The 57671-nt window shown below is 68.8% G+C and carries 48 protein-coding genes and 11 pseudogenes (2 of these 59 only partly in view); 39 read left to right on the forward strand and 20 right to left on the reverse strand.

Annotated elements, in window-relative coordinates; all coding sequences use genetic code 11:
* The 6 genes in view from FHR32_RS12120 to FHR32_RS12145 are tightly spaced (at most 43 nt apart) and all read left to right on the forward strand, a layout consistent with a single transcriptional unit that may run on beyond the window.
* On the forward strand, nt 1-508 hold the 3' portion of the coding sequence (locus FHR32_RS12120) for an ABC transporter permease (RefSeq protein WP_184754403.1). It extends 320 nt beyond the left edge of the window; 508 of the gene's 828 nt are visible here — the last part of the coding sequence; its start codon lies beyond the left edge, outside the window; its stop codon occupies nt 506-508.
* Nucleotides 505-1404 carry an N-acetylmuramic acid 6-phosphate etherase gene (gene murQ / locus FHR32_RS12125; RefSeq protein ID WP_184754404.1) on the forward strand — a complete coding sequence of 300 codons (900 nt, stop codon included), beginning with the start codon at nt 505-507 and terminating at the stop codon, nt 1402-1404. Before FHR32_RS12120 ends, murQ begins: the two co-directional genes overlap by 4 nt.
* Complete coding sequence (locus FHR32_RS12130) at nt 1401-2567, forward strand: anhydro-N-acetylmuramic acid kinase (RefSeq protein WP_184754405.1); 1167 nt, start codon at nt 1401-1403, stop codon at nt 2565-2567. The genes murQ and FHR32_RS12130 overlap by 4 nt, the downstream gene beginning before the upstream one ends.
* A complete protein-coding gene (locus FHR32_RS12135) occupies nt 2564-3031 on the forward strand; it encodes a GNAT family N-acetyltransferase (protein WP_184754406.1) in 468 nt (155 codons plus the stop codon). The genes FHR32_RS12130 and FHR32_RS12135 overlap by 4 nt, the downstream gene beginning before the upstream one ends.
* 43 nt (nt 3032-3074) lie before the next feature.
* On the forward strand, nt 3075-4109 hold the full coding sequence (locus FHR32_RS12140) for a serine hydrolase domain-containing protein (RefSeq protein WP_184754407.1): 1035 nt from the start codon (nt 3075-3077) through the stop codon (nt 4107-4109).
* Complete coding sequence (locus FHR32_RS12145) at nt 4106-5734, forward strand: ABC transporter ATP-binding protein (protein WP_184754408.1); 1629 nt, start codon at nt 4106-4108, stop codon at nt 5732-5734. Before FHR32_RS12140 ends, FHR32_RS12145 begins: the two co-directional genes overlap by 4 nt.
* A gap of 126 nt (nt 5735-5860) precedes the next feature.
* Here FHR32_RS12145 and FHR32_RS12150 read toward each other — a convergent pair whose 3' ends face one another.
* From FHR32_RS12150 to FHR32_RS12165, 5 genes and pseudogenes are all read right to left on the reverse strand, one after another.
* Nucleotides 5861-6013, reverse strand: coding sequence for a hypothetical protein (locus FHR32_RS12150; protein WP_184754409.1), 153 nt, complete (start codon nt 6011-6013; stop codon nt 5861-5863).
* A gap of 240 nt (nt 6014-6253) precedes the next feature.
* Nucleotides 6254-6649, reverse strand: a pseudogene (locus tag FHR32_RS12155) (transposase); the annotation flags it as partial.
* Between the two features lie 8 nt (nt 6650-6657).
* A complete protein-coding gene (locus tag FHR32_RS44265) occupies nt 6658-7158 on the reverse strand; it encodes a hypothetical protein (RefSeq protein WP_246466114.1) in 501 nt (166 codons plus the stop codon).
* 2 nt (nt 7159-7160) lie between these two features.
* The gene (locus FHR32_RS12160; protein ID WP_184754411.1) at nt 7161-8135 is read right to left on the reverse strand and encodes a transposase; all 975 of its coding nucleotides are present in this window, start codon (nt 8133-8135) and stop codon (nt 7161-7163) included.
* 156 nt (nt 8136-8291) lie between these two features.
* Entirely contained in the window at nt 8292-8834 is a 543-nt protein-coding gene (locus FHR32_RS12165; protein WP_184754412.1) for a helix-turn-helix domain-containing protein, read from the reverse strand.
* A 140-nt stretch (nt 8835-8974) separates the two neighbouring features.
* Between FHR32_RS12165 and FHR32_RS12170 the strand changes: the two genes are divergently transcribed.
* From FHR32_RS12170 to FHR32_RS12195, 7 genes and pseudogenes are all read left to right on the forward strand, one after another.
* Nucleotides 8975-10072 (forward strand): IS630 family transposase, encoded by a 1098-nt coding sequence (locus tag FHR32_RS12170; RefSeq protein ID WP_312882283.1) that lies wholly within the window; start codon nt 8975-8977, stop codon nt 10070-10072.
* A 21-nt stretch (nt 10073-10093) separates the two neighbouring features.
* Nucleotides 10094-10216, forward strand: a complete 123-nt coding sequence (locus FHR32_RS45920) for a hypothetical protein (protein WP_281390869.1) — start codon at nt 10094-10096, stop codon at nt 10214-10216.
* A gap of 26 nt (nt 10217-10242) precedes the next feature.
* Nucleotides 10243-11343 carry an epoxide hydrolase family protein gene (locus tag FHR32_RS12175; protein WP_184754413.1) on the forward strand — a complete coding sequence of 367 codons (1101 nt, stop codon included), beginning with the start codon at nt 10243-10245 and terminating at the stop codon, nt 11341-11343.
* A 54-nt stretch (nt 11344-11397) separates the two neighbouring features.
* Nucleotides 11398-12354, forward strand: a complete 957-nt coding sequence (locus FHR32_RS12180; protein ID WP_184754414.1) for a helix-turn-helix transcriptional regulator — start codon at nt 11398-11400, stop codon at nt 12352-12354.
* A gap of 18 nt (nt 12355-12372) precedes the next feature.
* Nucleotides 12373-13470 (forward strand): winged helix DNA-binding domain-containing protein, encoded by a 1098-nt coding sequence (locus tag FHR32_RS12185; RefSeq protein WP_184754415.1) that lies wholly within the window; start codon nt 12373-12375, stop codon nt 13468-13470.
* Nucleotides 13471-13660: 190 nt separating this feature from the next.
* Nucleotides 13661-14896 carry an IS701 family transposase gene (locus FHR32_RS12190; protein ID WP_184754416.1) on the forward strand — a complete coding sequence of 412 codons (1236 nt, stop codon included), beginning with the start codon at nt 13661-13663 and terminating at the stop codon, nt 14894-14896.
* 193 nt (nt 14897-15089) lie between these two features.
* A pseudogene (locus FHR32_RS12195) lies at nt 15090-15452 on the forward strand (transposase); the annotation flags it as partial.
* A 41-nt stretch (nt 15453-15493) separates the two neighbouring features.
* Here the strand turns inward: FHR32_RS12195 and FHR32_RS12200 are convergent.
* A pseudogene (locus tag FHR32_RS12200) lies at nt 15494-17145 on the reverse strand (ISAzo13 family transposase).
* A 62-nt stretch (nt 17146-17207) separates the two neighbouring features.
* On the opposite strand from FHR32_RS12200, the pseudogene FHR32_RS12210 reads away from it, so the two are divergent.
* A pseudogene (locus FHR32_RS12210) lies at nt 17208-18119 on the forward strand (IS701 family transposase); the annotation flags it as partial.
* 240 nt (nt 18120-18359) lie between these two features.
* Here FHR32_RS12210 and FHR32_RS12215 read toward each other — a convergent pair.
* The 4 genes and pseudogenes from FHR32_RS12215 to FHR32_RS12230 form a co-directional block, all read right to left on the reverse strand.
* Nucleotides 18360-19595, reverse strand: a complete 1236-nt coding sequence (locus FHR32_RS12215; protein WP_184754419.1) for an IS701 family transposase — start codon at nt 19593-19595, stop codon at nt 18360-18362.
* 179 nt (nt 19596-19774) lie between these two features.
* A pseudogene (locus tag FHR32_RS12220) lies at nt 19775-20686 on the reverse strand (IS701 family transposase); the annotation flags it as partial.
* Nucleotides 20687-20725: 39 nt separating this feature from the next.
* A pseudogene (locus tag FHR32_RS12225) lies at nt 20726-22366 on the reverse strand (ISAzo13 family transposase).
* 64 nt (nt 22367-22430) lie between these two features.
* Nucleotides 22431-22793, reverse strand: a pseudogene (locus tag FHR32_RS12230) (transposase); the annotation flags it as partial.
* Between the two features lie 160 nt (nt 22794-22953).
* On the opposite strand from FHR32_RS12230, the gene FHR32_RS12235 reads away from it, so the two are divergent.
* From FHR32_RS12235 to FHR32_RS12260, 6 genes and pseudogenes are all read left to right on the forward strand, one after another.
* On the forward strand, nt 22954-23562 hold the full coding sequence (locus FHR32_RS12235) for a helix-turn-helix domain-containing protein (protein WP_184752715.1): 609 nt from the start codon (nt 22954-22956) through the stop codon (nt 23560-23562).
* Nucleotides 23448-24089, forward strand: coding sequence for an IS630 family transposase (locus tag FHR32_RS12240; protein WP_221465864.1), 642 nt, complete (start codon nt 23448-23450; stop codon nt 24087-24089). Before FHR32_RS12235 ends, FHR32_RS12240 begins: the two co-directional genes overlap by 115 nt.
* An 84-nt stretch (nt 24090-24173) precedes the next feature.
* Nucleotides 24174-24536 (forward strand): annotated as a pseudogene (locus FHR32_RS12245) (transposase); the annotation flags it as partial.
* A gap of 64 nt (nt 24537-24600) precedes the next feature.
* Nucleotides 24601-26252, forward strand: a pseudogene (locus FHR32_RS12250) (ISAzo13 family transposase).
* 39 nt (nt 26253-26291) lie between these two features.
* Nucleotides 26292-27203: pseudogene (locus FHR32_RS12255) on the forward strand (IS701 family transposase); the annotation flags it as partial.
* Nucleotides 27204-27381: 178 nt separating this feature from the next.
* Nucleotides 27382-28617, forward strand: a complete 1236-nt coding sequence (locus FHR32_RS12260) for an IS701 family transposase (protein WP_184754420.1) — start codon at nt 27382-27384, stop codon at nt 28615-28617.
* A 135-nt stretch (nt 28618-28752) separates the two neighbouring features.
* Here FHR32_RS12260 and FHR32_RS12265 read toward each other — a convergent pair whose 3' ends face one another.
* The gene (locus FHR32_RS12265; RefSeq protein ID WP_221465620.1) at nt 28753-29394 is read right to left on the reverse strand and encodes an IS630 family transposase; all 642 of its coding nucleotides are present in this window, start codon (nt 29392-29394) and stop codon (nt 28753-28755) included.
* Nucleotides 29280-29888 (reverse strand): helix-turn-helix domain-containing protein, encoded by a 609-nt coding sequence (locus FHR32_RS12270; protein ID WP_184754421.1) that lies wholly within the window; start codon nt 29886-29888, stop codon nt 29280-29282. The genes FHR32_RS12265 and FHR32_RS12270 overlap by 115 nt, the downstream gene beginning before the upstream one ends.
* Before the next feature lie 149 nt (nt 29889-30037).
* On the opposite strand from FHR32_RS12270, the gene FHR32_RS12275 reads away from it, so the two are divergent.
* Complete coding sequence (locus FHR32_RS12275; RefSeq protein WP_184752293.1) at nt 30038-30952, forward strand: IS982 family transposase; 915 nt, start codon at nt 30038-30040, stop codon at nt 30950-30952.
* Between the two features lie 91 nt (nt 30953-31043).
* Nucleotides 31044-32279: an IS701 family transposase gene (locus FHR32_RS12280; protein ID WP_184754416.1), complete on the forward strand. Its 1236-nt coding sequence runs from the start codon at nt 31044-31046 to the stop codon at nt 32277-32279.
* A gap of 120 nt (nt 32280-32399) precedes the next feature.
* On the opposite strand, the gene FHR32_RS12285 is transcribed toward FHR32_RS12280, so the two are convergent.
* Nucleotides 32400-35399 carry a galactose-binding domain-containing protein gene (locus FHR32_RS12285; RefSeq protein WP_184754422.1) on the reverse strand — a complete coding sequence of 1000 codons (3000 nt, stop codon included), beginning with the start codon at nt 35397-35399 and terminating at the stop codon, nt 32400-32402.
* A 381-nt stretch (nt 35400-35780) separates the two neighbouring features.
* Between FHR32_RS12285 and FHR32_RS12290 the strand changes: the two genes are divergently transcribed.
* From FHR32_RS12290 to FHR32_RS12305, 5 genes and pseudogenes are all read left to right on the forward strand, one after another.
* On the forward strand, nt 35781-37130 hold the full coding sequence (locus FHR32_RS12290) for a DUF1996 domain-containing protein (protein WP_184754423.1): 1350 nt from the start codon (nt 35781-35783) through the stop codon (nt 37128-37130).
* A gap of 89 nt (nt 37131-37219) precedes the next feature.
* Nucleotides 37220-37837, forward strand: a complete 618-nt coding sequence (locus tag FHR32_RS12295) for a DUF305 domain-containing protein (RefSeq protein WP_184754424.1) — start codon at nt 37220-37222, stop codon at nt 37835-37837.
* 258 nt (nt 37838-38095) lie between these two features.
* Nucleotides 38096-39052, forward strand: a pseudogene (locus FHR32_RS44270) (glycoside hydrolase family 3 protein); the annotation flags it as partial.
* A gap of 551 nt (nt 39053-39603) precedes the next feature.
* Complete coding sequence (locus tag FHR32_RS44275; protein WP_312882284.1) at nt 39604-39870, forward strand: fibronectin type III-like domain-contianing protein; 267 nt, start codon at nt 39604-39606, stop codon at nt 39868-39870.
* A gap of 6 nt (nt 39871-39876) precedes the next feature.
* The gene (locus FHR32_RS12305) at nt 39877-40929 is read left to right on the forward strand and encodes a LacI family DNA-binding transcriptional regulator (protein WP_184754425.1); all 1053 of its coding nucleotides are present in this window, start codon (nt 39877-39879) and stop codon (nt 40927-40929) included.
* Here the strand turns inward: FHR32_RS12305 and FHR32_RS12310 are convergent.
* Nucleotides 40913-41089 carry a low temperature requirement protein A gene (locus FHR32_RS12310; RefSeq protein WP_184756494.1) on the reverse strand — a complete coding sequence of 59 codons (177 nt, stop codon included), beginning with the start codon at nt 41087-41089 and terminating at the stop codon, nt 40913-40915. The two genes, FHR32_RS12305 and FHR32_RS12310, sit on opposite strands and share 17 nt — an antisense overlap.
* A gap of 80 nt (nt 41090-41169) precedes the next feature.
* Here FHR32_RS12310 and recD2 point away from each other — a divergent pair, with 80 nt between their 5' ends.
* The 3 genes from recD2 (at nt 41170) to FHR32_RS44285 (ending at nt 44176) form a co-directional block, all read left to right on the forward strand.
* On the forward strand, nt 41170-43389 hold the full coding sequence (gene recD2 / locus FHR32_RS12315) for an SF1B family DNA helicase RecD2 (RefSeq protein WP_184754426.1): 2220 nt from the start codon (nt 41170-41172) through the stop codon (nt 43387-43389).
* A gap of 83 nt (nt 43390-43472) precedes the next feature.
* Nucleotides 43473-43949 carry an FAD-binding oxidoreductase gene (locus tag FHR32_RS44280; protein ID WP_312882285.1) on the forward strand — a complete coding sequence of 159 codons (477 nt, stop codon included), beginning with the start codon at nt 43473-43475 and terminating at the stop codon, nt 43947-43949.
* The gene (locus FHR32_RS44285; protein ID WP_246466116.1) at nt 43946-44176 is read left to right on the forward strand and encodes a hypothetical protein; all 231 of its coding nucleotides are present in this window, start codon (nt 43946-43948) and stop codon (nt 44174-44176) included. The genes FHR32_RS44280 and FHR32_RS44285 overlap by 4 nt, the downstream gene beginning before the upstream one ends.
* Nucleotides 44177-44265: 89 nt before the next feature.
* On the opposite strand, the gene FHR32_RS12325 is transcribed toward FHR32_RS44285, so the two are convergent.
* Nucleotides 44266-45078, reverse strand: a complete 813-nt coding sequence (locus FHR32_RS12325) for a class I SAM-dependent methyltransferase (RefSeq protein WP_184754427.1) — start codon at nt 45076-45078, stop codon at nt 44266-44268.
* Between the two features lie 278 nt (nt 45079-45356).
* Between FHR32_RS12325 and FHR32_RS12330 the strand changes: the two genes are divergently transcribed.
* Nucleotides 45357-47090 (forward strand): pyruvate dehydrogenase, encoded by a 1734-nt coding sequence (locus FHR32_RS12330; protein WP_184754428.1) that lies wholly within the window; start codon nt 45357-45359, stop codon nt 47088-47090.
* A gap of 376 nt (nt 47091-47466) precedes the next feature.
* Complete coding sequence (locus FHR32_RS12340; RefSeq protein ID WP_184754429.1) at nt 47467-48408, forward strand: hypothetical protein; 942 nt, start codon at nt 47467-47469, stop codon at nt 48406-48408.
* Nucleotides 48409-48602: 194 nt separating this feature from the next.
* Here FHR32_RS12340 and kynU read toward each other — a convergent pair whose 3' ends face one another.
* Complete coding sequence (gene kynU, locus FHR32_RS12345; protein ID WP_184754430.1) at nt 48603-49826, reverse strand: kynureninase; 1224 nt, start codon at nt 49824-49826, stop codon at nt 48603-48605.
* 75 nt (nt 49827-49901) lie between these two features.
* On the opposite strand from kynU, the gene FHR32_RS46650 reads away from it, so the two are divergent.
* From FHR32_RS46650 to FHR32_RS12360, 4 genes are all read left to right on the forward strand, one after another.
* On the forward strand, nt 49902-50024 hold the full coding sequence (locus FHR32_RS46650; protein ID WP_312882286.1) for a hypothetical protein: 123 nt from the start codon (nt 49902-49904) through the stop codon (nt 50022-50024).
* A gap of 11 nt (nt 50025-50035) precedes the next feature.
* A complete protein-coding gene (locus tag FHR32_RS44290) occupies nt 50036-50401 on the forward strand; it encodes a VanZ family protein (RefSeq protein ID WP_312882652.1) in 366 nt (121 codons plus the stop codon).
* A 150-nt stretch (nt 50402-50551) separates the two neighbouring features.
* Nucleotides 50552-51304, forward strand: coding sequence for a GntR family transcriptional regulator (locus FHR32_RS12355; protein ID WP_184754432.1), 753 nt, complete (start codon nt 50552-50554; stop codon nt 51302-51304).
* Nucleotides 51305-51430: 126 nt separating this feature from the next.
* The gene (locus tag FHR32_RS12360) at nt 51431-51652 is read left to right on the forward strand and encodes a hypothetical protein (RefSeq protein ID WP_184754433.1); all 222 of its coding nucleotides are present in this window, start codon (nt 51431-51433) and stop codon (nt 51650-51652) included.
* 161 nt (nt 51653-51813) lie between these two features.
* Here the strand turns inward: FHR32_RS12360 and FHR32_RS12365 are convergent, their stop codons facing one another.
* The gene (locus FHR32_RS12365) at nt 51814-52968 is read right to left on the reverse strand and encodes a DivIVA domain-containing protein (protein WP_184754434.1); all 1155 of its coding nucleotides are present in this window, start codon (nt 52966-52968) and stop codon (nt 51814-51816) included.
* A 140-nt stretch (nt 52969-53108) separates the two neighbouring features.
* Here FHR32_RS12365 and FHR32_RS12370 point away from each other — a divergent pair, with 140 nt between their 5' ends.
* From FHR32_RS12370 to FHR32_RS12380, 3 genes are all read left to right on the forward strand, one after another.
* Nucleotides 53109-53663, forward strand: coding sequence for a gamma carbonic anhydrase family protein (locus tag FHR32_RS12370; protein ID WP_184754436.1), 555 nt, complete (start codon nt 53109-53111; stop codon nt 53661-53663).
* Between the two features lie 23 nt (nt 53664-53686).
* The gene (locus tag FHR32_RS12375) at nt 53687-55030 is read left to right on the forward strand and encodes a hypothetical protein (RefSeq protein WP_184754437.1); all 1344 of its coding nucleotides are present in this window, start codon (nt 53687-53689) and stop codon (nt 55028-55030) included.
* Nucleotides 55031-55237: 207 nt separating this feature from the next.
* Entirely contained in the window at nt 55238-55426 is a 189-nt protein-coding gene (locus FHR32_RS12380) for a hypothetical protein (protein WP_184756678.1), read from the forward strand.
* Nucleotides 55427-55515: 89 nt separating this feature from the next.
* Here FHR32_RS12380 and FHR32_RS12385 read toward each other — a convergent pair whose 3' ends face one another.
* The 3 genes in view from FHR32_RS12385 to FHR32_RS12395 are tightly spaced (at most 18 nt apart) and all read right to left on the reverse strand, a layout consistent with a single transcriptional unit that may run on beyond the window.
* The gene (locus FHR32_RS12385; protein ID WP_184754438.1) at nt 55516-55797 is read right to left on the reverse strand and encodes a metal-sensitive transcriptional regulator; all 282 of its coding nucleotides are present in this window, start codon (nt 55795-55797) and stop codon (nt 55516-55518) included.
* A gap of 18 nt (nt 55798-55815) precedes the next feature.
* A complete protein-coding gene (locus FHR32_RS12390; protein WP_184754439.1) occupies nt 55816-56889 on the reverse strand; it encodes a glycosyltransferase in 1074 nt (357 codons plus the stop codon).
* A protein-coding gene (locus FHR32_RS12395) for a hypothetical protein (protein WP_184754440.1) crosses the window boundary here: on the reverse strand, nt 56886-57671 show its 3' portion. The gene runs 9 nt beyond the window's last position; 786 of the gene's 795 nt are visible here — the last part of the coding sequence; the start codon falls outside the window, past its right edge — the gene reads right to left on this strand; the stop codon is at nt 56886-56888. The genes FHR32_RS12390 and FHR32_RS12395 overlap by 4 nt, the downstream gene beginning before the upstream one ends.

Raw genomic sequence — 57671 nt, forward strand, 5'->3', positions numbered from 1 at the left:
CGGCGGGATCACCAACGTGCTCTTCGCCTTCCCGCCGCTGCTGCTCGCGCTCTCGCTCGCCTCGGTGCTCAACCGTAACTGGTTCACGATCGCCGTGGCGATCGCGATCGTCTACGTGCCCATCTTCATCCGTGTCACGCGAGGTCCCGTGCTCTCGCTCAGGGAGATCGAGTATGTGAAGGCAGCCGTCTCCACCGGCCAGAGCCGATGGATGATCATGCTGCGTCACGTGCTGCCGAACATCACCTCGATCATCGTGATCCAGGTGGCCCTGTCCCTCTCCTGGGCGGTGCTCACCGAGGCGTCGCTGAGCTTCCTCGGCCTGGGCACCCCGCCGCCCGCGCCCTCGCTCGGATCGATGATCTTCGAGGCGCGCAGCCTGGTCTTCGTGGCCCCGTGGACGCTGATCGCGCCCGGCGCGGTCGTCGTGCTGCTGGTCGTGGGGCTGAACCTGCTGGGCGACGGCTTCCGTGACACTCTCGACCCGCGAAACCGAGGCAAGCGGTGAATCTCTCAGAACTGACGACGGAATCAGCGGATCCCCGCTTCGCCGGCATCGACAGGATGACGGTGGCCGAGCTGGCGGCGACCATGAACGGGGCCGACGCCACGGTCCCCGGCGCGGTCGCCAAGGCGCTGCCCCAGATCACCCCGGCGATCGAGGCCGCGGCCGAGCGCATGAAGGCGGGCGGCCGGCTCGTCTACGTCGGCGCGGGCACCCCCGGGCGGCTCGGCGTGCTCGACGCCTCCGAGTGCCCTCCCACCTTCGGCACCCCGCCCGAGCAGGTCTTCGCGATCATCGCGGGCGGCGAGAGCGCGATCGTCTCCCCGTGCGAAGGCGCGGAGGACGACCCGGACGCCGCGGTGAAGGCCATCGACGCCGCCGGCATCGGCCCGCTCGACACCGTGGTGGGCATCGCGTCGAGCGGGCGGACCCCGTTCGTGATCTCCGCGGTACGGCACGCGCGCGAGCGCGGAGCGCTGACCGTGGGGCTCTCCTGCAACGCGGGCACCCCGCTGAGCGACGAGGCGGAACACGCGATAGAGGTGCTCGTGGGTCCGGAGGTGCTGAGCGGATCCACCCGGCTCAGGGCGGGCACCGCCCAGAAACTCGTGCTCAACATGTTCTCGACGATCGTGATGGTGCAGCTCGGAAAGACCTACGGCAACCTCATGGTCGACGTCAAGGCCAGCAACGGCAAGCTGCGCGAGCGGGCCGTCCGCATCGTGCGGACGATCACGGGCGCCGGGCGGGACGAGGCGCTGGCCGTACTGGACCGGAACGGGTTCAACGTGAAACAGGCGGTCGTGGCCTCCCGCTTCGACCTCAACCCCCAGGATGCCGCCACGCGACTGGCCCGGAGCGGCGGGCGGCTGCGGACCGCGCTAGGAGAACAGGTATGAGAATCCTCGGAATGATCTCCGGCACCTCTCATGACGGCATCGACGTGGCCCTGGTCGACTTCGACCTCCGCGACGGCGTGCTCGACGGCAGGGTCGGATACACCACGAGCACGCCGTACTCGCCGGAGCTGCGCGCCAGGCTGGTCGAGGCGCTGCCCCCGGCGGAGACGACACTCGCCGAGGTGTGCGTCCTCGACACCCTCATCGGCCAGAGCTTCGCCGAGGCCGCCGCCACGGCGATCGAACAGGCCGGGCCCGTGGACCTCATCGTCTCGCACGGCCAGACCGTGTTCCACTGGGTGGAGGGCGCGCACGCGCACGGCACGCTGCAGCTCGGCCAGCCCGCGTGGATCGCCGAGCGCACCGGCGCCCCGGTCCTGTCCGACGTGCGGATCCGCGACATCACGGCCGGTGGGCACGGCGCCCCGCTCGTCTCCGTGCTCGACGCCCTGCTGCTCGCGGGACACCAGGGCAGCGCCGCCGCGCTCAACCTGGGCGGCATCGCCAACATGACCGTGGTGCGCGGGCCGGACGGACTCGTCGCCTACGACATCGGGCCCGCGAACGCGCTGGTCGACGCCGTCGTGTCGAGTGGGAAGCTGAGCGAGCGGGGATTCGACGAGGACGGCGCGATCGCCGCCTCGGGGCGGGTCGACCAGCGCCTGCTCGACGTGCTGCTCGACGAGCCGTACTACCTGCTGCCGGCGCCGAAGAGCACCGGCAAGGAGCTGTTCCACCTCGCCTACGTCGAGGAGGCGATCGCGAGGGCGGGACACCGGCCCGGCGACGCCGACCTGGTGGCGACCCTGACGGAGCTCACCGTACGCGCGGTCGCCAGGGACGTCCTGGCCTCGGGGGTGGACCTCCTCGTCGTCTCCGGCGGCGGCTGCCGCAACCCCGTGATCATGAAGGGGCTCCGCGACGCGCTCCCCGGTGTGACCGTCGCGCTCTCCGACGACTACGGCGCCCCCGCCGACGACAAGGAGGCGATCGCCTTCGCTCTCATCGGCTGGTGCACCGCACACGGCCTGCCGGGAACCGTTCCGGCGGGCACGGGCGCCCGCGCCTCCCGCATCCTCGGCACGCTCACGCCCGGAGCGGGACCGCTCGTCCTGCCCGCACCGATCGCCGACCCGCCGCGCTCGCTCACGCTGGGCCGATGATTCTCCGCACGGCGACACGGGACGACCTGGACGGCATCGTCGAGGTCTTCCTCGCCTGCTGGCACGAGAGCTACGCGGGAGTCCTGCCCGAGCGGCTGGTGGCCGCCATGTCGCCCGAGCGGGCCCGCGCGCTCTGGGCGGACGCGCTGGAGCGGAGCCAGGTCATCGTGGCCGAAGACGACGGTTCCGTGCGCGGCGTGACGCGGTTCGGTGACGACACCGTGCACTCGCTCTACGTGCATCCGCACGCCCAGGGCGGCGGTCTGGGCGCCCGGCTGCTCGGAGCCGCGGAGTCCGCGCTGTCATCGACCGGCGCCACCAGGGCCTTCCTGTGGGTGTTCCGCGACAACCTGCCGTCGATCGGGTTCTACCGCCGCCAGGGCTGGACGCCCGACGGGACCAGCCGCACCACACCCGAGTTCGGCGAGCCCGAGCTGCGCCTGGCGAAGGTGCCGGCCCGATGACCGAGCACGTCATGGTGGACCGCGCCGACCTGGAGGTGCCCATATGAACTCGCCCGCGGGCCTCGTCATGGCCGCGCGCACTCCATGGTTCGAACTGACCGAGTGCACCGGCCATCGCACCGTGCGCTGGGAGGACGGCGTACGCGTCGGCGAGGCGCCGATGACGATCGACACGCACCACGACCTCGCCTCGATCACAAAGATCATCGCCACCACGACGGCGCTCATCCGCCTCGTCTCCGACCGCCTCGTCGAGCTGGACGCGCCGGTGCGCGGGTATCTGCCGGACTGCCCCGACGGCATCACCGTGCGCGATCTGCTCCTGCACAGGGGCGGGCTGTGGGAGTGGTACCCGCTCTACATCCAGCGGGAGATGCCGCCGCCGCGCTACCGCCCCGGCCGGGAACGGCACTATTCCGATCTCGGGTTCATCCTGCTCGGGCGGATCGTCGCGGCCGCCACGGGACTGAGCCTCGACCGGGCCGTGTCCGAGCTGGTGACCGAGCCGCTCGGACTCCGCTCGACCAGGTACGCCCGCCCCGCCGGCTCACAGGTGGCCATGAGCGCGCGAGACGACCGGGTCGAAATGGACATGCTGGACTCGCAACGGCCCTACCCCGTCCCCCATCGCAGCGCCGACTTCACCGGCTGGCGCCACGGACCCGTGATCGGGCAGGTCGCCGACGGCAACGCCCACCACGCCTTCGGCGGCGTATCCGGACACGCGGGGCTCTTCTCGACGGTCCCCGACCTGCTGCGCTACTGCACCGCGCTGTCCCGCTACCGCGAGTATGACGGGCTGTGGCGGCCCGACGTCGCGCAGGAGTTCTTCTCGCCGGGCCCCGACGCCCAGCAGGCACTCGGTTTCCGCAGGTACGAGCTTCAGATCCGGGACGAGACCGTCACCGTGCTCGGCCACCCGGGCTATGTGGGCTGCGCCGTCGGTTTCGTGCCCGACCGCGACATCGCCCTGGTCATGGCCAGCAACCGGCTGCTGGTCGAGGGGACACCCGTGCCCACGGACGCTCTCTGGCACGACCTGCTGAAGGCCACCGCACAACGATCGAGGACGATATGACGAGCCGCACCCCGCTCCTGGCCATCCGTGACCTGTCGGTCGCCTTCCGCACGGGCAAGCAGGATGTCACCGTCGTGAAGAACGTCTCGATGGAGATCATGCCCGGCCAGACCGTCGCGGTCGTCGGCGAGTCGGGGTCGGGCAAGTCCACCACGGCGGCCGCGGTCAACCGCCTCCTCCCCGACAATGGCCGCATCACCGGCGGGCAGGTGCTCTTCGAGGGGCGCGACCTGGCCAAGGCGAGCGAGCGCGAGATGACCGCGATCCGCGGGGCGGGGATCGGGCTCGTCCCCCAGGATCCGATGTCCAACCTCAACCCGCTCATGCGCGTCGGGGACCAGATCGCCGAGGCTCTCGAGGTGCACGGCGTCGCCTCGGGCAAGGCGGCCCGCGCCCGCGTGGTCGGACTCCTGGACATGGTCGGCATCCCCGATCCGGCACAGCGGATCGACCAGTACCCGCACGAGTTCTCCGGCGGCATGCGCCAGCGCGCGCTCATCGCCATCGGCCTGGCCTGCCGGCCGAAGCTGCTCATCGCCGACGAGCCGACCTCCGCGCTCGACGTGACCGTTCAGCGGCGCATCCTCGACCAGCTCGAGGAGCTCACCGCGGACATGGGCACGGCCGTCTTCCTCATCACGCACGACCTCGCCCTGGCCGCCGAGCGCGCCGACGTCGTGGCCGTCATGTACCAGGGCGAGCTCGTCGAGGTGGGCGCGGCGGCCGAGATCCTGGCCGACCCCGGCCACGAGTACACCCGGCGCCTGCTGCGCGCCGTGCCCAGCCTGTCGTCGGTGCGGATGGTCGAACCCCCGCAGAAGGACGGGGGCCCCGTTGAGACCGAGGACCTCGTGGAGATCGAGGACCTGCACAAGGTCTTCCCGATCCGGGGCAGCGCGGCGGAGTTCACCGCGGTCGACGCGGTCACCTTCGGCATTCCCCGCGGCCGTACCGTGTCCATCGTCGGGGAGTCGGGGTCGGGCAAGTCGACGACCGCGAACCTGCTGCTCGGCCTCGACGACGTCACCTCGGGGCGGATCCGCTTCGACGGCACCGAGGTGACCTCGCTCGGCCGGCGCGAGCTGTTCGCGTTCCGCCGGCGCGTGCAGCCGGTCTTCCAGAACCCCTACGCCTCGCTCGACCCCCGCTACACCGTGGAGAAGTCGATCGCCGAACCGCTGCGCGTGCACCGCGTCGGCACCGCGGCGAGCCGCAGGCGGACCGCGGCCGAACTGCTCGACCAGGTCTCGCTGCCCTCGTCGGTGGCCCAGCGGCTGCCGCACGAGCTGTCCGGCGGCCAGCGCCAGCGGGTCGCCATCGCCAGGGCGCTGGCGCTCTCACCCGAACTCGTCGTGCTCGACGAGGCCGTCTCGGCCCTCGACGTGCTCGTCCAGGCGCAGATCCTTGAGCTGCTCGCCGAACTGCAGCGGGAGCTCGAACTCAGCTACCTGTTCATCAGCCACGACCTCGCGGTGGTCCGCATGATCTCGCACTCCGTCCATGTGATGCAGCGTGGGCGGATCGTGGAGAGCGGGACCGCGAGCGAGATCTTCGAGCGCCCCACGGCCGACTACACCCGCGAGCTGCTGGCCGCGATCCCGGGGACCCGGTCCCGGCAGGCCTGAGTCCCGTGTCCCCTCTGTCCACGACGGCGGGCAGGAGGCGAGGTCTCCTGCCCGCGGACGTGCCGGCGGGGCGCTAGTGGCCCGTCTCTGAACGTTGGGGGGGGTACTGATTAAGAAGGTCTGAGGTTACGGCGGTTCGAGACTCAAACCGGTCTCGGCGATGAACGCATTGAGCAGGTCGGGCTGGTACTGCAGGCGCTTGAGGTGGCTTTTCAGCAATACGGCGAGTGCGTCGACGCCGTGGATGGCGAGGTTGTAGATCTTGCTGTGGGTTCTCATTTGATCTGGCGAGGGCGACCTCGCCGACCTGGGGCTCGCCAGTTGCGCGACAGGCCGAGGCGGTCGGTGCTTCTCATTCGATGTGGCGGATTCCCGGAAGGCGCATCGTCCGAAGGGCTATGACCGTGACTGGCACGGTCCCTGGGCCGATGCTCGCCACATTAGGTGAGAACCAACGCCGCTTCGCCACCGGCTCCGCCAGATCACTTGAGAACTCGCCACTTCGGCTGCGACCTCACACTTGCCCTTGAGATTGGCCCAGACCCCTTCGGTGGGATTGAGTTCAGGGGCGTACGGCGGCAGCCGGTAAACCAGCAGCCAGTCGGCACGCGCGGCGATCCAGGCCTGCATCGGGGCGCTGACGTGCGCCGGGAGATTGTCCCAGACGACCATGATCGGGCCGCGGAGTTGCTGATGGGCGTCGGTGAGCAGAGCGGCGAAGTCGGCCGAGCCGAAGCCCTTCGGCTCGTGCTTGCGGCCGTGGTAGACGGTCGTCCGGTAGATCAATCTGGTTCGCTCGCCCGGCTTGACGCACAACAGCCCAGCGATCGAGACCCGGCCCGTTCCCCGCCCGGGCGCGGCCACGATCGGGGTCTGGCCGCGCCGGGCCCAGGTGCGGCCCTTGGGCGGCCTCAGCTTGTTCTTTAACCTCCGAGATCGCGTTTGGCAGCTAGGGACTTCGGTCGCTTGTTGACTTTCCCCAGGTCGTAGCGGGGAGCGCGGCGCTGGTTGTGGGAGCCGGGCGGACGTCCGGGGCCGGGCTTGCCGGGTTTGGGTGCACGGGCCGGACATGACGTTGCCGGGCGGATGTTCCGAAACCCTCGCCGTACCCGGGCCGGGGTCAGCCGCCCGGGCAGGGCGGGTCTCTCCCACGGGCGGCGCAGATCCTCCACCAGATGCCGGGCCAGGCGCAGCTGGGTGTAGGCGGCGATGATCAGCCAGGTCCAGCGGTCGGCCGCCTCAGGGCTGCGGATCTTCGGCGCGGTCCAGCCCAGGGTCTGCTTCCAGAGCCGGAACGTATGCTCCAGGTCGAACCTGCGGAGGAACGCCTGCCACAACAGGTCGATCCGGGCGGCCGACAGGCTCAGGGCTGAGGACCACAGCCAGACCGGCCGGGGATGGGCGTCGCCTGGCAGCCGTTCCACGGTCAGCCGGATGAGCGTGCCCTCGATGATCGGCAGCTCGCCGTCGTGGTCGATCCAGGCGGCCCGGCGGGTGAGCTGATGATGCAGCCGATCCCATGCGGTCGCGATCGCTGTGCCGTAGCGCGTCGTCTGGGTCGAGGTGGCCTGGTCAGGGCTGTGCCAGGTCGCCGGGTCGGCGAAGCGGAACGCGCCGCCATGCTTGGGCGGGCGGCCCCGGCGGGGCTGGCCAGGCAATGCTCACGGCGCGACGGCGCCGGACGGCGCAGCACCCGGTCTGAGCGGAGCCTGCCGAGCACCTCCACCGGTAGATCGGCTAGCAGGAAGGCCAGGCGGGGCAGATCGTAGCCGGCGTCGAACACCAGCAGGATGTCCGGATCACCCGGCCGCCACTGCCCCGCCTCGATCAGCCGGATGAGCAGGGCGCGGACCTGAGCGGCGGTCACGGCCGCCACATCGGCCTCGGCCTCCAGCCGCAGCGCATCCAGCACCTGAGTCCAGGAGGTCCGCCCCGTCTCCAGCGCGGCGATCACCGAGTACGGCCAGCCCGGGATCATCAGATGCTGATCCTTGCTGCGGCCGTAGGTATGGCAGAACGAACGGTCTGGGCTGGTGGCCGCATCCGGGCGCAGCCACGGGGACACATCCACCGCCGGCACCAGGCGTCCGCCCGCCGCCCTGGGCAGCGGCAGACCGGCCAGCGCCCGCCGGAACCTGCTGATCTCGATGCGGCCCTGGTTCAGCCCGCCGTACAAGGCGCCATGCCCGCGCCGGTGCTCGGGTGCCAGCGCCAGGTCCACCAGCGTCGTGACCGGCCCGGCGGTGCACAAGAGCGCTTCGGTTAGCTCGAACAGCTCATCGGCCCGAGCGGTCAGGCAGGCGTAGAATTCGCTGCGGAAGCCCGACAACTCCGCCAGCGCTTCGGTACGGAGATCTTTCTGGTGCGCGTCTGGGCTGCATACCGCAGCGCGTGTCAGCATGGACCTCACGGCCACCGCCTTCATCTTGATGTCTTGGTAACTCGACGATGAGGCGGTGGCCACTTTCACGTCCAGCATCCGAGCCGTTACAGCCCGATATGTCGTCTGACATGGCTTAACGCAGTAAATGCGCAGTTCAGAGGTTAAACAACAAGCTCAGGCTCTGGCCCGATTCGTCGCAGAAGACGATCCAGGCGCCCCAGGCCGCCGCGGTCCTTTTAACGCCGACCACCGCCAACCTCTCCACGCGGTGATCTGCTCCTCATCGCGCTCGGCGGCCCGATGCACCGGCACCTGCGGCGACCACCCTTGCCCGCGCAGCAGATAGGCCACCCCGCGCGCCGTGTACGACACCCGAAACAGCCTCTTGATCACAACGACGATGCGGGGCAGCGTCCAGCGCTGATCGCTCCAGCCGTACGCGGCCGGGCCCCGCTCCAACTCCCACACCAGCCGATCAAGCTGATCAGCAGACAGCCGGCACACGTTGCCGCCAGGACCCTTGGACGCCAGCGCGGCCTTGCCGCCGACCTCCCAGGTCCGACGCCACGCACACGCCGACTTACGAGTGACGCTCAACTCCCGCGCCACCTGCGGTGCGCTCATCCCCCCGGCGAACATGTCCGCCGCCACGAAACGAAGCCGCTCCCGTTCAACACGGGCCCGCATCGACAGGCCCCCGCGATCCGAATACCTCATATTCCAGGTCTACAACCCACACGAACACGCCGCTCAACCGGCCACCCAGGCTCGCTTAACCTCAGACCTTCTTGATCAGTAATTGGCATCGGCGGGTGAGGCCCGTCAGGCTGTCTCCAGGACTCTTGCTGGAGGTGGTTGTGGCGCGTCGACCGGAAGTATTCGTCCGGCCGTTGTCGATGGAGGAAGGCCGCAAACTGCAGCGGATCACCCGGACTGCCAAGGACCCGGTGAAACTGCGGCGGGCGATCGTGGTGATGATGTCCGGCCAGGGCCAACCGGTGCCGGACATCACCTCGTTGATGCAGGCCGGCGACGACTACGTGCGTGAGGTGATCCACGCGTTCAACGAGCGGGGGTTCGATGCGCTGGACCCAAAATGGAGCGGAGGCCGTCCACCGACGATCAGCAGCCAGGTGCGTGAGCGCATCTGCTTGATCGCCAAGACGGTCCCCGCCGAGTGGGGCATCACCGGGCACTCGACCTGGAGCCTGAAGACGCTGGCCGAGCATCTCATCGCCCGAGGGGTGGTGGCCTCCATCAGCCGCGAGCACCTGCGCAGGATCTTGCGTAAGGCCGGGGTGAGCTGGCAGAGCACCACCACCTGGAAGGCCTCCACCGACCCGCACTTCATCGCCAAGATGCAGCGCGTCCTGGAGCTGTACGACACCCCGCCCGCCGATGGGCGGGTGATCTGCGTTGATGAGTTCGGGCCGCTGAACCTGATGCCGCGTAAGGGCAAACGCTGGCGACCCGAGAGGTCACCGGCCCGGCTGCGGGCCACCTACAACCGCTATGACGGGGTGATGCACATGCTCGCCGGCCTGGATCTGGCCACCGGCCAGCTGTTCTACCGGATCCGCAAACGCAAACGGTGGCGGGAGTTTTTGTCCTTCCTCAAGAGCTTGCGAGCTCGCTGGCCCGGCGAAACCCTATACGTGATCGCCGATAACTACTCGCCGCACAAACATCGCGAGGTCCGCACCTGGGCGGCCGACAACGATGTCGAGCTGGTGTTCTTGCCGACCTACGGCTCATGGCTGAACTGGATCGAATCCGAGTTCGCCGCCTTGCGCTACTACGCCCTGGGCGGCACCGACCATCGCAGCCACGCCGAGCAGAACGCCGCCATCGCCGGCTACATCCGATGGCGCAACAAACGCGCCCGCCCCAAGACCAGCTTCGCCGCCAGTTCACCCATCCGAAGCTGGACCAGTTATCCGGCCAGGGCTGCGTGACGGGCCACTAGCAGCTCAACGTTGGCGACGCCCCTGATCACGTCCAACACCGACAGGCGCGGCGACGTGCGCGACGGCGACGACCGGATCCTGCGGCACAGGTCCGGCCTGTCTGACCGGTGCTTCCCGGCGGACGCTGCCTGACCGCGATTGATCCTATGGTCGCGCTCATGACACAGAACACATCCGTCGTCCCATTCCGTATCAACGTCGCGCAGGCCGAACTCGACGCCCTGCGGGACCGTCTGGCCCAGACGCGCTGGCCCGGCGAACTGCCCGGTGTCGGCTGGAGCCGGGGCACGCCGGTGGCCCACGCCAGGGAGCTGGTCGAGCACTGGCTCACGGGCTTCGACTGGCGGGCGCAGGAACGCAGGCTGAACGAGCTGCCGCAGTTCACGACCGTCATCGACGGACAGACCATCCACTTCGCGCACATCCGTTCGGATGATCAAGGTGCGCTGCCGTTGCTGCTCCTGCACGGCTGGCCCGGCTCGTTTGTCGAGTTCCTCGACGTGATCGAACCGTTGACCAAGGAGTTCCATCTGGTGATCCCCTCGCTCCCCGGGTTTGCGTTCTCGACGCCGCTGGCCGAGCCCGGCTGGACGGCCGCCCGCATGGCCGGGGCGTTCGTCGAACTCATGGCCGTGCTCGGTTATGAGAGGTACGGGATTCAGGGCGGCGACACCGGCGCGTTCGTCGCTCCGGAGATGGGCCACCTCGCCCCCGAGCGCGTCGTCGGCATCCACCTCAACGGCGTCCTGTCATTCCCGGCGGGAATTGAGGGAGAGGACGCGCAGCTGTCCGAGGCGGAGCGGCAGCGCTCGGCGGAGCTGGAGGAGGCCACCGCCGGCTACGTCCCCATCCAGTCGCGATCGCCGCAGACGCTCGCGTTCGGCCTGACCGACTCGCCGGTCGGACAGCTGGCGTGGATCGCCGAGATCTTCCACCGGTGGGCGGGCACTTCCATCGACCGTGACCGGTTCCTGACCAATGTCAGCGTCTACTGGCTGACGGGCACCGCGGGTTCCTCGGCCCAGATCTACTACGAGCAGGTGAACGACCCGATGGCATGGGTGCCCAAGCCGCGCGGCACCGTGCCCACGGGCGTGCTGCTCGCCGGGTCGCACGAGTACGGCATCCGGCCCTACGCGGAGCGCGACCACACCATCGTGCACTGGTCGCAGAAGGACAACGGCGGGCATTTCTTCGCCATGGAGGAGCCCGAGGTGTTCGCCGAGGACGTGCGGCGGTTCTTCGAGAACCTCATGTGAGGTCGACGGCATTCGCGGTCATTTCCTGACCGCGATCGGTGCCACCATCGTCGGGTGTTGGAAACCTCGGCTCGGCTGCTCCGTCTGCTCGCGTTGCTCCAGGCTCACCGCGACTGGTCGGGGACGGAGCTGGCCGAGCGTTTCGGGGTGAGCCCACGAACCGTCCGCCGCGACATCGACAAACTGCGGATTCTGGGCTATCCGATCAACGCGGTCGGCGGCGTCGGCGGTGGCTACCGGCTGCGCGCCGGTGCCTCGCTGCCCCCGTTGCTGCTCGACGACGAGGAGGCGGTCGCGGTGGCGGTCGGGTTGCGCACGGCGGCCAGCGGCGCGATCACGGGCATCGCCGAGACCTCGGTGCGGGCGCTGGCCAAGCTGGACCAGGTGCTGCCCTCGCGGCTGCGCCACCAGGTCGACACCCTCGGCTCGGCCGTGGTGATCATGCCGATGCCCGGCCCCACGGTCGATCCGTCGACGCTGATCGCGATCGCCTCGGCGGTGCGCAACCACGAACGGCTGCGCTTCGACTACGTCTCGCATGACGGCTCGGCGACCGTACGGGACGTGGAACCGTATCGACTGGTCCAGAACGGGCGGCGCTGGTACCTCTTCGCCTGGGACACCGGCAGGTCGGACTGGCGGAGGTTCCGGGCCGACAGGTTGTCGTTGCGTATCCCCACCGGACCCCGGTTCGGCCCGAGACCGCTACCCGCCGAGGACCTGGCCGACTACTTTCCCACGGGGCCGACCGCGAACGGCCACCGCTACCGGGCGGTGCTCACCATGTACGGCTCGGCCGCGGAGGTGGCCGGGGAGGTGCCGCCCACGCTCGGTGTGGTGGAACCCGTCGATGATCACACCTGTACCCTGCGCATCGGCTCGGACAGTCTCGACCATCTCGCGGTGTGGGTGGCCGCGTTCGGCTTCGAGTTCGACGTCCACGAGCCGCCCGAGCTGGTAGAGCACCTTCGCACGTTGTCCGCCCGCCTGCAGCGGGCCGCCTGGCCGTAGAGAGGAACTTTTGGACCTGTGGAAATCCTGACCCGCCGACATCTCAACCGGGCGACGCTGGAGCGGCAACTGCTGCTGCGCCGGACGGACGCCTCCGCTCTGCAGGTGATCGAATGCCTGGTCGGCCTGCAGGCACAGGATCCCGACCCGCCGTACGTGGGGCTGTGGACCCGGAGCGCGGGCTTCCATCTCGACGATCTGACCCGGCTGCTGCACCAGCGCAAGGTGGTACGGGCGACGCTGTTCCGGGGGACCCAGCACCTGGTCACCGCCGACGACTACCTGTGGGTTCGACCGCTGTTGCAGCCGATGCTGGACCGCTGGCAGAAAGGAGCCTTCGGCGGGTCCACCGCCGGGCTGGACCTCGCCGAGCTGACCGCCGCGGCGCGGGCGATCCTCGGTCAGGGCACGGTGAGCAGGCCCGAGCTCGGCAGGGCACTGGCCGAACGGTGGCCCGGACGCGACCCGATCGCACTGGCCCGATCCGCGCAGGGCCTGCTGCCGATAGTGCACCCGCCGCCCGACGGCACCTGGGGACGGCGCGGCACGACCCCCTTCGCGCTCGCCGACCAGTGGCTCGACCGGCCTCCGGCCGAAGAACCGTCAGCGCGGGAGCTGGTCCTGCGCTACCTCGCGGCGTTCGGCCCGGCCTCGGTCAAGGACATCCAGGCATGGAGCGGAATGACCCGGCTGCGCGAAGTGGTCGAACCGCTTCGACCGCAGTTGCGCATCTTCCAGAACGAGGCGGGAGGAGAGCTGTTCGACCTTCCCGACGCGCCACGGCCCGACCCGGACGTTCCCGCGCCGGTCCGTTTCCTGGCCGCACTCGACAACGTCGTGCTCGCCTATGCCGATCGGACCCGCATGATGGCCGACGAGCGACGCAAGCACACCATCGTCGAGGCGGCGATGACCGTGGACGGCTTCGTGCGCGGGCTCTGGGCCGTCAAACGTGGCAAGGAGAGTACGGCGACGCTGGTCGTCAAGCTCTTCGAACCCCTGGGCAGACGGGACGAGGCCATCGTGACCGAGGAGGGCGCCCGCCTGTTGTGCTTCGCGGCCGCCGACGCCGACGACCACGACATCCGCTTCCACTCCGTCGACGGCGGCCGCTGATCGCGGACGACGCCCGCGAGCGCCCCTGGTCGACGCGCCACAACCACCTCCAGCAAGAGTCCTGGAGACAGCCTGACGGGCCTCACCCACCGATGCCAATTACCCCGCCAACGTTCAGAGACGGGCCACTAGTAGGGCTTGGTTACCTCGGGTAGGGGACGGTATGTCACCTGTTTGGGGGTGAGGGAAGATGACCCCTCAAGAACTCGAGGCCGTGCGGGCGCGGCTGGAGACGTTTGCCGCTGAGATGTTCTCCGGTTTCGCCCGTGCTGATCAGCGGCGGTGGGGCGAGCGGTATGTGCGCGGCCTGCTGACCGACGGGGCACGGAAATCGATGGAGCCGATGGCGGCCCGGCTGGGCGTGGATCGCCAAGGGCTGCAGCAGTTCTGCACCGATGCCCCCTGGGCGCATCAGCTGGTTTTGGCCGAGCTGGCCTGGCGGATGGATGCGGCGATCAACCCGGTGGCATGGGTGGTCGATGATGTGTCCTTTGTCAAGGACGGCCAGGAGTCGCCGGGGGTGGCCGCGCAGTATTGCGGGGCGCTGGGCAAGACCGCGAACTGCCAGGTCGCGCCGAGCGTGCATCTGGTCACCGACGCCGCCTCCTGCCCGGTGAACTGGCGGTTGTTCGTGCCCGAGCAGTGGGATGCGGCCTCGCCGCGCACGGAGGATCCGGCCGCGGTGGCGGCACGCCGGCAGCGCTGCCGGATCCCCGCCGACGTCGGTCATGTGCCCAAGTGGCAGCTGGCTCTGGACATGATCGACGAACTGGAGAGTTGGGGGCTGGATCCGCCGTTGGTGGTCGCCGATGAGGGCTACGGTCAAGACGGGGCCTTTCGCCTGGGCCTGACCGAGCGCGATATTCCCTACGTGGTGGGGGTGCGTTCCGATACCGCGCTGCTGGAGGCCGAGGCCTGCCGCAGCGTCGCGCCGTATGCGGGGACCGGGCGGCGGCCGGTGCCCCGCTACCGGCAGCGGCGCATCAGCGCCCGGCAGTTGGTGCTGGAGGGCGGGCGGCGCGCGCTGCACACAGTGCGGTGGCGGATGGGGTCCAAGGGGCCGTTGCGCTCGCGCTTTGCCGCGCTGCGGGTACGGCCGGCGGGCGTGCGGATCCGCCGCGCGTATGCGGGCGGGGAGTTGCCGGTGTGCTGGCTGCTGGCCGAATGGCCGCCCGGTGAGCCGGAGCCGGTCAAGTACTGGTTGTCCACGCTGGAGGCCGATGTTCCATTGCGGCGTCTGGTGGGTCTGGCGAAGATCCGCTGGCGCATCGAGCACGACTACCGTGAGCTGAAGACCGGCCTGGGCCTGGACCACTTCGAGGGTCGCACGTGGAGCGGTTGGCATCATCACGTCACCCTGGTCTCGGTCGCTCACGCGTTCTGCACCCTTGAAAGGCTCAACCCAAAAGCGCCGGCTGCGGCTTGAGCACCTACCGGGTCATCGCCGAGTTGCAGCTGCTTCTGGCCTGCTGGGCCGGTATCTGCCCCACCTGCCGCCGCGCGTTACCCAGACATGCCCAGCCCGTCCCCACCTAACCAAGCCCTACTAGTAGTACTTCGTTAGATTGTCGATCACCTAGCGTGATCATTTTGAGAAGTCACTTCGGGATCATGTTGTCGTGACACCTGACGAGATGGCGCCGGTGCGCCCGCGGCTTGAGAAGTTTGCAGATCAGATGCTGCGGAGGGTGCTTCGTCGCCGTGATCAACTCGCCACCGGCGAGTTGTATCTGCGGGGGCTGATGCTGGACGGGCGGCGCAAGTCGATGGATCCGATGGCGGAGCGTCTGGGAGTTGACACCCAGCGGTTACAGCAATTCATGGCCGACTCGACCTGGGACTACGAACCGGTCCGGGAAAACCTCACACATTGGGCGCTGGAACGGATCGGTCCGCAGGCGGTCGTCATCGACGATGTCGGCTTCCCCAAGGACGGCCCGAATTCTCCGGGAGTGGCCCGGATGTATTCCGGGACGCTGGGGGCTTGTTCGTGAATAACTGTCAGAGTTGATCTGCGGGGCAGTCATCGGCGGACGTAATACGATCTTGCAGTTGCTCGAGCGTACGTGCGGGCGATCCGGGGATCGGCGTGACGGAGATTTTGTGCAGGTCGAGGATCCGGTGGCCATCTTGGAACTGGTTGGACAGGTTGGTGCGGGTGACGCCCAGCAGGCGGGCTAGGAGGGTGCTGGTCGCGGCCTTGCGGCGACGGAGTAAAGCGGTCAGGAGCCGGTGGAAGTGATCTAGGCTGCTGGTCTGCGGATGGAGGTAGCGGCGCGGGCGGTGGAAACGGCGTTGAAAGGCCGCCTCTGCCAGCGCGTCCCAGTAGGGCTCCGAGATCTGCACCAGGCGAGCGAAGTCCGAGCGCGGCATGCCGGTCAGGGCCGGATCGGTGAGCATCCAGGTCACGTCCGGATCGATCGGTTGGTTGGTCTCGGCTTCTTCGGAAAGTCTGGGAGGGGTGGGGGCCAGGGTGTAGTTCCAGTCGCCGTGGAATGCATCGGGTGTGATCGGCAGGGCATGGAACTCGGCGGGCGTGACGGCGGTGCCCAGTGGGTAGTTGCCGGTGTCCAGTTCGGCGCTGACTCTCAGTCCGGCCTCTGTTGTCGTCGCGGCGATCGTCTCGATGACGACCTGGTAGCTGGTCAGCGGGCGGCCACGCCAGTTGGCGGTGATGTGGCAGAACATCCGGTGCTCGATCTTGTTCCACTTCGAAGTGCCGGGAGGAAAGTGGCAGACCGTGATCTCAAGGCCGCTCTCGCGGGCGAAGTCGTGTAGTTGCTTCTTCCATGTCCAGTAGCGGGGGTTGTTGGAGCCACCGGCGTCCGCGGTGATCAACAGCCGGGTGGCGTGCGGGTGGTCGAGACAACCGCGGCGTCGCCACCAGCGGCGGACGGACTCCACCGCGAACTCGGCGGTGTCGTGATCGGTTCCGACGTTGACCCAGCCGCTGTTGGTGGCGAGGTCGTAGATTCCGTAGGGGATGGCCACTGGCTGGTCGCTGGTGACGAGGGTGTGGCTGTCCACCTTGATCGGGTTCTTTCCCGGTTGCCAGGTACGTCCAGGCCGGTCGCGGTTGCCGAGCCACTCTTTGGCTTTGGTGTCGATGCTGATCACCGGCTGGTCGTCGTCGAGGAAGGCGGCGGCGGTGGCGTTGAGATGGGCAAACTGGGCGTCGCGATCCGGATGCCGGGTGCCTTCGGTGGTCTTGGCCGTGCCCTGCAGGCTGTAGCCCAGGCCGTGCAGCAGGTGGCCGACGGTTGTGGCACCGATCGGATGCTTCTGCGCGGAAAGGGCATGGGCCAGGCTGCGCAGCGACAGCGTGGTCCAGCGCAGTGGGGAGACGGGGTCGCCGCGAGTGTGCGGCTCGATCAGTGACTCAAGGGCCGGTAGCAGGCCGGGGTCGGTGACTGTCAGCGGTTTGCGCCCGGCGCCCGAGGCCCGGATGCGGCGGGTCGGCGCGGGGTGCGTCTCCAGCTCGATGATGCCACGCGCGATGGTGGCGGTACTGATGCCGGAGGCTGCGGCCACCAGGGCAATCCCGCCATGGCCGAGCACGGCGGCCTCGCTGGCCAGGTAGAGGCGACGGCACCGCTCGTCAAGGTGCGGCAGGATCTGCTCGAACTTGGCCCGCAGCTCGGCTGCGGGTACATCTTCCTTCGAAGAGGCGGTCATGCTCCAGCGTCTCACCGTCGACCCGGTCCCGCAGATCAACTCTGACAGTTATTCACGAACAAGCCCTGGGCAAGACCGGAAACTGCCAGATCGGCGTCAGCGCACATCTGGTCACCGATCATGCCTCGTCCGCGGTCAATTGGCGGCTGTTCATCCCCGAGTCGTGGGACCCGGCCAAGATCGAGGATCCGGTTCAGGCGGAAACGGTCCACAAGCGCCGCGACCGGTGCAAGATCCCTCAGGACGTCGGTCACCAGGAGAAGTGGCGACTGGCGTTAAACATGATCGACCAGATGTACGACGAGTGGGGAGTCGGCACCGATCTTCCGGTGGTCTTTGACTCCGGTTATGGCGATTGCACCGCTTTCCGGCTGGGACTGGAGGACCGCGGCCTGTCTTACGTGGCGGCCGTCTCCGATGATCTGTCGGCCTACCCCGGAGATGCGGTGCCTGAACTGCCGGAATACAGCGGCAAGGGGCGCCCGCCGAGACCACGCTATCCAGGCAAGCCATCGAATCTGCGCAATCTCGCATTGGCGGCAGGGCGGGCGAATCTGCGGCGGGTGACCTGGCGGCAAGGCACAAGGAAGACCAGCGGTAATCCAGGCGCGAAAATGCGATCACGCTTCATGGCTCTACCGGTTCTCTTGGCCAACAAAGACATCCCCCGCAACCCCGACGGCAGCCTGCCTGCGCGTTTGCTGCTGGTGGAATGGCCGGCAGGCGAATCCGAACCCACCGATTACTGGATCACCAATCTCCCCGCCGAGACTCCGCTGCGCGAACTCGTCCGGCTCGCCAAGATCCGCTGGCGGATCGAGCATGACTACCGGGAGCTCAATACCGGTCTTGGCCTCAAGCATTTTGAGGGGCGGAGCTTCTTCGGCTGGCACCGCCACGTCACCCTGGCCGCATTAGCGCAGGCATTCTGTACCGAACTACGGCTAGACCCAAAAGTCCCTGCGCCGGCCTGACCTTGTATGAGGTTCTCGGCGAACTCCAGGCTTTACTCGCCACCTGGACCGGCGCTTGCCACGTATGCCATCAAATGTACGCGCCCCATAACACTTCGTAACTTAACGAAGTACTACTAGTAGGGCTTGGTTAGGTGGGGACGGGCTGGGCATGTCTGGGTAACGCGCGGCGGCAGGTGGGGCAGATACCGGACCAGCAGGCCAGAAGCAGCTGCAACTCGGCGATGACCCGGTAGGTGCTCAAGCCGCAGCCGGCGCTTTTGGGTTGAGTCGTTCAAGGGTGCAGAACGCGTGTGCGACCGAGACCAGGGTGACGTGATGATGCCAGCCGCTCCACGTGCGGCCCTCGAAGTGGTCCAGGCCCAGGCCGGTCTTCAGCTCGCGGTAGTCGTGCTCGACCCGCCAGCGGATCTTCGCCATTCTCACCAGGTGCCGTAGCGGGATGTCGCCGGGCAGGGTGGACAGCCAATACTTGACCGGCTCCGGCTCGCCCGGTGGCCATTCGGCCAAAAGCCAGCACTCCGGCAGCTCTTCACCGGCATGGGCACGGCGGATCATCCGGCCCGCGGGCCGCACCCGCAGCGCGGCGAACCGGGAGCGCAGCGGTCCCTTGGACCCGGGCCGCCAGGTCACCGTGTGCAGCGCGCGCCGCCCGGCGGCAGTAACGATCTGCTGGGCCGAGCACGGCTTGTCGCGGTAACGCAGCACCGGCCGCCGTCCGGTCCCGCCATAGGCCGGGGCGGTACGGCAGGCCCCGGCCTCCAGCAACGCGGTATCGGAACGCACCCCCACCACGTAGGGAATATCGCGCTCGGTCAGGCCCAGGCGAAAGGCCCCGTCTTGACCGTAGCCCTCATCGGCGACCACCAACGGCGGATCCAGCCCCCAACTCTCCAGCTCGTCGATCATGTCCAGAGCCAGCTGCCACTTGGGCACGTGAGCGATGTCCGCAGGGATTCGACAGCGCCGCCGGCGCGCCGTCACCGCGGCCGGATTCTCTGCCCGCGGCGAGGCCGCATCCCACTGCTCGGGCACGAACAGCCGCCAGTTCACCGGGCAGGAGGCGGCGTCGGTGACCAGATGCACGCTCGGCGCGACCTGGCAGTTCGCGGTTTTGCCCAGCGCCCCGCAGTACTGCGCGGCCACGCCCGGCGACTCCTGGCCGTCCTTGACAAAGGACACATCATCGACCACCCAGGCGGCCGGGTTGATCGCCGCGTCCATCCGCCAGGCCAGCTCGGCCAGCACCAGTTGATGCGACCAGGGGGCATCGGTGAGGAACTGTTGCAGCCCTTGGCGGTCCACGCCCAGCCGGGCCGCCATCGGCTCCATCGATTTACGCGCTCCATCGGTCAGCAGGCCGCGCACATACCGCTCGCCCCACCGCCGCTGATCAGTACGGGCAAAACCGGAGAACATCTCAGCGGCAAACGTCTCCAGCCGCGCCCGCACGGCCTCGAGTTCTTGAGGAGTCATCTTCCCTCACCCCCAAAGCAGGTGACATACCGTCTCCTACCCGAGGTAACCAAGCCCTACTAGTAGTACTTCGTTAAGTTACGAAGTGTTATGGGGCGCGTACATTTGATGGCATACGTGGCAAGCGCCGGTCCAGGTGGCGAGTAAAGCCTGGAGTTCGCCGAGAACCTCATACAAGGTCAGGCCGGCGCAGGGACTTTTGGGTCTAGCCGTAGTTCGGTACAGAATACCTGCGCTAATGCGGCCAGGGTGACGTGGCGGTGCCAGCCGAAGAAGCTCCGCCCCTCAAAATGCTTGAGGCCAAGACCGGTATTGAGCTCCCGGTAGTCATGCTCGATCCGCCAGCGGATCTTGGCGAGCCGGACGAGTTCGCGCAGCGGAGTCTCGGCGGGGAGATTGGTGATCCAGTAATCGGTGGGTTCGGATTCGCCTGCCGGCCATTCCACCAGCAGCAAACGCGCAGGCAGGCTGCCGTCGGGGTTGCGGGGGATGTCTTTGTTGGCCAAGAGAACCGGTAGAGCCATGAAGCGTGATCGCATTTTCGCGCCCGGATTACCGCTGGTCTTCCTTGTGCCTTGCCGCCAGGTCACCCGCCGCAGATTCGCCCGCCCTGCCGCCAATGCGAGATTGCGCAGATTCGATGGCTTGCCTGGATAGCGTGGTCTCGGCGGGCGCCCCTTGCCGCTGTACTCCGGCAGTTCAGGCACCGCATCTCCGGGGTAGGCCGACAGATCATCGGAGACGGCCGCCACGTAAGACAGGCCGCGGTCCTCCAGTCCCAGCCGGAAAGCGGTGCAATCGCCATAACCGGAGTCAAAGACCACCGGAAGATCGGTGCCGACTCCCCACTCGTCGTACATCTGGTCGATCATGTTTAACGCCAGTCGCCACTTCTCCTGGTGACCGACGTCCTGAGGGATCTTGCACCGGTCGCGGCGCTTGTGGACCGTTTCCGCCTGAACCGGATCCTCGATCTTGGCCGGGTCCCACGACTCGGGGATGAACAGCCGCCAATTGACCGCGGACGAGGCATGATCGGTGACCAGATGTGCGCTGACGCCGATCTGGCAGTTTCCGGTCTTGCCCAGGGCTTGTTCGTGAATAACTGTCAGAGTTGATCTGCGGGGCAGTCATCGGCGGACGTAATACGATCTTGCAGTTGCTCGAGCGTACGTGCGGGCGATCCGGGGATCGGCGTGACGGAGATTTTGTGCAGGTCGAGGATCCGGTGGCCATCTTGGAACTGGTTGGACAGGTTGGTGCGGGTGACGCCCAGCAGGCGGGCTAGGAGGGTGCTGGTCGCGGCCTTGCGGCGACGGAGTAAAGCGGTCAGGAGCCGGTGGAAGTGATCTAGGCTGCTGGTCTGCGGATGGAGGTAGCGGCGCGGGCGGTGGAAACGGCGTTGAAAGGCCGCCTCTGCCAGCGCGTCCCAGTAGGGCTCCGAGATCTGCACCAGGCGAGCGAAGTCCGAGCGCGGCATGCCGGTCAGGGCCGGATCGGTGAGCATCCAGGTCACGTCCGGATCGATCGGTTGGTTGGTCTCGGCTTCTTCGGAAAGTCTGGGAGGGGTGGGGGCCAGGGTGTAGTTCCAGTCCATCGGGTGTGATCGGCAGGGCATGGAACTCGGCGGGCGTGACGGCGGTGCCCAGTGGGTAGTTGCCGGTGTCCAGTTCGGCGCTGACTCTCAGTCCGGCCTCTGTTGTCGTCGCGGCGATCGTCTCGATGACGACCTGGTAGCTGGTCAGCGGGCGGCCACGCCAGTTGGCGGTGATGTGGCAGAACATCCGGTGCTCGATCTTGTTCCACTTCGAAGTGCCGGGAGGAAAGTGGCAGACCGTGATCTCAAGGCCGCTCTCGCGGGCGAAGTCGTGTAGTTGCTTCTTCCATGTCCAGTAGCGGGGGTTGTTGGAGCCACCGGCGTCCGCGGTGATCAACAGCCGGGTGGCGTGCGGGTGGTCGAGACAACCGCGGCGTCGCCACCAGCGGCGGACGGACTCCACCGCGAACTCGGCGGTGTCGTGATCGGTTCCGACGTTGACCCAGCCGCTGTTGGTGGCGAGGTCGTAGATTCCGTAGGGGATGGCCACTGGCTGGTCGCTGGTGACGAGGGTGTGGCTGTCCACCTTGATCGGGTTCTTTCCCGGTTGCCAGGTACGTCCAGGCCGGTCGCGGTTGCCGAGCCACTCTTTGGCTTTGGTGTCGATGCTGATCACCGGCTGGTCGTCGTCGAGGAAGGCGGCGGCGGTGGCGTTGAGATGGGCAAACTGGGCGTCGCGATCCGGATGCCGGGTGCCTTCGGTGGTCTTGGCCGTGCCCTGCAGGCTGTAGCCCAGGCCGTGCAGCAGGTGGCCGACGGTTGTGGCACCGATCGGATGCTTCTGCGCGGAAAGGGCATGGGCCAGGCTGCGCAGCGACAGCGTGGTCCAGCGCAGTGGGGAGACGGGGTCGCCGCGAGTGTGCGGCTCGATCAGTGACTCAAGGGCCGGTAGCAGGCCGGGGTCGGTGACTGTCAGCGGTTTGCGCCCGGCGCCCGAGGCCCGGATGCGGCGGGTCGGCGCGGGGTGCGTCTCCAGCTCGATGATGCCACGCGCGATGGTGGCGGTACTGATGCCGGAGGCTGCGGCCACCAGGGCAATCCCGCCATGGCCGAGCACGGCGGCCTCGCTGGCCAGGTAGAGGCGACGGCACCGCTCGTCAAGGTGCGGCAGGATCTGCTCGAACTTGGCCCGCAGCTCGGCTGCGGGTACATCTTCCTTCGAAGAGGCGGTCATGCTCCAGCGTCTCACCGTCGACCCGGTCCCGCAGATCAACTCTGACAGTTATTCACGAACAAGCCCCCAGCGTCCCGGAATACATCCGGGCCACTCCCGGAGAATTCGGGCCGTCCTTGGGGAAGCCGACATCGTCGATGACGACCGCCTGCGGACCGATCCGTTCCAGCGCCCAATGTGTGAGGTTTTCCCGGACCGGTTCGTAGTCCCAGGTCGAGTCGGCCATGAATTGCTGTAACCGCTGGGTGTCAACTCCCAGACGCTCCGCCATCGGATCCATCGACTTGCGCCGCCCGTCCAGCATCAGCCCCCGCAGATACAACTCGCCGGTGGCGAGTTGATCACGGCGACGAAGCACCCTCCGCAGCATCTGATCTGCAAACTTCTCAAGCCGCGGGCGCACCGGCGCCATCTCGTCAGGTGTCACGACAACATGATCCCGAAGTGACTTCTCAAAATGATCACGCTAGGTGATCGACAATCTAACGAAGTACTACTAGTGCTGGGTTCCTCAAAGGGTGTTGAGCTGAGCGGTGGCCAGCCATCCTGATCAGGGGCATCGTGGATGACAGGGAGGTGGTGTCATCATGCCGAAACTGCTGCACGCTCGAGCGCCGCGAGACGGCGAGGAGGAACGCCAGATCCGTAAACTCGCCGGTGCCCGGCACGCCCCGGCCGACTGGATCCAGCGCGCCCAGATCGTCGTGTTGAGCTGGGAGGAGATGCGCGGCCCGGCCATCGCCGCGATGCTGGGCTGTCATCCGGAGACCGTGCGCCGCCGGTTGCGCCGCTTCAACGCCGAAGGCATCGACGGGCTTGGTGACCGGCCCGGGCCCGGTCGCAGACCGCGGATCACCCAAGCCGAACGATCGCGGCTCATCGCGCTGGTCAAGACGATACCGCCCGGGCGGCTGCGCTGGGAGCCCTGGGGTGAGCTGGAGGCCGACGACGAGGATGGGCCGGCGGTGTGGACCCTGGATGCCCTCACCGCCGCCGCCCGTGAGCAGGGCATCGACATTCACCGTTCCCAGGTGCGCCGGATCCTTCTGAAAGAGGGGGTGAGATGGCGCCGCACCCGGTCCTGGACCACCAGCAAGGACCCGGACTTCGCCGCAAAAGAACGCAGGTCGTCGGCCTGTACACCGACCCGCCGGACGGCGCGGTCGTCGTCTGCGCCGACGAGCTGGGGCCGGTGACCCCGCGTACCTTCGGCCCCGCGCCCGCCTGGTCCGCCGACGGCCACCGGATCAAAGCGCCGCTGGAATACTTCCGCGGCCCCGACAAGACCTGGGTGTACGGTGCGCTGCGCGTCGCCGACGGCGCCGCGGTCACCATGACCGCCGCCTCCCGCAACAGCGACTGCTACCAGCGGTTCCTGCAACGGGTCGAGGACGCCAACCCCGGCCACGGTGACATCTGGGTGATCGCCGACAACCTGTCCAGTCACAACAGCCTCGCCACCCGCACATGGCCGGCCGACCATCCCCGCATCCAGCACGCGTTCATCCCCGTCGGCGCCTGCTGGCTCAATCTGCAGGAGGCGTGGTGGCGGATCTTCCGCCACCATGCCCTGGCCGGAGTGTCCTTCGCTGATAGCAAGGACATCGACCACGCCACCCGCATCGCCACCGCCCAGCTCAACCAGCGGGCCAAACCCTGGGTCTGGGGACGGCCACCACCGGCCCCCAGACACCTACGCCGCCAGTTCGTCTACAGCCTTTGAGGAACGGAGCACTAGTAGTACTTCGTTAGATTGTCGATCACCTAGCGTGATCATTTTGAGAAGTCACTTCGGGATCATGTTGTCGTGACACCTGACGAGATGGCGCCGGTGCGCCCGCGGCTTGAGAAGTTTGCAGATCAGATGCTGCGGAGGGTGCTTCGTCGCCGTGATCAACTCGCCACCGGCGAGTTGTATCTGCGGGGGCTGATGCTGGACGGGCGGCGCAAGTCGATGGATCCGATGGCGGAGCGTCTGGGAGTTGACACCCAGCGGTTACAGCAATTCATGGCCGACTCGACCTGGGACTACGAACCGGTCCGGGAAAACCTCACACATTGGGCGCTGGAACGGATCGGTCCGCAGGCGGTCGTCATCGACGATGTCGGCTTCCCCAAGGACGGCCCGAATTCTCCGGGAGTGGCCCGGATGTATTCCGGGACGCTGGGGGCTTGTTCGTGAATAACTGTCAGAGTTGATCTGCGGGACCGGGTCGACGGTGAGACGCTGGAGCATGACCGCCTCTTCGAAGGAAGATGTACCCGCAGCCGAGCTGCGGGCCAAGTTCGAGCAGATCCTGCCGCACCTTGACGAGCGGTGCCGTCGCCTCTACCTGGCCAGCGAGGCCGCCGTGCTCGGCCATGGCGGGATTGCCCTGGTGGCCGCAGCCTCCGGCATCAGTACCGCCACCATCGCGCGTGGCATCATCGAGCTGGAGACGCACCCCGCGCCGACCCGCCGCATCCGGGCCTCGGGCGCCGGGCGCAAACCGCTGACAGTCACCGACCCCGGCCTGCTACCGGCCCTTGAGTCACTGATCGAGCCGCACACTCGCGGCGACCCCGTCTCCCCACTGCGCTGGACCACGCTGTCGCTGCGCAGCCTGGCCCATGCCCTTTCCGCGCAGAAGCATCCGATCGGTGCCACAACCGTCGGCCACCTGCTGCACGGCCTGGGCTACAGCCTGCAGGGCACGGCCAAGACCACCGAAGGCACCCGGCATCCGGATCGCGACGCCCAGTTTGCCCATCTCAACGCCACCGCCGCCGCCTTCCTCGACGACGACCAGCCGGTGATCAGCATCGACACCAAAGCCAAAGAGTGGCTCGGCAACCGCGACCGGCCTGGACGTACCTGGCAACCGGGAAAGAACCCGATCAAGGTGGACAGCCACACCCTCGTCACCAGCGACCAGCCAGTGGCCATCCCCTACGGAATCTACGACCTCGCCACCAACAGCGGCTGGGTCAACGTCGGAACCGATCACGACACCGCCGAGTTCGCGGTGGAGTCCGTCCGCCGCTGGTGGCGACGCCGCGGTTGTCTCGACCACCCGCACGCCACCCGGCTGTTGATCACCGCGGACGCCGGTGGCTCCAACAACCCCCGCTACTGGACATGGAAGAAGCAACTACACGACTTCGCCCGCGAGAGCGGCCTTGAGATCACGGTCTGCCACTTTCCTCCCGGCACTTCGAAGTGGAACAAGATCGAGCACCGGATGTTCTGCCACATCACCGCCAACTGGCGTGGCCGCCCGCTGACCAGCTACCAGGTCGTCATCGAGACGATCGCCGCGACGACAACAGAGGCCGGACTGAGAGTCAGCGCCGAACTGGACACCGGCAACTACCCACTGGGCACCGCCGTCACGCCCGCCGAGTTCCATGCCCTGCCGATCACACCCGATGCATTCCACGGCGACTGGAACTACACCCTGGCCCCCACCCCTCCCAGACTTTCCGAAGAAGCCGAGACCAACCAACCGATCGATCCGGACGTGACCTGGATGCTCACCGATCCGGCCCTGACCGGCATGCCGCGCTCGGACTTCGCCCGCCTGGTGCAGATCTCGGAGCCCTACTGGGACGCGCTGGCAGAGGCGGCCTTTCAACGCCGTTTCCACCGCCCGCGCCGCTACCTCCATCCGCAGACCAGCAGCCTAGATCACTTCCACCGGCTCCTGACCGCTTTACTCCGTCGCCGCAAGGCCGCGACCAGCACCCTCCTAGCCCGCCTGCTGGGCGTCACCCGCACCAACCTGTCCAACCAGTTCCAAGATGGCCACCGGATCCTCGACCTGCACAAAATCTCCGTCACGCCGATCCCCGGATCGCCCGCACGTACGCTCGAGCAACTGCAAGATCGTATTACGTCCGCCGATGACTGCCCCGCAGATCAACTCTGACAGTTATTCACGAACAAGCCCTGGGCAAGACCGGAAACTGCCAGATCGGCGTCAGCGCACATCTGGTCACCGATCATGCCTCGTCCGCGGTCAATTGGCGGCTGTTCATCCCCGAGTCGTGGGACCCGGCCAAGATCGAGGATCCGGTTCAGGCGGAAACGGTCCACAAGCGCCGCGACCGGTGCAAGATCCCTCAGGACGTCGGTCACCAGGAGAAGTGGCGACTGGCGTTAAACATGATCGACCAGATGTACGACGAGTGGGGAGTCGGCACCGATCTTCCGGTGGTCTTTGACTCCGGTTATGGCGATTGCACCGCTTTCCGGCTGGGACTGGAGGACCGCGGCCTGTCTTACGTGGCGGCCGTCTCCGATGATCTGTCGGCCTACCCCGGAGATGCGGTGCCTGAACTGCCGGAGTACAGCGGCAAGGGGCGCCCGCCGAGACCACGCTATCCAGGCAAGCCATCGAATCTGCGCAATCTCGCATTGGCGGCAGGGCGGGCGAATCTGCGGCGGGTGACCTGGCGGCAAGGCACAAGGAAGACCAGCGGTAATCCGGGCGCGAAAATGCGATCACGCTTCATGGCTCTACCGGTTCTCTTGGCCAACAAAGACATCCCCCGCAACCCCGACGGCAGCCTGCCTGCGCGTTTGCTGCTGGTGGAATGGCCGGCAGGCGAATCCGAACCCACCGATTACTGGATCACCAATCTCCCCGCCGAGACTCCGCTGCGCGAACTCGTCCGGCTCGCCAAGATCCGCTGGCGGATCGAGCATGACTACCGGGAGCTCAATACCGGTCTTGGCCTCAAGCATTTTGAGGGGCGGAGCTTCTTCGGCTGGCACCGCCACGTCACCCTGGCCGCATTAGCGCAGGTATTCTGTACCGAACTACGGCTAGACCCAAAAGTCCCTGCGCCGGCCTGACCTTGTATGAGGTTCTCGGCGAACTCCAGGCTTTACTCGCCACCTGGACCGGCGCTTGCCACGTATGCCATCAAATGTACGCGCCCCATAACACTTCGTAACTTAACGAAGTACTACTAGTAGGGCTTGGTTACCTCGGGTAGGGGACGGTATGTCACCTGTTTGGGGGTGAGGGAAGATGACTCCTCAAGAACTCGAGGCCGTGCGGGCGCGGCTGGAGACGTTTGCCGCTGAGGTGTTCTCCGGTTTTGCCCGTGCTGATCAGCGGCGGTGGGGTGAGCGGTATGTGCGCGGCCTGCTGACCGATGGAGCGCGTAAATCGATGGAGCCGATGGCGGCCCGGCTGGGCGTGGACCGCCAAGGGCTGCAGCAGTTCTGCACCGATGCCCCCTGGTCGCATCAGCTGGTTTTGGCCGAGCTGGCCTGGCGGATGGACGCGGCGATCAACCCGGCCGCCTGGGTGGTCGATGATGTGTCCTTTGTCAAGGACGGCCAGGAGTCGCCGGGCGTGGCCGCGCAGTATTGCGGGGCGCTGGGCAAAACCGCGAACTGCCAGGTCGCGCCGAGCGTGCATCTGGTCACCGACGCCGCCTCCTGCCCGGTGAACTGGCGGCTGTTCGTGCCCGAGCAGTGGGATCCGGCCTCACCGCGCACGGAGGATCCGGCCGCGGTGACGGCACGCCGGCAGCGCTGCCGGATCCCCGCCGACGTCGGTCATGTGCCCAAGTGGCAGCTGGCTCTGGACATGATCGACGAGCTGGAGAGTTGGGGGCTGGATCCGCCGCTGGTGGTCGCCGATGAGGGCTACGGTCAAGACGGGGCCTTTCGCCTGGGCCTGACCGAGCGCGATATTCCCTACGTGGTGGGGGTGCGTTCCGATACCGCGCTGCTGGAGGCCGAGGCCTGCCGCAGCGTCGCGCCGTATGCGGGGACCGGGCGGCGGCCGGTGCCCCGCTACCGGCAGCGGCGCATCAGCGCCCGGCAGTTGGTGCTGGAGGGCGGGCGGCGCGCGCTGCACACAGTGCGGTGGCGGATGGGGTCCAAGGGGCCGTTGCGCTCGCGCTTTGCCGCGCTGCGGGTACGGCCGGCGGGCGTGCGGATCCGCCGCGCGTATGCGGGCGGGGAGTTGCCGGTGTGCTGGCTGCTGGCCGAATGGCCGCCCGGTGAGCCGGAGCCGGTCAAGTACTGGTTGTCCACGCTGGAGGCCGATGTTCCATTGCGGCGTCTGGTGGGTCTGGCGAAGATCCGCTGGCGCATCGAGCACGACTACCGTGAGCTGAAGACCGGCCTGGGCCTGGACCACTTCGAGGGTCGCACGTGGAGCGGTTGGCATCATCACGTCACCCTGGTCTCGGTCGCTCACGCGTTCTGCACCCTTGAAAGGCTCAACCCAAAAGCGCCGGCTGCGGCTTGAGCACCTACCGGGTCATCGCCGAGTTGCAGCTGCTTCTGGCCTGCTGGGCCGGTATCTGCCCCACCTGCCGCCGCGCGTTACCCAGACATGCCCAGCCCGTCCCCACCTAACCAAGCCCTACTAGTGCTCCGTTCCTCAAAGGCTGTAGACGAACTGGCGGCGTAGGTGTCTGGGGGCCGGTGGTGGCCGTCCCCAGACCCAGGGTTTGGCCCGCTGGTTGAGCTGGGCGGTGGCGATGCGGGTGGCGTGGTCGATGTCCTTGCTATCAGCGAAGGACACTCCGGCCAGGGCATGGTGGCGGAAGATCCGCCACCACGCCTCCTGCAGATTGAGCCAGCAGGCGCCGACCGGGATGAACGCGTGCTGGATGCGGGGATGGTCGGCCGGCCATGTGCGGGTGGCGAGGCTGTTGTGACCGGACAGGTTGTCGGCGATCACCCAGATGTCACCGTGGCCGGGGTTGGCGTCCTCGAGTCGTTGCAGGAACCGCTGGTAGCAGTCGCTGTTGCGGGAGGCGGCGGTCATGGTGACCGCGGCGCCGTCGGCGACGCGCAGCGCACCGTACACCCAGGTCTTGTCGGGGCCGCGGAAGTATTCCAGCGGCGCTTTGATCCGGTGGCCGTCGGCGGACCAGGCGGGCGCGGGGCCGAAGGTACGCGGGGTCACCGGCCCCAGCTCGTCGGCGCAGACGACGACCGCGCCGTCCGGCGGGTCGGTGTACAGGCCGACGACCTGCGTTCTTTTGCGGCGAAGTCCGGGTCCTTGCTGGTGGTCCAGGACCGGGTGCGGCGCCATCTCACCCCCTCTTTCAGAAGGATCCGGCGCACCTGGGAACGGTGAATGTCGATGCCCTGCTCACGGGCGGCGGCGGTGAGGGCATCCAGGGTCCACACCGCCGGCCCATCCTCGTCGTCGGCCTCCAGCTCACCCCAGGGCTCCCAGCGCAGCCGCCCGGGCGGTGTCGTCTTGACCAGCGCGATGAGCCGCGATCGTTCGGCTTGGGTGATCCGCGGTCTGCGACCGGGCCCGGGCCGGTCACCGAGCCCGTCGATGCCTTCGGCGTTGAAGCGGCGCAACCGGCGGCGCACGGTCTCCGGATGACAGCCCAGCATCGCGGCGATGGCCGGGCCGCGCATCTCCTCCCAGCTCAACACGACGATCTGGGCGCGCTGGATCCAGTCGGCCGGGGCGTGCCGGGCACCGGCGAGTTTACGGATCTGGCGTTCCTCCTCGCCGTCTCGCGGCGCTCGAGCGTGCAGCAGTTTCGGCATGATGACACCACCTCCCTGTCATCCACGATGCCCCTGATCAGGATGGCTGGCCACCGCTCAGCTCAACACCCTTTGAGGAACCCAGCACTAGACGATTGAGTCCAAGGGATCGCCTGCGAAAATAGGGCGAGGGCGTTCAAGATCCGTTTGTGACGACAGAACTGAACACCCTCGCAACCGCACTCTATGTCAAGATCGACGACGCGGTGAAGGCATCGCCGGACCTGCTGCCATGGCGGCCGAAAACGGGGATCGCACCCGCCCTCAGCGACGCCGAACTCGTGACACTGGCGGTGATGTCGGCTCTGCTGGGCTTCACCTCCGAGCGGCGCTGGGTGCGCTATGCCCACACCGAACTGAGGGACATGTTTCCTTACCTGCCCGGGCAGTCCGGGTACGGAAAGCGGCTACGCAAAGCGTCCGGCCTGGTCCTGCACATGATCAGGATGCTGGCCGCCGACACCTCGCTGTGGAGCGACGACGTGTGGCTGGTCGACTCCACGCCGGTGGAGTGCGGCCGATCCCGGGAGACGGCCAAGCGCAGCGATCTGGCCGGGTGGGCGCAGTACGGCTACTGCGCGTCCCACTCGCGGTACTTCTGGGGATTGCGGCTGCACCTGTTGTGCACCCTGGGCGGGCTGCCGATGGCGTTCGCGCTCACCGGCGCCAAGGCCGACGAGCGCGAGACCCTGCTCGGGATGCTGGATTCGGCACCCGAGATGGTGGCCGCCCGTCCCGGTCAGACGATCATCGCGGACAAGAACTACTACGGCCGCGCCTTCGAGCAGGCCCTCACCGAGCGTGACCTGAGGCTGCTGCGCCCAGCCCGCAAGGGTGAGCCCGAGCGGGCCGGAGCACGCTTGTTCAAGCCGTTGCGGCAGACCATCGAGTCGATCAACCAGACCTTCAAGGGCCAGCTCGACCTGGAACGACACGGTGCCCGTACTCCTGCTGGCGTCATCATCCGCGTACTGACACGGATCCTGGCACTGACCGCCGCAATCTGGCACAACGACAAGACTGGACAACCGATCAAGCGATCCCTGATCGCCTACGACCACTAACTGTGACCGAAGCCCTTGGACTCAATCATCTAGTAGGGCTTGGTTACCTCGGGTAGGGGACGGTATGTCACCTGTTTGGGGGTGAGGGAAGATGACCCCTCAAGAACTCGAGGCCGTGCGGGCGCGGCTGGAGACGTTTGCCGCTGAGATGTTCTCCGGTTTCGCCCGTGCTGATCAGCGGCGGTGGGGCGAGCGGTATGTGCGCGGCCTGCTGACCGACGGGGCACGGAAATCGATGGAGCCGATGGCGGCCCGGCTGGGCGTGGATCGCCAAGGGCTGCAGCAGTTCTGCACCGATGCCCCCTGGGCGCATCAGCTGGTTTTGGCCGAGCTGGCCTGGCGGATGGATGCGGCGATCAACCCGGTGGCATGGGTGGTCGATGATGTGTCCTTTGTCAAGGACGGCCAGGAGTCGCCGGGGGTGGCCGCGCAGTATTGCGGGGCGCTGGGCAAGACCGCGAACTGCCAGGTCGCGCCGAGCGTGCATCTGGTCACCGACGCCGCCTCCTGCCCGGTGAACTGGCGGTTGTTCGTGCCCGAGCAGTGGGATGCGGCCTCGCCGCGCACGGAGGATCCGGCCGCGGTGGCGGCACGCCGGCAGCGCTGCCGGATCCCCGCCGACGTCGGTCATGTGCCCAAGTGGCAGCTGGCTCTGGACATGATCGACGAACTGGAGAGTTGGGGGCTGGATCCGCCGTTGGTGGTCGCCGATGAGGGCTACGGTCAAGACGGGGCCTTTCGCCTGGGCCTGACCGAGCGCGATATTCCCTACGTGGTGGGGGTGCGTTCCGATACCGCGCTGCTGGAGGCCGAGGCCTGCCGCAGCGTCGCGCCGTATGCGGGGACCGGGCGGCGGCCGGTGCCCCGCTACCGGCAGCGGCGCATCAGCGCCCGGCAGTTGGTGCTGGAGGGCGGGCGGCGCGCGCTGCACACAGTGCGGTGGCGGATGGGGTCCAAGGGGCCGTTGCGCTCGCGCTTTGCCGCGCTGCGGGTACGGCCGGCGGGCGTGCGGATCCGCCGCGCGTATGCGGGCGGGGAGTTGCCGGTGTGCTGGCTGCTGGCCGAATGGCCGCCCGGTGAGCCGGAGCCGGTCAAGTACTGGTTGTCCACGCTGGAGGCCGATGTTCCATTGCGGCGTCTGGTGGGTCTGGCGAAGATCCGCTGGCGCATCGAGCACGACTACCGTGAGCTGAAGACCGGCCTGGGCCTGGACCACTTCGAGGGTCGCACGTGGAGCGGTTGGCATCATCACGTCACCCTGGTCTCGGTCGCTCACGCGTTCTGCACCCTTGAAAGGCTCAACCCAAAAGCGCCGGCTGCGGCTTGAGCACCTACCGGGTCATCGCCGAGTTGCAGCTGCTTCTGGCCTGCTGGGCCGGTATCTGCCCCACCTGCCGCCGCGCGTTACCCAGACATGCCCAGCCCGTCCCCACCTAACCAAGCCCTACTAGCTGTAGATACCGAACTCGTAGAGCGAGTAGCCGTACGCCGTGCCGCGCTGGGTGAGGTTCAGCCGGACGTATCTGGCCGACGTGTTGAGGTCGATGACGTCGAAGCCGCCGTCACCGGCCGTGGTCGAGTAGGGGGTGCTCCAGTCCGAGCCGTTGGCCGAGGTCTGGAGCTGGTACGCCTTGCCGTACGCGCTCTCCCAGCCGAGCTGGACACGCTTGATCGCGGTGGACGTGCCGAGGTCCACCTGGAGCCACTGCGGGTCGGCCCACTCGCTGGCCCAGCGGGAGGTGAAGCTGCCGTCGGTGGCCCGGTCGGGGGTGAACGGGCCGCCGTCGCCCGTCGCCTGGTAGGTGGAGGCGGTGGTCGGCTTGCCGAGCGCCACGTTGGTCCCGTCGACCGCAGGCGGGACCACGCGGAACGACCGCTGCTCGATGCCGGCGTTGCCGTGCCCGTCGAAGGCGTACACGTACACCTTCCACACGCCCATCTGCTCCGGCGCGGTCACCGAGAATCTGCCGGGACCGGTCTGGGTGAACCTGACGTTGTCGAGGCCGCGGTTGCCGTTGACGTGCTTGTTGCTGAACATCAGGTTGTAGCGGATCAGGTCGCTGTTCGGGTCGGACGCGGCGACATCGACGGTGAAGGTCTTGCCGGCCTGGACGGCGGTCTGCGAGCCGACCGTCATCGAGGTGATCTCCGGGGGCGTGTTCGCCGAGGGCTGTCCGGTGTAGGCCGCTCTGAGCGAGTGGTAGCCGTGCCTGCGCCAGCCGCCGGTGGTGGTGTTGAGCCACACCCCGCCGAAGTCGTTCTCCAGGCCGTAGTGGAATTCGGTCGCGCCGAGCGCGACGCCCGTGTGTCCCTTGATCGCGTTCCAGCTGGCGGTGTACTGGTCCCGCTTCTGCAGATCGGTCGGCTCATTGGGGACGCCGTTGACGTCGCCTGGCACCTCCCACTCACCGTCGGGTCCCGCCTCGGTGACGATGTACGGCTTGGTGTACCCGCCGTTGATCCAGTCCTGCTTGACCGTGTGGATGGCGCCGTAGGAGTTGACCGCGAGCAGGTCCAGGGCCGGGGAGTGGGTCTTGTAGTAGGTCCAGGCGTGGGTGTAGGCGTCGGTGGAGGTGACCGGGTGGTTGGGGTCGGCGGTGTGGATCGCCTGCGCCACCTCGTTGACGAACTTCGCGTACGCCACCCGCCGCTGCTCGACCACGTCGGCCGGCAGGCCGTGGTCCTGCATGGTGAGGATGACCTCGTTGCCGACGTCCCACATGAGCACGCCCTGGCGGCCCTTGAGGGCGTTGACCCGGGCGACGATCTCGTTCTTCACGCTGGTCTTGTAGGCGGTGTCGTTGACGTAGTCGGCGCCCTGGTTGAGCCAGTGCCCGACGATGACCTTGATGCCCTGCTGGGCGGCCCTGTCGATCAGCGTCGGGGTGTTGGTGTCGTCGACGCCCCAGATGCGGATCGTGTTGACGCCCATGGCCGCAAGATCGCGCATGTAGCCGTCGGCCGCGGCCTGCGGCGGGCCGTAGGTCAGCCCCTTGACCTGGTACGGCGCGCCGTTCACCTGGAGCTGCCAGCTGCCCTGCGAGCCGGTCACCCTGACCGTGCTCGGCCCGGCAGGGGTCGCCGGGTCGGTCATGGCGGCGGGGACGGTGCCGGTCTGCCTGGAGACCGAGACCTTGTCCACGCTCAGCACGCCGCCGGAGGAGGTGGCGGCGGCCGGCGTCGTGGCGCCCGCGAGCGCGTTGGGCAGCGAGCCGCCGATGGCCAGGTCGAGGCGGAGGTAGAAGCCGTGGTGCAGGGCGGCGTTCCAGGCGGCGACGCCGACCTGGCTCTCGCGCACGACCCAGGTCTGCCTGCCGTCGAGGTAGAAGCGGACCTCCTCGTCGGTCTTGGTCCGGTCGATGACCTGGCTGTACTCGTGGTACCCGCTCTGACAGCCCTCGCAGGTGGCGAAACCGCTGGTGCGGCCGTTGTACTCGTTGCACACCCCGTCGGGGGCGGTGCCGCAGTGCAGGGTGTTGGCCAGCTGGTCGCGGCCGTTGACGCCGGTCATGATGTCGGTCTCGCCGACGGACGGCCAGTTGTTGTAGTTGCCCCGGTAGGCGGCGCCGGTCGCCCGGAAGCCGGGCCAGTAGCCCAGGGGATTGGTGACGTCGGGCTGCTTGAGCCGGGCGCTGAACCTGAGCATCTCACCCGGCTTCGGCTCGAAGTCGGTGCGCTGGGTCTCGATCCGGCCGGAGGTCCAATTGCCGGCGCCGTCCTTGATCGCCTTGATGGTCAGGTTGCCGGTGCCGTCGAGGGAGACGTTGGCGGTCGAGGCGCTCATGGTCTCGACCTCGCCGGTACCCCACTTCGCGGCGCCGCCGGGGTACTGGGTGCCGGTGCGCAGGATCCAGTCGGCGGCCGAGGGTGAGGTTCCCGCCGAGCCGGTGAAGTCGTCCTTCCACACCTCGGTCCAGGTGTCGGGCTCCTCGGGCTCCCCGCCGGTGCCCAGGTGGCCGTAGATCTGGAACTCCCACAGCGAGTAGCCGTAGCCGATGCCGCGAACGGTGCCGTACATGCGGACGTACCGGCCGGTGCCGGTCACGTCCAGTGTCTGGGTGCCGCCGGTGCCGGTCGTGGTCGAGTAGATGTCGGTCCATGACGAGCCGTTGTCGGAGACCTGGAGTTTGAACGCCTTGCCGTAGGCGGCCTCCCAGGTCAGCACGGCCCGGCTGATCGTCGCCGTCCCTCCCAGGTCGACCTGGAGCCACTGCGGGTCGCTGAACGAGCTGGCCCACCGGGTGCCCGTCAGATTTCCGTCGACCGCCGCCGCCGCGCTGTAGGCGGCGCCCTCGGACGACGAGGCCGTCGCCGCCTTGCCCTGCGACAGCAGACCGTCGGCCGCCGCCACCGGGCTGATGAGTGCCAGACCGGAAATGGCCAGGCTCGCCAGAACGGCGATGACCAGGCCTAACCGGAACCGGCCCGAACTACGAGCTGGATGCACGATCTCTCCTCGAAAAAGGGGGGTGCCCGCCGTACCGGGACGACAGGGGGGAGAGCGCTCTCCGTCATCGACAGTGCCCCTGGAGATCGAGCAGTGTCAAGGCTCTCGCTTTCACGGGTTCGAAACGCGCTGCTCACACACTGGAAACCTCAGCCCAACGGACATACCCCTTCAAAAATCGCCTTTTCCGCAGGGCCGACCCCCCTTCATCCCCTTCCGGGAGGCCGAAGCCGCCCGGACAGCCCGTGCCGGGGGCATGAACGCCAGGTTTCAGATCGAGTCAGCCTCCTCCTTGACAAGCCGTGACGGCGAGGAAGAAGCTGGTGGAGAGCGCTCTCCCGTCCGCCGTTCCCAACGGTCACCCCCACCGAAGGAGAGGGCATGCACTCATCCCGAAGTCCCGTCATATTCCGCCTGGGACTGATCGCCGCCACACTCACCGCGCTCGTCGCGGCCGGTCTGGCGATCATCTCCCCCGCCACCGCGGCGGACGCCCTGCTCTCACAGAGCCGGCCCGCCACCGCCTCCTCCACCGAAGGAGGCGGGTACGGCGCCGGAGCCGCCTTCGACGGCAGCACCGGGACCCGGTGGTCCAGCGCCGCCGGCGATCCCCAGTGGCTCCAGGTCGACCTCGGCGGCACCGCGACGGTCTCCCAGGTCGTCCTCAACTGGGAGGGCGCCTACGGCAAGGCGTTCAAGATCCAGGTCTCCGGCGACGGCTCGTCCTGGACGGACGTCTACTCCACCACGACCGGCACCGGCGGCACCCAGACCCTCGACGTCTCCGGCTCCGGCCGGTACGTGCGGATGTACGGCACCGCCCGCGGCACCGGCTACGGCTACTCGCTGTGGGAGTTCAAGGTGTACGGCACCGGCGGCGCCGGGACCACCCCCAGGCCGAAGCCCACGTTCACCGACGAGGTGACGCACCACGAGTTCCAGGCCAACTGCTCGTGGACGGCGAACCGGCCCGACGACCCGATCGTCTTCCCCGGCCTGCCCGGCGCCTCGCACATGCACACCTTCGTCGGCAACAGGACGACCAACGCGAGCAGCACGGCCTCGTCACTCCTCGGCGGCGGCACCTCGTGCACCAACCCGCACGACAGGTCGGCCTACTGGTTCCCGAGCTTCTACAAGGGCGACCAGCTGATCCAGCCGACCGGCAACCAGGTCATCTACTACAAGTCCGGCATCCTTAACTATTGGGAGGTGCAACCCTTCCCGCAGGGCCTGCGCTTCGTCGTCGGCAGCCCGACCGCGACGCTGGCGGAGTTCCGCGACTCACCCGGCACCGTCGAGGGCTTCGAGTGCGGCGACATCTCCCACAGCTGGGACATCCCGACGTCCTGCGTGGCGGGCAGCCAGGTGAATGTCCGCTACCAGTCGCCGAGCTGCTGGGACGGCGTCAACCTCGACAGCCCCAACCACAAGAGCCACATGGCCTACCCCGCCGGCGGCTACTGCCCCACCACCCATCCGGTGGCGGTGCCGATGCTGGAATTCAAGATCGCCTTCCCCGCGAGCGGTGACCTGTCGCAGGCGCGGCTGGCCAGCGGCCGCGGCTACACCTGGCACTACGACTTCTTCAACGCGTGGGACGACCCCGCCATCCTCGACGCGCTGGTGACCCACTGCATCAACGGTGGCCTCCAGTGCAACCCGCGCGGCTACGACCCGTACAAGCCGCACCGCGGTGCCGCCCTCACGGAGAACTTCGAGCTTCCCTGACCGCACGTGCCCGGCTCCGGCCGCGGGTGCCCGGACCCCGGCCTCCGCCGGCCGGGGCCGGGCACACCCCTCGACACGGGAAGGTCCCCATGAGACGTGCCGGCACGGTCCTCACCCTGCTCCTCGTGTCCGGCCTGGCCATCGGCCTGGTCGCCAGCTGCGTGGCCCACTCCACGGCGGCCGTCCCGGGTCACCGCCACGGACCCCCCGCCGTGGCCGCCACCGTGCCCCCCGCCACCACGGTGACGGCCGCGGCGACGGGGGGCTTCAACGCCACCGACACCGCGTGGCTCCAGTTGATGATCCCGATGGACGAGCGGACGCTGCCCCTGCTCGACCTCGGCACCGAACGCGGGCACGACCCGGCGGTCCGGCGGCTGGCCGCCCGGATCAGGGAGGCCCATCTGGCCGAGCTCCAACGCCTCAGGGAGACGCTGGGCCGTACCGGCCTGCCTCCGACGAACGTGCACGAAGGACACGACATGCCGGGCATGGTCACCGCCGCCGACCTGACGGCGCTGCGGGCGGCCACCGGCCCGTCCTTCGACCGGCTCTTCGCCGGTCACCTGCGCGAACACCTCGACCAGTCGTCCGCGGTCGCCCGCTCCGAACAGACTGCCGGCGCCGACGGCGACACCAGGGCGCTGGCCGCCGCCGTCGAGCGGACCCGCGCCGCCCAGCGCGACCTGCTCGCCGGCATCCGGTGACCGGTCCGCGGGCCTGACCGGTGACGGGGCCCCTCCCCGCCGGCCGTCGCGCCACCTTCCCGGGCATTGACAGCGTCCGCCGGGACGGTGACGCTGAGACGCAACGGAGAGCGCTCTCCAAGAGTGAAGGGAAACCGCGTGAGCATCGACGAGTTCGACCGTCTGGTGGAGAAGCTGGACCTGGAGGGGAAGGTACGGCTGCTCACCGGGGCGACCGTGTGGTCCACCCACGCCGAGCCGGACATCGGACTGCGGTCCATGATCACCTCCGATGGCCCGGTCGGCGTGCGCGGGGAGGGATGGGACGAGCGGAACCCCTCCCTGACCCTGCCCTCGGCGACCGCACTGGCCGCGACCTGGGACGAAGACCTGGTGGGGCTACTGGGCGGGCTGCTCGCCGCCGAGGCGCGCCGTAAGGGCGTGCACGTCCTGCTCGCCCCGACGCTCAACCTGCACCGCTCACCGCTCGGCGGGCGCCACTTCGAGTGCTACTCCGAAGACCCCCTGCTGACCGGCCGGATCGGCGCCGCCTGCGTCCGCGGCATCCAGGCGGGCGGTGTGGCGGCCACCGCCAAACACTACGTCGCCAACGACTCCGAGACCGAGCGGCTCACCCTCGACGCCCACGTCGACGAGCAGACCCTGCGCGAGCTGTACCTGGCACCGTTCGAGGCCGCGGTGGAGGCGGGCGTCTGGGCCGTCATGTCGGCCTACAACGGGGTGAACGGGACCACGATGTCGGAGAGCCCTCTGCTCGCCGATCCACTCAAGGCGGCGTGGAGGTTCGACGGGGTGGTCGTGTCGGACTGGGGAGGCGTCCGCTCCGCCGGTCCCGCGGCCCGCGCCGCGCAGGATCTCGCGATGCCGGGACCGTGTGGCCCATGGGGAGAGACGCTGGTCGCCGCGGTGCGGGCGGGCGAGGTGCCGGAGGCCGCGATCGACGACAAGGTCCGGCGCCTGCTCCGGCTGGCCTCCCGGGTCGGCGCGCTGGACCTCGCCCCCGCCGTCCTTCCGGAGCCCACCGGACCGGGAGATCACGGCCCCGCCCGCGCGCTGCTGCGCCGGGCCGTCGCCGCGAGCACCGTGCTCCTGCGCAACGAGGACGCGCTGCTCCCCCTGGATCCCTCGCGCCTGCGCAGGGTCGCCGTGCTCGGGCCGAACGCCGCCGCCGTCCGGATCCAGGGCGGCGGCAGCGCGGGCGTGTACCCCCTGTCCGTCGTGTCTCCCCTCGACGGCATCCGCGACGCGCTGTCCGGCATCGCGGAGGTGGTCCACTCACCCGGGGCGCACCTCGACGACCGGCCCACCCCGCTGGGCACGGACAACGCCCGCAACCCACTGACCGGTGAACCCGGCGTCCTGATCCGGTTGCTGGACGCCGCCGGCGCGGAGGTCCACGCCGAGCACCGGCTGACCGGCCGCATACTCGAACCGGCGCGGATCGACTCCGCCGCGCCGAGCCCGGTGGCCGGCTGCCCACCACCTGGGCCGGCAGGGCGCTCGTCTCCACCGTCCCGGAGGATGGGACGCTTACCTACGCCGAGGGCCTGGACATCGGTTACCGTGCCTGGCTGCGGCAGCCCACGCCGCCCGCGTACTGGTTCGGGCACGGACTCGGCTACACGTCCTGGTCCTACGAGAGCCTCTCCGTGCCCGAAGACGCCGCCCCCGGCGGCCCGTCCTCCGTCCGGGTACGGCTGCGCAACACCGGCGAGCGCGCCGGGCGCGAAGTCGTCCAGGTCTACCTGTCCCGGCCGGAGACCGGCGTGGCCCGCCCCGCGCGCTGGCTGGCCGGCTACGCCCTGGCCGACGCGGGTCCCGGCGAGGTCCTCGACATCACGGTGGACATCCCGGCACGGGCCTTCCAGCACTGGTCGGCCGAGCATCACACCTGGCGGGCCGAGGAGGGCGCCTTCACGGTGCTCGCCGGACGCTCGGCCGCCGACCTGCCGTTGAGCGGCACGACCCTTCTCGGCACGCGGGCACCGGTTCAGCCCGGACTCGTCGGAGAGCGCTCTCCCATTATGCTATAAAGACCTATGAACGAAGGCCTATCGCGAGTGTCGGGACCCCCCACCTTGGAGGACGTGGCGCGGGCGGCGGGAGTCTCGCGCGCCACGGTCTCCCGTGTGATCAACGGAATTCGCAACGTCGACCACTCCATCCAGGAGAGGGTCAGGCAGGCGATCGCCCTCACCGGCTACGTTCCCAACCAGGCCGCGCGTTCACTGGTCACCCGGCGGGCGGGTGCGATCGCTCTGATCGTCTCCGGAGCCGGCGGAGGCGAGGAGGAGGACTCGTTCCCCCGTCAGGTCTTCGCCGATCCGTTCTTCGGGCGCGTGGTCGGCGGCGTCGTCGACTTCCTGCGCCCGCTGGGCATCTATCCGATCCTGATGTTCGCCGACACCCTGGAGACCCGCGACCAGGCCATCGCCTACCTGCGCCAGGGCAACGCCGACGGGGCCATCCTGGTCTCCATCAGCGCCGAGGACACGTTGCCCAAGCTGCTCGCCGACGCCTCGCTTCCCGCCGTGCTCTTCGCCAGACCGGCCCGGCCGATCCCGATCAGCTACGTCGACGTGGCGCACCGGGCCGGGGGCAAGCTGGCCGCCGACCACCTCGTCGCCCGCGGCTGCCGCCGGCTGGCGACCATCTCCGGCCCGCTCGACGTACCTGCCAGCCAGGACCGCCTGGCGGGTTTCCAGGACGCGATGGCCGTCCACGGCCAGCCCTACATTCCCTGCGCCGAGGGCAACTTCACCTTTTCCAGCGGCGAGGTGGCGATGGAACGGCTGCTCGCCGAGCACCCCGACATCGACGGCGTCTTCGCGGCCAACGACCTGATGGCCCAGGGCGCCCTGCTGGTGCTGCGCCATCACGGGCGCCGCGTGCCCGACGACGTGGCCCTGGTGGGTTTCGACGACAGCAGCGCGGCGCTGGCCTGCCGCCCGCCGCTCACCACCGTCCGCCATCCCGTCGAGGACATGGCCGCCGAGATGGGGCGGCTGCTGCTGGCCCACATCGAGCAGCCGGACCATCCGGTGACCTCGCGGATCTTCGAGCCCACCCTGGTGATCAGGGAGTCGGCCTGACGGCCACCGGCGGCTCGCCGGTGCGGTCGAAGTAGACCCACCACATCGCCATGCTGCCGAGGAAGGCCACCGTGAACGCGGCGACCGTAGCCGCCGTCAGGTGGTCGTTCTCGGCCGGTGTCAGCCCGGTGACCAGCACCGACTCACCCAGTGCGATGATGTCGCCCGCCTGGTCGCCACGGCCGGGACGGGCCCGAACTGTCGCAGCCGCCGGTTAGTGTCTGCGATGAGGTGCCGCACATGATTTCCGGGGAGCGTACGGTGACCGTGCCCGCGAAGCCGTACCTGACGGATCTGGAAGCCTCCGTCGAGCAGCTGGTGTACGTCCGCGAGGACGAGTACACGGTCGCGCGCATGAGCGCCGACGGCCTGCCCGGGTTCGTCGCATCGGGCCGCACGCTGGCCGGGGTTCAGCCGGGCGAGACGTTGCGGCTGTCCGGCGAGTGGGACGAGCACCCGCGCCACGGCAGCCGCCTGGTGGTCAGGCAGTGCGAGCGGGTGATCCCCTCCAGTGTCCGCGCCATCACGCTGTACCTCGGTTCGGGCCTGATCCGCGGGATCGGGCCGCGGCTCGCCCATGCCATCGTCAGCCACTTCGGCCAGGAGACGCTCACGGTCGTCGACACCGAGCCGGAGCGTCTGCGGGAGGTCGTCAACATCGGCGTCGCGCGGCAGGCGCAGATCGTCCAGGCGTGGGCGGAGCAGAAGGAGGTCGCCGCGCTGATGGTCGTCCTGCAGGGCTTCGGGATCAGCCCGCTGCTCGCGGCCAAGATCTACCAGGTGTACGGCGACGACTCGCGCGGCGTCCTCGTCTCCGCCCCCTACCGGCTGATCGGCCAGGTCAGGGGGATCGCCTTCCACACCGCCGACCGGATCGCGCTGCGGTCGGGGGTGCCGGAGAACAGCCCGCAGCGGATCCAGGCGGCGGTCCTGGACAGGCTGGAGGCGGCGGCCGCCCGCGACGGGCACTGCTTCCTGCCCATGCCCGCCCTCGTCGCCGCGACGGCGAGCCTGGTCGAGCAGGAGGAGAACCTGATCCACCGGGCGGTCGACACGCTGGTCGCCGAGCGCCGGGTGGTCGTCGAGTCGTCACCGGCGGGGCCCGGCCAGGTGGTGTACGCCAAGGAGCAGCACGGCCGCGAGATCGCACTGGCGGCGCACCTGGCCAGGCTCGCCCGCGCCCGCTCGACACTGCCGCTGCGGGTGTTCGCCGAGGACGAGGGGCTGCACGAGGACCAGCGGGTGGCCGTGAACCTGGCGCTGACCAGCACCGTCTCCGTCCTGACCGGCGGTCCCGGCTGCGGCAAGAGCCACACGGTGAGGGTGATCGCGGCGACCGTGCGGGCGATGGGCGGCACGGTGACCCTCACCGCGCCGACGGGCAAGGCGGCCAAGCGCCTGTCGGAGCTCACCGGGCTGCCCGCGATGACCGTGCACCGGCTGCTGACGCGGCAGCCGGAGCCGGAGGAGGGCACCCTGTTCCAGCAGTCCCCCGCGCAGGCGGACCTGGTCGTGGTGGACGAGGCGTCGATGCTGGACCTGCAGCTGGCCACCCGGCTGACGGCCGCGATCCCGGCGGGCAGCCATCTGCTGCTGGTCGGCGACAGCGACCAGCTCTCCAGCATCGGGCCCGGCAGCGTGCTGGCCGACCTGCTCCGTGTGCAGGAGATCCCGCGCATCCGGCTGACCCACATCTTCCGGCAGGCGCAGGACAGCGGGATCGTCCGGGCCGCCCACCGGATCCGGGCGGGTGAGCTGCCGGCGCTGCCCGGCCGGGGCGGTTTCTGGTTCGAGGAGCTCGACGATCCCGGCCAGGTGGCCGAGCGGGTGGTCCACCTGGCGACGGAGGCGATCCCCCGCAAGCAGAACATCGGCGCGGACCAGGTCCAGGTGCTGTGCCCGATGCGCAGAGGCACGACCGGAGCCGTGGAGCTCGGCCGCAGGCTGCAGGAACGGCTGAACCCGGCGCGCCAGGACGCGGCCGAGCACTGGTCGGGCCCGTCGGTCTTCAGAGTGGGCGACCGCGTCATGCCGATCCGCAACAACTACGACAAGGGCGTGTTCAACGGGGAGATCGCCACGGTGACGGCGGTGAACCCGCAGGAGCGGCTGGTCGAGATCCGCACCGACGACGGGGAGAGTGTGGCGTATTCCTTCGGCGAACTGGACGAGCTGACCCACGCCTACGCGATCAGCGTGCACCGCTCCCAGGGCAGCGAGTATCCGTTCGTGGTGGCGCCGATCGTGGCCGAGGCCGGAGGCGTGATGCTACGCCGCAGGCTGCTGTACACGCTGGTCACCAGGGCGAAGGCGTGGGTGGTCCTCGTCGGCCAGCGCGAGGCGCTGGAGCTCGCGGTGCACCGGCTCGGCCACCGCAGGAACACCGGCCTGGCCCTCCGGCTCACCCTGTGCCTGGCGGCCGAGCCGGAGGAACGTCCAGGGGCCTTGACCGCACCGTAGACGCCGCCTCCGCTTCCAGTTGCGACAGCAGCGTGTGGCTCTGTTCCTCGCCACGCGCTCGGTGACCGGTTCCCTCACTCGCCGTGGAACAGCCCGTCCTGGCCGTGGTGGAGGCCGGGGACGCCGACGACGTCGCCGCACTGGCCGGCTACGCCCGTCTGGCGGGGCTGACCGTGTCCGCCCAGCCGAGCGGCCACGGCGCGACCGGTGATGTGGACGGCGTGATCCTGCTGCGTACCGGGCGGCTCGACGGCGTGGACATCCGGCCCGGGCAGCGGTCCGTCCGCGTCGGCGCGGGAGTGAAGTGGGACCGGGAGCTGACCGCCGCGAGCCCGCACGGACTGACCGGGCTGGCCGGCAGCTCGCCGGTGCCCAGCGTGATCGGCTACACCCTGGGCGGTGGGCTGAGCTGGTTCGGCCGCCGTCACGGCTTCGCCGCCGACAGCGTCCGCGCCCTCGACGTCGTCGACGCCGGGGGGGCAGGGCCCGGGTCACCGCCGACTCCGACCCCGACCTGTTCTGGGCGCTGCGTGGCGGTGGCGGCGACTTCACCCTGGTGACCGCCGTCGAGTTCGACCTGCACCCCGCGCCCCACCTGTACGGCGGGCGCATGATGTGGCCAGCCGAACGGGCCCCTGAGGTGCTGGCCGCGTTCCGGGAGATCACCGCCGAAGCCCCCGAGGAACTCACCCTCTGGGAGGTGGTCGCCCCCGCCGAGGTCCTGAACCGGGTCACCGGCTACCGGGCGGCCTCGACCTCCTGGGTGGACACCGTTCCCAGCCCCTGATCCCCTTGGGCGCCGTACGGCCCGCACCTTCCCGGTGCGGGCCGTACGGCATGGGCTCCCACCGGTTCACGGCCACCGCAGGAGAGGTGTCAGCCCGCTCCGGGCCTGCGGGCGAGGACCGAGTGGACGGCGAACGAGGCGGCTCTGAACACCGGGTCCGCCATGACCGCCCGGACATCCGCGAGTTGGGGCCGGGTCATGCCCGCCCGCAGGAAGTGCTCCTCCAGATGGAGGCTGTTGCTGGTGAGCAGGCCGATCCCGGCCGATCCCGGACCCCACACCTCGATCCGGCACGCCGGGTCGATGTCGACCAGGCCCGCCTCGCTCATCGCCTGGGCGACGGAGCCACCCCAGGTCGGGTCGCTGCCGGCGGAGCCCAGCACCCGGGCCATGGCCGCGGTATAGGTCTCGTACAGCTCACGCCCCCGCCGGTCGGGGGTGACCAGCGGCGACCAGTTGCTGATGTCGACCTCGTCGATCTGGAGCCAGCCCCCCGGCCGCAGCGCGGCGTGCAGACGCTCCAGCACCCGCTGCCGCTCTGGCAGATGGCTCAGCACGAGTCGCGCGTGGATCAGGTCGAACGTGCCCGAAGGCAACGGGTCGTTCACGATGTCGTGCCTGGCCACGGTGAGTCCGGGCCGGATGGGAATGAGGCCGGGTTTGATGTCGGTGGCCAGCACGCGACCGGTCGGCGCCACCCGCTCGGCCAGCCACAGGGCCACGCTGCCGCCCCCGGCTCCGACCTCCAGGCAGTTCCAGCCGTCGGTGACGCCGGTCTGCCCGAGCCGTTCGGACGTCAGCGGATCGAGGAGTTCGGCCAGGTAGCGGTGCTGGTCCGTGGAGTGGGACCCGTCGTTGTCGAAGACATACTCGGACGTGATCGTGGAGTTCTGCCCGGTCACGCACTTCCTTCCAGAGGGAAACGTACGACTCGCCCTCAAACGATAGATGGCTACTCTCCGGAATCATGTGACTTCTTTTCCGTGACCTGGAACTCCCATTGAGCGGGATCGGATACCCGGAGCCGGGCACGGCGATCGGGCGGGGCGGGGCCATTCCCGATGCCGCGGTGACGGCGGCCGGAAAACGGATCGGCCGCTCTCGAAGGAGTGAGCCGGTGAAATCGGGTGAGGTACCTCATGACGTGGAACGAGGCCGCAGCGTGAAACGAGGGGGAACGATGGGCACCGTCGCCGAACAGTTCATCGAGGTGCTGCGCCAGGCCGGGGTGGAGCGGGTCTACGGGGTGGTGGGCGACAGCCTGAACCCGGTCGTGGACGCCATCCGCACGACCAGGGGCATCGAGTGGGTGCACGTGCACAACGAGGAGGCCGGGGCGTTCGCCGCCGCGGCCGAGGCACAGGTCACGGGCCGGCTGGCGGTCTGCGCGGGAAGCTGCGGCCCCGGCAACACCCACCTGGTCCAGGGGCTCTACGACGCCCACCGCAGCGGTGCCCCGGTGCTCGCGCTGGCCTCGCACATCCCCAGCGCGCAGATCGGCACGGGGTTCTTCCAGGAGACCCACCCCGAGCGCCTGTTCGTGGAGTGCAGCGGCTACTGCGAGATGATCAGTACGGCCGAGCAGATGCCCCGGGTGCTGCGCACCGCCGTCCAGCACGCGCTCGGCCACAGCGGTGTCGCGGTCGTTGTGCTCCCCGGCGACGTGGCGGGCATGCCGGCCAAGCACGACACGGGCACCCACGGATTCCTCACCCGGCAGGGCACGGTCCGGCCCCCCGCCGACCAGGTGACGGAGCTGGCCACGGCGCTGAACGGCGCGGAGAAGGTCATGCTGTTCTGTGGCGCCGGTGCCCGCGGAGCACACGCGGAGATCATGTCACTGGCCGCGCGCACGCTGGCGCCGGTAGGACACGCGCTGCGCGGCAAGGAATGGATCCAGTACGACAACCCGTACGACGTGGGAATGAGCGGACTGCTCGGATACGGCGCGTGCTACGACGCCATGCGCGAGGCCGACCTGGCGGTGCTCGTCGGCACCGACTTCCCCTACGACGACTTCCTGCCGGGCAGGCGCACCGTCCAGATCGACCACGATCCCGCGCGGCTGGGCCGCAGGACCCCCCTGGAGCTGGCCGTACACGGCGACGTCCGCGAGACGCTGCTCGCGGTGCTGCCCGAGGTCACGCAGAAGAAGGACCGGCGCTATCTCGACAAGATGCTGTCCAAGCACGTGAAGGCGCTGGACGGCGTCGTGAACGCCTACACCCGCAACATCGAGCACCACACGCCGATCCACCCGGAGTACGTGGCGAACCTCGTGGACGAGGTCGCCGCCGACGACGCGGTGTTCACCGTGGACACCGGCATGTGCAACGTCTGGGCGGCGCGCTACCTCACGCCCAACGGCAGGCGCCGGGTCATCGGCTCCTTCAGGCACGGGAGCATGGCCAACGCCCTCCCGCACGCCATCGGCGCGCAGTTCGCCGATCCAGGGCGGCAGGTCGTGTCGTTCTCCGGCGACGGCGGCCTGGGCATGCTCCTCGGCGAGCTCCTCACCGTCCGGATGCACGGCCTCCCCGTCAAGATCGTGGTTTTCAACAACTCAGCGCTCGGCATGGTGAAGCTGGAGATGCTGGTCGACGGGCTCCCCGACTTCGGCACCGACCTGGCCCCCGTCGACTACGCGGCGATCGCCGCCGCGATCGGGCTGGGTTCGGTCCGGGTCGAGAAGCCCTCTGACGTCCGCGAGGCGCTGACCACGGCCTTCGCGGCGCCCGGCCCTTACCTGGTGGATGTGGTCACCGACTCCGACGTGCTCTCCATGCCGCCGCGCATCACCGTGAGACAGGTCAAGGGATTCGCCCTGGGAGCGGGCAGGACGGTGCTGACCGGCGGGGTGGGACGCATGATCGACATGGCCCGGGCGAACCTGCGGAACATCCCGCGTCCCTGAACTCCCCGGGTACGGGCCGGCCGGGGTCGGCGGGCTTCGCGCCGGACTGTCGGTGTCTCCGTGCACAATTGGGGGAGCTGCCGGAGACCGAGGTGCTGCTCGACTGGATCGAGGAGAGTTATCGGGCCGTCGCCCCCAAGAAGCTCGTCGCCGAACTCGACGCCTCCTAATAGGGCGGTGACCGGCGCCATTCGGCTGGTACGGCATCCATTGGGCGGGATGGGCGCCGTTTCGGCGTGGCTCCGCAGGGCAACAGTCGACGACTGCGAGTATCTATAGCGTCACACCGGGTCGCTCTGCGGCAGGCGGGGCTCATAATCCGGCCAGCGGGTTGGTCGCGGCCAGAGAGCCGCGTTCCAGGAGGAACGGTATCCCTATGTTCACGCCCAACTCCCGAATGGACGCCACAACCGCGCGCGCTCAATTGAAAGGGCACCGGCAGACGAAAGGACTGGTAGCGCTGACTGCGGCCGGATCTCTCACCGCGATCCTTGCCGCCACCGCTTCTCCGGCCGCCATCGCGTTACCAGCCCCCTCCGCGACCCCGAAACCCACCGCGGCCCCAAAGCCCAAGGCGTTCGGGGAGTTCACCTCGTCCCGCGAACCCGGGGTATCTCGGAAATCCCCCTCATCCCGAAAGCTCAACGCGGCCCCGACCTCCACCCCGACGGCCACCGCGTCTCCGACTCCCAGCGCCAGCGCCACCGCCACCGCCACCGCCACCGCCACCGCGACGACCACGACCACGACCACGACCGCGACCACCCCCACGACGCCTCACCCCAGGCTCCCCACGCTCGCCGAACTCGCCAGCAGGAAATGCACGCCGCGTTCCTTCTTCAGGATTGATTCCCTAAAGCCGAGAAACTTCTTCGTTCCCCGCACCCAGACCATCGACGGTCCCGGCGGCTCGGTGACGGCATCGGTCCGACGGCAGCACCGCGTGTATTTCGAGATTGAATTCGAAAGGGAAAAGAACCTCGAGAAGCAAAAGGAGGACCAGGTCACCAAAGATAAGCTGCTCGAGATATTCAGGCGACGGTTTCAGCTGCGGAACAACCTGAACCCCCTGATCTCCGAAGAACACATCGTCGATGCCGGGCACCAATACACGCACACGATCACCGATGGAATGTACGGCCACCTGTGGTATCGCGTCTTCGGCTACAGAGTCGGGTTCACGCAGTGGTTCAGGGTCAGCACCTGCGGCGTGCGCAAGGTCACCGCCGGTATAGCCAGCATCCCCGCGAGGGTGGAGGGCTGGAAATACTGGGAGACCAAGCACCCGGTTTTCAGGGGACACCGGATCTGGAAGTGATCCTGCGCAGCCGACCGGATCGCGAAGACCGTCGGCATGAAACGGGGTCTCCCGGCCATCGGACGGTGCGGTGCGCCTCGTGGACGCGCTCACCGCAGGCGTTCGGAGAGACCCCGTCGGTCATCCGACCGGGAGGACGAGAACGGTCCCGGCCGGATGAGGGGTCACCTGGCACTGTCGTGGAACGCCGGTCCTCAGGTGACGGCCAGGCGCCGCTGGTAACGCTCCTCGCGCCAGTGCTCCTTCTCCAGCACCTCGGTCAGAACGGCGACCGCGTCGTAGACGTCGGCGAAACGGATGTAGAGCGGGGCGAAGCCGAAGCGCAGGATGTCGGGGGCGCGGAAGTCGCCGTGGACCCCGCGGTCGATCAGCGCGCGCATGACCGGGTAGCCGTCGGGGTGGCGCAGGCTGACCTGGCTGCCGCGGCGCTCCGGATCCCGGGGAGTGACCAACTCAAGGCCGTACGGCGCGCAGAGCTCCTCGGCCAGGTCGATGAAGAGTGACGTCAGCGCCACACTCTTGGCCCGGATCTGCGCCAGATCCACCCGCTCCCAGATGTCCAGTGACGCGTTGAGCGGGGCGAAGGACAGCACGTGCGGGGTGCTGACGGTGAAGCGCCTGATGCCCTCGGCGGGCCGGTAACCCGGCTCGAACGCGAACGGCGCCGCATGGCCGTGCCACCCGGTCAGCATGTGCTCGGCCTCGGCGTGATGGCGCGGATGGACATAGACGAACGCGGGGGCCCCGGGGCCGGCGTTGAGGTATTTGTAGGTGCATCCGACCGCGAAGTCGGCCGCCGACATGTCGACCTGGAAGGCACCGGCGCTGTGACACAGATCCCAGATCATCAGCGCGCCCGCCGCCTGGACCCGCGCGGTCACCGCAGTGGTGTCGTGTCGCTCGCCGGTCCGGTAGTCCACCTCCGACAGCAACACACACGCGACGTCATCCGACAGCGCCTCGTCGAGGTTCCCGATGTCACGGATCTCGTATCCGCCCAGTGCCTTGGCCAGCCCTTCGACCACGTAGCGGTCGGTCGGGAAGTTGGCCGTGTCGGAGATGATCACCCGGCGGTCCGGGCGGAGACCCAGGGCCGCCGAGACGGCCTTGACGATCGCGATCGAGGTGGTCTCACCCACCGCGACCTGGCCGGGGCCCACGCCGATCAGCGGGGCCAGTCGGTCGCCGGTGGTCAGCGGCAGGTCGAACCAGCCGGCGGAGTTCCAGCCCCCGACCAGCCGGCGCCCCCACTCCTCCTCCACGACCCGCGCCGTCGCGGCCGAGGCGGATCTGGACAGGGCCCCGAGCGAGTTGCCGACCAGATAGATCGTTCCGTCGGGCAGGACGAACTCGTCCCTGAGGTGCTTGAGGGGATCGCCCGCGTCGAGGGCGACACAGTCCGCGCGGCTGATGGTCACGGATCATCTCCAGATTAGGTTTTACCGGTCCCTCCATCATCCGGTATCGGCGGGGTCGGGGCATGCGGAGCCGCGGTGATCGGGTTCTGCCTGGGCGGCTCGATCGGTTACCTCCTCGGGGCCACCGTCGGTGGTGGACGCGGTGCTGTGGCCGCGTGGGAGCGCGCCACGGAGTTCCTCAAGCGTCATCTCGGTTGACGTCCTCTCCCGTGCGACGGGCGCGGAGCCCCTTGCCTGACGGCCACCTTCTCGTATCCCCGGGGGCTGTCCGGGAGAAGCCGGCTCCCGGCATCATTGCCCCATGTACCAGGCATGGCACGCATGGGGAAATATCATCATCGCTGCTCTTTTGGCGGTCCCGCTGGCCCTGGTCGCCGCCCGGCTCCTCGTGCTCCACCGCATCCGTGCCGGCCACCGCGTCGCTCGGCGTGGAACTCCTTCAGTACGCCCTGCGACTGGGCCGGGTGAGCTCCGTCGACGACGTGCTGATCAATACGGCGGGTGCCGTACTCGCCGCTCTCATCACCCGCCGATGGTGGGCCGGACGAATAGCGGCGGGAACCGTTCCCCGGTAACGGACCGGAAAAACTCTCGAGGATCGCCACACGGGCACGATCCTCTCAAAATAAGCACGGGACCAACCTCTGCATCTGTGCGATCGTGGACAAGACGGGGCAAGTTCTCTGGAGACGCCAAACCCGGTTGGTGACAGAGGGTGATTAAACGTGCAGCAGTCCCCGGTTCCTCCCGAGCCCCCGATCTATCGGCGCATCGCCGACGGGCTTCGCGAAGCGATCCTGTCCGGTGAACTCCGAGACGGGGATCGGCTTCCGGGCGAGAACGCCCTGATGGCGCAGTACGGCATAGCCCGTGCGACCGCCAGACAGGCCCTGTCCGTACTCATCAACGAAGGACTGGCCGTGCCCAAGCGCGGCTCGGGAGTCTACGTCCGGCAGTTCCGGCCGATCAGGCGGCACGGCTCGCGGCGGCTCTCCCGGGAACAGTGGGGGCGGGGGCAGGCGATCTGGGAGTCGGACACCAGAGGCCGCCCCTACACCGTGGACGACGTCACCATCGACAGGGAGATCGCCGAGGACGCCGTGGCCCGGGTCCTGAACAGTCGCGAGGTGTGGGTGCGACGCCGGCGTTACTCGGTGGACGGCAGGCCGGTACAGCTGTCCGTCTCCCACTTCCCCGCCGCCCTGGTCGAGAACACCGCGATCACACGGCACGACACCGGACCGGGAGGCGTCTACGCACGCCTGGGCGACCTCGGTCACACTCCCGTGCACTTCAGTGAGGAGGTGCGCGCCCGCATGCCCCATCCCCACGAGACCGTCCAGCTCGACCTCCCGGCCGGCACTCCGGTCATCGTGATCGGCCGGGTCGCCTACACCGAGGGCGGCGTCCCCGTGGAGGTCAACGAGATGATCCTTGACGCCGCTTCTTATGTACTTCAGTACGACTTCGACTCATAGATCAAGCTCGTCCGTCAACCGATAGGTTGACCTGTCCTCTACGATCATTGATTTCTCTAGAGAAGTGCCTCACCTTCAGAAGTGGAACGTCACACAGGCGGGCCTGGGCGCGGGGAAGGTGCGTAGATGTCATTCGACCGGCATCTGGCGGAAATCGCCCGGGAGTTCCCCGACTGGACGATCTGGCGGAGTGACGCGGGTCGGTGGTGGGCCACCCGCCACCACCCGCTGACCCTCGCCCAGCGTGAGGTCGGCTGCGCCATGACCATCGACGCGGACGACTCGGAAGGACTGCGGGAGCAGTTACGTGCTCAACAGGACCGTTCCGACGGAAGGGACTCCTGGTAGCCGCCCGGTGCCGGATCGGCGGATCCACGCGGCCCCAGCACCAGGCCCCCAGTCGCGGAAGCCCTCGACCCTATCGGGGGCGGGGGCTTCCGCTTGATTTCAGCGGCCGGAGTGCCGTGACATGTCATCGGAGCGACACCACCGGGCGGCGGACACCTCAGTCACTTACGCCCGGCGTACTCGTCGCTCTCCCTGTCCGTCTGGCCCAGGCCCGTGCCGGCGTCGTCGAAGTCCTCGGCACGGCCGTCGGCGAAGCGCCTGCCGTCCTCGTCTTCGTCCTCGTCCTCGTCCTCGTCCTCCACGATCACACGGACGGCCTCGACCTCGGCCTCGACATCCGGCTCCGGCTCGTCATCGAGCACGATCTCGGTTCCGTGCTCCGCCCCGGCGGACGCCGTGACCGGGGCGACGGTCCCCGGGGTGGCGAGAGCGGGCTGGACGGGAGGCGACGGGAGCACGGCCATCTCGTCGATCAGCGCTCCGGCGGCGTTCTCCCGTTGGATCAGGTCCCCCAGCACGGCGCCCATCTCGTTGAGACGGCGCATGACCTCGCGGTGGGTGTCGGTGAGATAGGAGACCCGACGGCCGGTCGTCTCGTCCAGAACCGCGGAGCGCTGCTGGGCGGACGTCAGCGTGGAGTGCGCCTCGGCGTTGGCGGAGGAGACGGTCGCCTCGGCCTCGGCCCTGGCGCTGCCCAGCGTGGACTCGGCCTCGGCCCGAGCGCTGCCCAGCGTCCGCTCCGCCTCGTTCCTGGCCGAGGTGACCATCCGGTCGGCCTCGGTGCGGGCGCCACGCAGGGTCTCGTCGGACTCGGCGCGGGCCGCGTTCAGGGTCTCCTCTGCGTCTCCCCCCGCCTGGGCGAGCATCTGCTCGGCGGCGGAGGTGGCCTCCGCGACCCTGCGTTCGGCCTCCTGCTGGGCGGCGTTCATTATGCCCTCGGCCCGCTCCAGCGCCGAGTTGACGAGCCGCTGGGCCTCGTCGGAGGCGTGCTCGCGCAACTTGCCGGCCTCGGTCTCGGCGACCTGCTTTTTGGAGGCCGCCTCCTCCTCGCCCAGCTTCAGGATCTGGCTGAGCCGCTGGCCGAGCTCGTCATAGTCTTGCGGGGCGTCGGAAAGTCGCCGCCGCGCCTCGGCCAGCTCGATCCGGCTCTGCTCGACCTGCCCGATCGACCGTGCGAGCCGTTCCTCCAGATCGCGGATCTGGTTGCGGTTGCGGTTCATGTAGTCGTGAACCTGGCGACGGTTGTAACCACGCATGACGACCTCGAACGAGTCCTCATGCATCAGGTCGGGAAAGCTCTCGTGCTGGTTTGTCATGGCGCTGCCCGTGGAGGTTGTGTGGCGGGAAAGGAGACGTCAGGACACGACTTTCCTGCTTACCGCCCAAGTCCGCAACCGGAACGCGCGACCTGCTTGCGGAAATATCGGGCGATCTCACTCCCCGTAACATCAAACGCATGGACACCAACCCCTACATCGCCTCCCTCGACGGCGGCGCGGTCCCGCAGATCCATCCAGAGGCCTACGTCGCCCCCGGCGCGGTGATCGTCGGCCGAGTACGGCTCGGCCGTGCCGCGAACGTCTGGTACGGCGCGGTCCTGCGAGGCGACGACGAACTCATCGAGGTCGGCGAGGAGTGCAACATCCAGGACCTGTGCTGCCTGCACGCCGACCCGCGTGAGCCCGCCGTACTCGAACCCCGGGTCAGCCTGGGTCACAAGGCCATGGTGCACGGCGCCCACGTGGAGACCGGCGCGCTCGTCGGCATCGGCGCCATCGTGCTCGGCGGGGCCCGGATCGGGGCGGGGTCGCTCGTCGCGGCCGGCGCCCTGGTGGGTCCGGGCAAGAAGATCCCCGCCGGGGTGCTCGTCGCGGGCGTCCCAGGAAAGGTGGTCCGTGAGCTGACCGACGACGACCGCGCCTCCTTCGCCGGCACCCCCGGCAACTACATGGCCAAGGCCGAGCGGCACCGGGCCGCGACCCCCGTCCCCGATGTGCCGGCGGACCGCTGACGCGCCGGGAAGCGGTGGGTAACATGACCGCCGTGCGGCAGTGGGACTGTTTCGACGCCATGGAGAGCGATGTGCGCACCATGGTCGCCGACCACCGGTGGTCGGCGCTCGCGCTGCCCGCGCGGGCGGAGGCCATCGCGCTGCGCACCCTGACCACTCCGGACGGCGGACGCTGGCTGTTCGGCGCGCACGCCCGGTGGTACCGGCAGGATCCCGCCGACGGCCACTGGCACCTGGCCGCCCCACCGGCCGATCCGGGCTTCCGGGCAGCGGCGCGCGTCGTGCACGCCACCTCGATGATCTCACTGAACCTGGTCCCGGCCGGCCCCGACTTCACCGCCGACCGAGGGTCGGTGCAGGGGTTCGTCGGCCCGGACGTGCCCCCCGAGATCACCGAGCGGATCCGCGAGCTGGTGATCGCCCAGCGCGGCAGGCGCAGGGAGGACTTCCCGCTCACCGGGCCGTTCGCCGAACTCTTCGCCGGGGAGGTGGCCAGCCCGATCGCCGCGGTCTGGGGCACGCTCATGTGGTGCGCCTACGCCCCGGCCTTCGACGGCAACGAGGTGCTGCTGTCGATGTTCGGCGAGTTCCTGGCCCGTCCGCTGCCCGGAGACGAGTGGGTCCGGTGGCTGCCTCCGTCCTCGCTGGACGACCTGGTGGCGCTGTACGGCGAGCGGGTCAGGGCAGGTCATCCCGAGGCCGGTCTGCGGCTGGTCGCGCTGATGGCCGACACCGCCGACACGATCCGTGCCGACCGGCGGTTCCGTCCCCGCGCCGACGCCCTGCTGACCATGGTGGAGCCGCTGCTCCGCCGTACCGGCCCCGACCCCTCCGCCGCCCACCAGGGCGACGACGCCGTACGGCGGGCATGGCTGTCGCGCTGCCCGCCCCATGTGATGCTGCCGGACTCCTCGCCGGTGGAGCACTTCCAGCACGCGCTCTACGACCTGGTGCAGGCGCTGGGGTTCCTCGTGCCCAGAGGCGCCGACCCCCGGGCTGTGGCGGCCTCACTGCTGGCCGCCGATCTGGCGGCGTCCGCGCCCAGGGCGGCCGACGCGCTCTACCCGTGGCTGGATCCCGAGCTGCGGCACATCCTCCACGTGGTGCTCACCGACCCGTCGCACCCGCTGCGGGGGTGCTGGCCGCGCTCCGGCGAGCTGCCCTCCGCCCTCCATCCGCCGGACCGGCCCTCGGCGGCGGCCCTGCTGGGGGCCGCCTACGCCACGGGGCTCGCGTGGTGTCGCCTCAGCGGGACCACGGTGCCGGAGCGGGGGTTCGCCACGTCCTCGGCGCTCGTGCACCGTCTGGCGCACGAGCGGGACGACCCGGCACCGGGCATATCAGGGACCTTCCCCCGTCACTTCTGACATATATTGTCACGCTCAACACACAAATAGAGTTATTTTTTCCTCCTTTGTCTCTCTATCCCGATATCCCGTGGAGCATTGGGCGATTGTCTGAACTGTGATCTCCCAATCGGGAAATGATCCTCCTGAGGGCAGGACGGTGCCGTAAGGAATGGTCCCGATGGGCCATGGGCACGAAAGACCGCCCACCGTAACCTCGAAGTGGGTGTGGGCTGCGGAAGGAAGGACGACGCGGTGGGGCACGACGACCTGGACTCTAGAGTCCACGACCGTGTCGCGTTGGACGAGATCGCGCTCTATGCAGAGGTGCTTACCGCCGTCGCGATCAGCGAACGGCCGCTCACCTTGGCGGAGCTCGACAACGCGCTCGGGTTGAGTGCTTCGGCGATCTGCTGAAGCCGATGAGAAAACCGTCCAAACGAGCTAGTCCCGGACTCCTCGCCAGGGGTCCGGGACGTGGTTCGGAAAGATGGTCCGATGACTAGTCACGAACGGACGAGACGGGCGATGGCCGCCGAGGCCTCCTTGACCTTCTCCTCCGCCTCGGGGCCGCCGGTGCTGATGGCGTCGGCGACGCAGTGCCCGATGTGGTCCTCCAGGAGGCCGAGCGCCACCGCCTGAAGAGCGCGCGTGGCGGCTGACACCTGTGTCAGCACGTCGATGCAGTAGGCATCCTCTTCGACCATCCGCTGCAGGCCTCTTATCTGCCCCTCGATCCGCCGTAGCCGGGTCAGATAGGCCTGCTTGTCTGCGCTGTACCCATGCATGTCACAACGGTACCCGCGTCAGGCGGAGCGGGAAGTGGCCACGATGAGTTTCTCCCACTGCTCGGCCACCGAAGGCGCCGCGTGGGCGGCTGCGGCCTCCAGCGCGCCGACCGCGAGCTCCCGGCGCCGGCGCTCGTCGTCGATGAGCGCGAGCAGCGCGGAGGCGTACGCCTCGATCTCGCCCTCCCCCTCGGCGACCAGGACCCCGCTGCGGCCGTCGGTCACGAACTCTCCCGGTCCTCTCGGGCTGTCGAACCCGATCACCGGCACCCCGCTGGCCATCGCCTCGATCACGCTCATCCCGAGCGTCTCGGCCCGCGAGGTCACCGCGACGACCGACGCCTTGGCGAATTCGCCGGTCAGGTCGGAGGTCAATCCCATGAAGTAGACGTGATTGTGCAGGTTCAGGTCCTGGACCAGGGCACGGAGCCGCCTGTCCTCCGGGCCTCCGCCGTAGAGGCGCAGCCGCCAGTCGGGGCGCTTGTCGGCGACGGTGGCGAACGCGCGGATCAACCGGTCATAGGCCTTCACCGGCACCCAGCTCCCGCCGGCGGCGACGATGCGGTTGTCCATCCGCGAACGCGGCCAGGGACCGGCGGGGAGCGCGTCCGGGATCAGCTTGATCTCGACGCCGTCCAGCAGCCGGTCCCACTCCCGGCGGCTCGTCTCGGTGGCGGTGACGACCGCGTCCAGGCGCGGATAGAACCTCCTGATCGGTCCGGGCACCGGCGGGCGGCCCCACTCCCGGGCGATCCGCACGGTGTCGCGGGGCGCGTGCCTGGCCACCTGGACGCTCAGTCCCGGCCTGAAGCCGATGACCACGTCGGCCTTGAGCGCGCGCAGCCGCCGCCAGAGGGCGACCTCGGTCCGCATCTGCCCCTGCGGCAGCAGATGCCGCGCCCCCGGCTCGGTGTCGACCACCCAGGACAGCGTCACCCCGGGCTCCACGGGGAAGAACGGTCTCTCCTCGTGCCGGCGGAGGCTGAGTATCTCGACGTCATGGCGTCCGGCGAGCTCTCCCGCGAGGTTGACGGCCGATCGGACATCACCCCGCATGCCGGAGAGGGAGGGGACGAGCAGGCAGATCCTCACCCTCCGACCTCGATCCTGAGCTCGTCGTCGGCGGTGTAGAGGGGCCGGATCGGCACTCCGTCAATCTCCTCGGCCGGGTAGTGCAGGCGGCGGTGCTTGCCGTCCACGTCGTCCAGCCGGGAACCCAGGCGGAGCGGCGCGGCCAGACCGTCCACCTCCAGCGAGGGCTCCCAGGTGCCCGTCTGCTCGGGCGCGGCGGCGAGCACGTCGCACAGGGAGAGCGCGGCGTGGAAACGCACCCCCTGGACCGTCGCGCCCACGGTCAGCTCGGCGTCGGGATGGTTACGGCGCAGCGCGAGCCGTGCCCCGTGCCGGGACTCGTCGTCGTCGAAGCCGGTGAAGGCCAGCAGGCCGGTGACCTCGAAGCGGCCCTCCCGGAACCAGACCGCGCGGACCTCGGCGACCGGTTCGGCGTCGTCGACCCTCAGCGCCAGGAAACCGGTGCGCGTCCGGTAGGCCCGGTGGGCCAGCGTGCGGCGGCTCAGGGCGTAGGTGTCGAGGCGGTCCAGGGAGAAACCCGGATCGACGCTCGGCAGCCGGGTGCGGGTCCCCTCCTGCTCCAGGTAGACGTCCCAGCGGCCGGGGGTGAGGGGGAGCGGCCCGAGCGAGACCGCGAGTGTCGCGTCCCGGGCCTCGGCACCCGGGGTGCCCAGCACCACCGCGCGCTCCACCGCGGTGGCGCGGTGTCGCAGAACGAGCCCGGCCCCGTTCGCCAGCGGACCGTCGAGGGACAGACGGAGTGAGAGAACGTCGGTCAGAGTGACCTCGGCATCCGTGACGAC

It is taken from the genome of Streptosporangium album (assembly GCF_014203795.1).
In the GTDB taxonomy this organism is placed as follows: Bacteria; Actinomycetota; Actinomycetes; order Streptosporangiales; family Streptosporangiaceae; genus Streptosporangium; species Streptosporangium album.

Coding starts and splice junctions, on each gene's coding strand:
- FHR32_RS12130 (WP_184754405.1), top strand. CDS start 1,401: ATGAGAATCCTCGGAATGATCTCCGGCACCTCTCATGACGGCATCGAC.
- FHR32_RS12135 (WP_184754406.1), top strand. CDS start 2,564: ATGATTCTCCGCACGGCGACACGGGACGACCTGGACGGCATCGTCGAG.
- FHR32_RS12140 (WP_184754407.1), top strand. CDS start 3,075: ATGAACTCGCCCGCGGGCCTCGTCATGGCCGCGCGCACTCCATGGTTC.
- FHR32_RS12145 (WP_184754408.1), top strand. CDS start 4,106: ATGACGAGCCGCACCCCGCTCCTGGCCATCCGTGACCTGTCGGTCGCC.
- FHR32_RS12150 (WP_184754409.1), bottom strand. CDS start 6,013: ATGAGAACCCACAGCAAGATCTACAACCTCGCCATCCACGGCGTCGAC.
- FHR32_RS12160 (WP_184754411.1), bottom strand. CDS start 8,135: ATGCTGACACGCGCTGCGGTATGCAGCCCAGACGCGCACCAGAAAGAT.
- FHR32_RS12165 (WP_184754412.1), bottom strand. CDS start 8,834: ATGAGGTATTCGGATCGCGGGGGCCTGTCGATGCGGGCCCGTGTTGAA.
- FHR32_RS12175 (WP_184754413.1), top strand. CDS start 10,243: ATGACACAGAACACATCCGTCGTCCCATTCCGTATCAACGTCGCGCAG.
- FHR32_RS12190 (WP_184754416.1), top strand. CDS start 13,661: ATGACCCCTCAAGAACTCGAGGCCGTGCGGGCGCGGCTGGAGACGTTT.
- FHR32_RS12215 (WP_184754419.1), bottom strand. CDS start 19,595: ATGACTCCTCAAGAACTCGAGGCCGTGCGGGCGCGGCTGGAGACGTTT.
- FHR32_RS12235 (WP_184752715.1), top strand. CDS start 22,954: ATGCCGAAACTGCTGCACGCTCGAGCGCCGCGAGACGGCGAGGAGGAA.
- FHR32_RS12260 (WP_184754420.1), top strand. CDS start 27,382: ATGACTCCTCAAGAACTCGAGGCCGTGCGGGCGCGGCTGGAGACGTTT.
- FHR32_RS12270 (WP_184754421.1), bottom strand. CDS start 29,888: ATGCCGAAACTGCTGCACGCTCGAGCGCCGCGAGACGGCGAGGAGGAA.
- FHR32_RS12280 (WP_184754416.1), top strand. CDS start 31,044: ATGACCCCTCAAGAACTCGAGGCCGTGCGGGCGCGGCTGGAGACGTTT.
- FHR32_RS12290 (WP_184754423.1), top strand. CDS start 35,781: ATGCACTCATCCCGAAGTCCCGTCATATTCCGCCTGGGACTGATCGCC.
- FHR32_RS12295 (WP_184754424.1), top strand. CDS start 37,220: ATGAGACGTGCCGGCACGGTCCTCACCCTGCTCCTCGTGTCCGGCCTG.
- FHR32_RS12305 (WP_184754425.1), top strand. CDS start 39,877: ATGAACGAAGGCCTATCGCGAGTGTCGGGACCCCCCACCTTGGAGGAC.
- recD2 (WP_184754426.1), top strand. CDS start 41,170: ATGATTTCCGGGGAGCGTACGGTGACCGTGCCCGCGAAGCCGTACCTG.
- FHR32_RS12330 (WP_184754428.1), top strand. CDS start 45,357: ATGGGCACCGTCGCCGAACAGTTCATCGAGGTGCTGCGCCAGGCCGGG.
- FHR32_RS12340 (WP_184754429.1), top strand. CDS start 47,467: ATGTTCACGCCCAACTCCCGAATGGACGCCACAACCGCGCGCGCTCAA.
- FHR32_RS12360 (WP_184754433.1), top strand. CDS start 51,431: ATGTCATTCGACCGGCATCTGGCGGAAATCGCCCGGGAGTTCCCCGAC.
- FHR32_RS12365 (WP_184754434.1), bottom strand. CDS start 52,968: ATGACAAACCAGCACGAGAGCTTTCCCGACCTGATGCATGAGGACTCG.
- FHR32_RS12370 (WP_184754436.1), top strand. CDS start 53,109: ATGGACACCAACCCCTACATCGCCTCCCTCGACGGCGGCGCGGTCCCG.
- FHR32_RS12375 (WP_184754437.1), top strand. CDS start 53,687: ATGACCGCCGTGCGGCAGTGGGACTGTTTCGACGCCATGGAGAGCGAT.
- FHR32_RS12385 (WP_184754438.1), bottom strand. CDS start 55,797: ATGCATGGGTACAGCGCAGACAAGCAGGCCTATCTGACCCGGCTACGG.